Source organism: Coprococcus sp. AF16-22, assembly GCF_003461545.1.
GTDB lineage: Bacteria > Bacillota > Clostridia > Lachnospirales > Lachnospiraceae > Coprococcus > Coprococcus aceti.
This window is the reverse complement of the sequence record NZ_QTXH01000001.1, coordinates 544372-602042: the sequence shown is the minus strand read 5'-3', so window position 1 is coordinate 602042 and position 57671 is coordinate 544372. Positions and strand designations below refer to the sequence as shown.

Below are 57671 nucleotides of genomic sequence, written 5' to 3'. Positions count from 1 at the left end.
GCGCAGAGCTTGCAGCCCAGGGTGACACAGCCGGAACAAAGTCCAAGATGGATACAAAGTCGATTGTTATAGCAACTATAGCAATCATGATAATCACAGTCATAGCAGGATTTGCACTGGCTTATGTATATAAGATCACAAAGGATCCTATAGCAGTTACAGAGCAGAAAGCAAAGGAAGAGGCATATAAGGCGGTATTCGATGATGCGGATTCGTTTGACAGCTATGCTGACTTTGATGCCGATGCGGCTGCAAAGATCCTGTCAGATGCCGGATATAACGCAGATATAGATGAGATCGTGGAAGCAAAGGGCAGCGATGGTTCAGCACTTGGATATGTTGTGACTGTCACATCACATGAGGCGTATAGTGGAGACCTTCAGCTTGCCATGGGAGTCAGAGCGGATGGAACGACAAATGGAATTTCATTCCTGTCACTCTCAGAGACTGCAGGACTTGGTATGGAGGCTGACACAGACAGCTTCAAGTCACAGTTCGCAGGCAAGAAGGTCGATAAGTTCCAGTACACCAAGTCAGGTGCCACAGTGGACGAGGAGATAGATGCCCTGTCAGGAGCTACCATCACAACAAATGCGGTTACCAATGCGGTGAATGCGGGACTTGAGTATGTGAAGTCCATAAATGGCGGTGCTGCTGATTCATCTGCAGCATCGAACGGAGGTGACAAGTAATGGGAAAATGTACAGAGCGTTTATATAATGGTATTGTGAAAGAGAACCCGACCTTCGTACAGATGCTTGGAATGTGTCCGACACTTGCGGTTACATCATCAGCCATCAATGGCGCAGGAATGGGACTTACGACCACATGTATCCTGGTGCTCAGCAACTTCATGATCTCAGCACTCAGAAAGGTTATACCTGATAAGGTCAGAATACCATCATTTATAGTTATCATAGCTTCGTTTGTTACTATCATACAGTTTCTGCTGCAGGCGTACCTGCCATCACTCAATAGCAGCCTTGGACTGTATATACCACTTATAGTTGTAAACTGTATCATCCTTGGTCGTGCCGAGGCATATGCTTCCAAGAACAAGGTACTTCCATCTATATTTGATGGACTTGGAATGGGCCTTGGATTTACAGTTGGCCTTACACTTATAGGAATGTTCAGAGAGCTTGTCGGAAAGGGCTGTGTATTTGGATTCCAGATACTTGGAGATGGCAACTTACTTCAGAACTCATCGGGAATTATAAAGGGTATAGGCAATGCACTCAGCCTGTACACACCTATAACAATATTCGTACTTGCACCTGGTGCATTCTTCGTGCTTGCATTCATCATAGCATTTATCAACAAGAGAAATGCAAAGAAGGCAGCCGAGGCACTGGCAAATGGAGAGGAGATCCCGGCAGCATGCAGACCGGACTCATGTGCAGGCTGTATCAATGCAGCATGTTGTGGCAAGCTGGTTTCAGAGACTCCGGCTCCTGTAAAGGCAGCAGAGGCTCCGGCGAAACCTTCAGCGGATGCAAAACAGGTTAAGAAGCAGGAAGAGACACCTGCAGCGGTAGATAAGGATGCAGCAAAGAATACAGCGCCAGAGGCTGACAAGCCAGATGAGGCGAAGAAGGATGAGCCAAGACTCAGCCCATATGCACCGACCAGAGAGTCAGTCCTCGCCGACATAAAGCTTGTTCCGAATGCGACAGGAAAGATGCTTAAGGAGCATGCTGAGGAAGTTCAGCAGGAAAAGACGCCAGATGAGGAGCAGCAGACTGTTACAGAGACTCAGTCAGACAGTCAGGACAATCTCCAGAATGAGAAGTCAACAGAGCAGCCAGCAGCAGAACAGGAAGTAGCAGACAAAGTGGCAGCAGAGCAGCCATCAACGGATCAGCCGACGGAAGCAGAGCAGCCAGAACACTCTGCAGAGAACGCGCCAGCAGATTCCGACATAAAGCTCAAGGAGACAATGGCTCATATAAAGAAGAAAAAAGGAAAGGGAGGTAAGAGATAATGAATATTTTATTGTTAGCCATCGGAGCGGCACTTGTAAATAATGTTATCCTCAGCCAGTTCCTCGGACTGTGTCCTTTCCTTGGAGTGTCCAAGAGTGTCAACACAGCAACAGGAATGGGAGCAGCGGTTGTGTTCGTCATGACCATAGCTTCATTTGTCACAAGCGTTGTGTATTACGGCATACTGAGAAGATTCGGACTTGAGTACCTCAACACCATAGTGTTCATCCTTGTGATCGCAGCACTTGTACAGTTTGTTGAGATGTTCCTCAAGAAGAAGGTCAAGTCATTGTATGAATCACTTGGAGTTTACCTTCCACTGATCACGACCAACTGTGCCGTGCTTGGTATCGCTCTCTCAAATGTACAGAGCGGTTACGGTATACTTGAGAGTACCATCAACGGATGTGGCTCTGCAGTCGGATTTACTATAGCCATAGTGATACTTGCAGGAATCAGAGAGAGACTTGAGCATAGCCCTATACCTGAGGCGTTCAAGGGAACCCCTATAGTTCTCATCACATCAGGTCTTATGGCGATTGCGTTCTTCGGTTTCTCAGGATTGATATAAGGAGGGTGCGGATATGACAGGAATATTGATAGCTGTGGCAGTCGTCGCAGGCGTAGGTATTGTGATAGGTATCCTTCTGGGTGTCGCAGGAGAGAAATTTAAGGTAGAAGTAGATGAGAAAGAAATAGCAGTAAGAGAGCTCCTTCCGGGAAATAACTGCGGTGGATGTGGTTATCCGGGATGTGACGGACTGGCAGCGGCCATCGCCAAAGGTGAGATGCCGCCATCAGCGTGTCCTGTTGGAGGCGAGGCAGTGGCAGCGAAGATCAGTGAGGTCATGGGCGTGGAAAACGCTGAAAATACAAGGTATGTGGCATTTGTCAAGTGTGCAGGAGACTGCGAGAAGGCGAAGGATGTATACGAGTATGTTGGACCAAGGGACTGTAAGCTGGCACAGAACAATCCAAACAGCGGTCCTAAGGCATGTACATATGGATGTACAGGTTATGGCTCATGTAAGGCAGTATGTGAGTTCGGGGCTATTGACATTATAGATGGAATTGCGGTAATTAATAAGGAGAAGTGTAAGGCATGCGGCAAATGTGTCACAGAGTGCCCGAGACACTTGATAGAGCTGGTTCCATATGATGCAGAGAGACTTGTCAGATGTAATTCCCATGACAAGGGTCTTCAGGTCAAGGCAGCCTGCAGCGCAGGATGTATCGGATGTACACTGTGTGCAAGGAACTGTGAGGCTGGAGCCATCACGATAGACAGAAACCTTGCTCACATAGATCCGGAGAAGTGTACAAATTGTGGTGCATGTAAGGCCAAGTGCCCAGTAAAGATAATATCGTAAGAAGGTCCCGCCGAAGGTGGGAGATATAAGGAGAAAATTATATGAGATGCCCATTTTGCTCAGCAGATGATACAAAGGTTATCGATTCCAGACCAGCGGAGGATGGAAGTGCGATCAGAAGAAGAAGACAGTGTGACGCCTGTGGTAAGAGATTTACCACATATGAGAAGGTGGAGACCATACCTCTCATAGTCATCAAGAAGGACAAGAACAGAGAGACTTATGACCGTTCCAAGATAGAGTCAGGTGTCATAAAGTCATGCCATAAGCGTCCGGTTTCAGCGGAAGCAGTCACAAAGTGCATAGATGACATAGAGAACACCATCTTCAACATGGAAGTGAGAGAGATAGAGAGCACGACCATAGGTGAGATAGTCATGGATAAGATCAAGGATCTTGATCAGGTAGCCTATGTAAGATTTGCATCAGTGTACAGAGAGTTCAAGGATGTGAATACATTTATGGATGAGCTGGGCAAGCTGCTCACCAGCAATTCGGAGAAGCGATGATAGAGACATACAACACGATATTACAGGAGGGGCAGGACGAGATAGTCGAGAAGAAATCACGATTCATCGGCTATGCAGTCCCTGTGTCCTCGGAGGAAGAGGCATATGCCTTTGTCGAGAAGATCAGGAAGCAGCACTATGATGCAAGGCACAACTGCTATGCATTTGCCATAGGCAGCGAGAATACATTGCTAAGATTCTCTGATGACGGAGAACCGCAGGGAACGGCTGGAAAACCCATCCTGGAGGTTATCACGGGGAATGCGGTGGTTAATATATGTATAGTGGTTACAAGGTATTTTGGTGGAACACTGCTCGGAACAGGTGGTCTTGTGAGAGCATACACCGAGGCAGCCAAGCTTGCACTGTCTGATGCGGGTATACATAAGATGCAGCTTATGAAGCTGGTGAAGATAACCACGAACTACAACGATTCGGGTAAGGTACAATATCTTCTCAGCAACAGTGATGCACTGATAGACAGTACGGATTACACTGCAGATGTGTGCTTCAATGTGGCGGTGCCGGCTGACAGCTATGGATGTCTGGTAAAGCAGATCACAGAGTCTACATCTGCGAGAGCATTGATAGAAGACTCAGGAGAAGAGTACAGATGATGATGAATGGCAGAGCTATAGTAAATATCTTATAGCGCCTGAATATCACTCTGAATATAAGTGCAGCAGCAAGGCTGATGACTGACACTGCGGCGATATGCAGCAGGACATTGAGACAGCCATTGGTGCCGGAATATATGATCAAGGATATAAAGCTGATAATGGCAGCGGGAATAATTCCCGCTGCTATATTTTTTACACAGAATCCGGCTTTTTTTCTGGAGGAGAGGATAGAGTAAGCCCCACAGTCCAGATCCCGGAGATAGTTCTGAAGTCCCAGGAGAGAACATACGAACAAAGTTATGTAAACCAATATTCCCACAGGAAAATTGTTTGGCGCAATATCTGTCGATGCCGTGTATTTTCCGGTGAGTCCGCTCTCGATGGTGAAAATGTCCTCATTTTCGATATATCCCTTAAATCTATCACTGATGTATTCTGACATCTGGGTCTCGTCGTATGGGACATTTGCCAGATAACGATCCTGGAGCATACATACAGACATGTCTGCCGCATATGCATACAGGAGGGCGGCATACACGGATTCTTCGGACACAGACTGGAATGAGCTTCCATCGGTTGTATACACGGTTATGTGGCACTTCCCGTCAGAGTGGATCATTGATTCACTGAAACCATCAGGAACCATGTACGCGGAGTCGATCCTGCCGGATGCTACATCATCCTTCATGTCTTTCAGGGATTCATAGTGCCTGAAGGTAAATCCCGTGGAGGTAGATGTGAGATACGACAGGAAAGCATCCGTGTGTTCGTCAGAACTTTCAATATACACGCCGGACACGATCTCGGTGCTTTGCTTTCTGGCTGGCAGAAAGCTCACAGCGATCAGCACAGCGGGGATGACCAGCAGAACGACGATCATGGCGGGACGGCACAGTATTCTCTTTATAAGTAAGTTTATCTGTCTTATATGGTTCATAGATGTATCTCCGTAAATTTATGATAAATATATGCACAGTGTCTGCACAAGCTTATTGAGCAGCGATCCATGGCATATATACTTTGCAAAGTTTGGAAGCATGGCTTCCGGTATGAATAAGCCGCTCACATAGGCCAGTATGACAGTGACCACAGTGAGAAGCAGTGTGCAGCCGTGTATCCCTGCGGGAACCAGACTTATGAGCAGCGTATATACCGCGACACATGTAGCTATGACGATTCCGAACAGTATCCCGCTCATGTGGATATTTACATTCAGTTCATCGATAAACAGTGATGCCAGGGCGAGAGCCATGTATACAGTTATATAAAGGATATACAGCCATATGAACATGGATATGAAATTGCTGACATTGCGTCTGACTTTGCCAATTCCCTGTGACCTGAGCTTTGTTATGTAAGAGGCTGGGAGGTCGAGCAGGAATGGGAAGAAAACAACGCTGCACAGCATCATCATGAGAAGGACCGCCGCACTTATGTAGAAGTCGGTGGTATTTGCTGCTCTGGTTGCATTTATCTTGTCGACGGTGAAGTTGGCAGTCCTGTCAAGAACCTTCGTCATGAACATGGTATTTACATCGTTGCTGAGCGTGTCCTGAATATCCTCGGGAAGCTCCATGTTCCTTCCTATCGCCTGAACCGAATATATGGCCGCCTGGGATATGCCAAGCATGGAGGATGTGGAGCGGAAGAGGTCATTCAGCACAAATGTATCGATGGACCGGTTGTCAGAATAGTATACCTCGACAGGTGTGTTCGTTCCGTCCATGATGTCGCTTATGATATTGTCAGGGACGTAGATCACAGCGAACAGGTCTCCGTCAGAGAGCCTTGAAAGGGCTGTATCCTTGTCTGAAAATTCTGTGAATACACATGATGAGTGGTAGCTGTCCATATCAGATATCGTGTTGTATGCCATCTGTGCGGTTTTTGAATCTGCACTCATCACGATTCCGATTGAAAGTGGTTCGGAGCGGTCATCAGAGTAGATAAAAGAGTTCGCGTTTAACGCAAGACACAGGAAAACCGTCATCATGACAAATGCTGCGACTACCATGTATATTCCATAATGAGCTATTCTTTTCAAATCAGTTCGTATAAGTCGGTAAAACATAAAACTCCTTTAGATAAAGCTATGATCTGATCAGATTGATGTAGGTTTCAGGTGAGGTGTATCCGGGTGAGATATTTCTGTCTATGGCCAGTTGGATGTGTCCATTTTTCAGTGTGTATATCTTGTTACATATATCCAGCGCAGATGTCTCATGTGTGGCGATGATGACACTTCCTCCATGTGATATGTAATTCTGGAGATAGCTCAGTATCCCGTTCTTGCATAGAAGATCAAGCGAGGCCAGAGGTTCATCGAGAAGAAGCAGATCCGGGTCAGACATCATCGTGATGGCAAGGCTTAGCCTCTTCTTCATTCCACCGGAGAGCTTTGAGACACGTTTGTCCAGAAATGAATCCACACCGAGAGACTGACATATGCTCATATTGTGGGAGTTCATGACTGTTTTCCTGCTTCCGGGGTGCCACAGTCTGATGTTGTCAATGGCTGTGAGTTCCGGTATGAGTGGATTGTCCTGTGGGAGCAGAGCAGCATTTGCCTGACAGTCGAAACCGAAGCACCCTGAGTCTGGCTTTATGTTTCTGGATAGTATTCCCAGCAGGGTGGATTTACCCGATCCGTTGATTCCCAGAAGGGCGATGCATTCACCCGGGGATACGGACAGTGACACATCTGTCAGAACTTTATTTTTGCCGTAGCTTTTGCTCACTGAAGAGACAGAAAACATCTAGTATTCCTCCTCTATTACCTGAAAATCAAGGTAGTCAAAATCTATATCCTCCACAAAGTTATCCGCTGTGAATCTGGTTCTGGCGTGGTGGATAAACTCATCCTTATTCTTCTTAAGCCACACCGGCTTTGCCAGGTCAAACTCGTAGCACATATCCTCAAGGGCCTTGTATACCTTGTGGGTACGCGTCATCTCGTAGTCGGATATGCATATCACGGTATCCTTCATGAGGTGGTTATCTTTTATAAGTTTTCCCCATACTCTAAACATATATTATCCTCCATAAGGGTTATTTGAGATCGTACCTGACTAGTATATAACATTTGTGCACAGAATTAAAACAATAAAGACACAAATATGACACATTTACTGCGTATAGTAACAACTGTAAGAAAGAGAAAGGTACCGATTACAGGAATTAAGATAATAAAGATGCGAAAGGATGATAGAGATGGAACAGGAAAACAAGAACCAGATGAATGGAAATAGTGGTCAGGCACCACAGCAGGATGGTCTGTATCATTACAGCTATATGAACAATAGAGGAGATTCAAGATTTGACAGACCTTCAACAAATGCTTCACAGCAGACACAGAATGTTCAGGGCGCACAGTCAGCGCAGAACAATCAGACAGCCGGTGTACAAGGCTCGGCACAGAACGCTCAGACTGCCGGCGCACAGAGTTCATCGCAGAATGCTCAAACAGCCGGTACACAGAACGCTTCATATTCAGGTTTTCAGAGAAATGTAAATGGCATGGAAGCATGGTATGACAGCCAGAGAATGAATCAGGGTTATCAGAATCAGGCAGGCAATCCAATGAACAATATGGGAACAGGAAAGCCTTCAGATAACAATATGAGACAGAAGAAGGCAAAAGATAAGAAGCCAAAGAACAGGAAGAGCGGATTTGGCAAGAAGGCAGCAGGTGTGGTTGCAGCGGCTGTTGTATTCGGACTTGTGGCAGGCGTTGTATTCCAGGGGGTCAGATATGGATCGGATAAGCTTCTCGGCAAAGATTCGCAGACCACAACAGAGCAGAGTGCTGAGGGTTCAACAGAGAACAATGCACCACAGCTCAAGCAGGCATCATCAGACACGACAAGTACAGTGTACGATGTGTCAACGGTTGCCAAGAAGGTTATGCCTTCCATCGTATCGATCACAGGAACATACGTAACAACATATGATTACTGGTTCAATTCATATCAGCAGGAGTCAACAGGAGCCGGTTCAGGTATCATCATCGGCAAGGATGACCAGTACCTGTATCTTGCAACTAATTATCATGTGGTACAGAATGCTAAGTCACTGTCAGTTACATTTGTCGATGATAAGAGTGCAGAGGCAACGGTAAAGGGATACGTTGAGAACAATGATATAGCAGTTGTCACAGTCAAGCTTTCGGACATATCAGATGACACTTTGAATGAGATAAAGGAGATTCAGGTAGGTTCATCGGATGATCTTACAGTAGGTGATCCTTGTGTGGCAATCGGAAATGCACTTGGATATGGACAGTCAGTTACAGTTGGATATATAAGTGCACTTAACAGAGAGATAAGTGCTTCAGATGAGACAGTAAAGGTACTCCAGACAGATGCAGCCATCAACCCTGGTAACAGTGGTGGTGCCCTTGTCAACATGCAGGGCGAGCTGATCGGTATCAACACAGCCAAGTATTCAGATACAAGCGTTGAGGGTATGGGCTATGCACTTCCTATATCAGATGTACAGGATATAATCAATGACCTGATAGCAGGCAAGAATGTGTCAAATGATGGAACAACATCAGGACAGGCTTACCTCGGTATATCTGCCCAGACCATCACAAGCCAGTACGCACAGCTCCTGAACATGCCTGAGGGTGTATATATCTCATCAGTTGAGCAGGGTTCAGCAGCAGAGGAGTGTGGACTCCAGTCAGGAGATATCATTTGCAGCCTTGACGGTGAGGACATAGCAGATATGGAGACATTCCACGACAAGATCGTGGCCTGCAATCCTGGCGATAAGGTAACTATCGTATACTACAGAAACAACAATGGTAACTACGAGAAGCAGACTGCTACAGCTACGCTGAAGGAGAAGCAGTGATAAGTCAGATAATTCAGTGGTGATTTAGCACGGAGCTAACAGAACTGAAAGCCTATAGATTGATATAACGGCACCTGTAAGTGAAATTACAGGTGCCGTTTTGTATGTAAGATATGTGGCTGTCAAAATTGTAATCTGCCTGCATTGTATCGGAAGTCCTCGTATTCATCCGGTATGCGGTCAAGTTCGGCGGTAAATGCCTGTGGATTGTAAATTTGCTTGCAAATATACTTTAAATGGTGCATTATAAAGAGTACGCTAAAGTATAGCGTAAGATTCGGAAGAATGAAAAAGAAAGGTTTACATAACAATGTACAAAATACTTTGTAAGGATGGAAGGGCAAAGAGAGCTGAATTTCAGACTGTTCACGGAACAGTGCAGACACCTCTGTTCATGAATGTTGGAACGGCGGCAGCCATAAAGGGAGCTGTGGCAACAACGGATCTCAAGGACATAGGATGTCAGATCGAGCTGTCAAATACATATCATCTCCATGTGAGACCGGGGGATAAGATAGTCAAGCAGATGGGCGGTTTACATAAGTTTATGTACTGGGACAGACCAATACTCACTGATTCAGGCGGATTCCAGGTATTCTCCCTGGCGGGACTCAGGAAGATCAAGGAGGAGGGCGTAACCTTCAATTCCCATGTCGATGGACGCAAGATATTCATGGGACCTGAGGAGAGCATGCAGATACAGTCGAATCTGGCATCTACAATAGCCATGGCATTTGACGAGTGTGCCCCTGCACTGGCTGACAGACAGTATGTGGAGAACTCGGTGGCAAGAACCGCCAGATGGCTTGTCAGATGTAAGAATGAGATGGAGAGACTTAACAGTCTGCCGGATACGATCAACAAGAATCAGCTGTTGTTTGGAATCAATCAGGGTGCCATATACGAGGATATCAGAATAGATCACGCCAAGAGAATCAGCGAGCTTGATCTTCCGGGATATGCCATAGGAGGACTTGCAGTAGGAGAGACAGCAGAGCAGATGTACCACATACTCGATGTGACCGTTCCGTATCTGCCTGAGGACAGACCGACATACCTCATGGGTGTTGGAACCCCTGCAAATATACTTGAGGCGGTCGACAGAGGTGTTGATTTCTTCGATTGCGTATATCCATCCAGAAATGGACGACACGCCCATGTGTACACGAAGCATGGCAAGATGAATCTCAAGAATGCGAGATTTGAGACAGACGACAGACCTATAGAGGAGGGCTGCGGATGCCCTGCATGCCAGCACTATAGCAGAGCGTACATCAGACACCTGCTCAAGGCAAATGAAATGCTCGGTATGAGATTTTGCGTCTTGCATAATTTGTATTTTTATAATAATATGATGAAAGACATCAGAGAGGCTATAGAAGAAGGAAGATATCAGTCATATAAGAAATCGATGCTTGAGAGCCTTGCTGGTGGAGAACAGTAATCAAAAAGGAGACCAGAGAATGAATTCACTTTCAACAATTTTATCATCGTCAACAGGAACACAGGCCAGTGGCGGTTCATCAGTTATGTTTATTGTTGTATATATTGCCATATTTGCTGCAATCATTTACTTCATGATGATCAGACCACAGAAGAAGCAGAAGGCCAAGACAGACCAGATGCTTTCACAGATGGAGCCTGGTGATAATATCATGACAACCAGTGGTTTCTACGGAACCATCCTTGATGTGGTTGATGATTCAACTATCATCGTAGAGTTTGGTAACAACAAGAACTGTCGTATACCGATGCACAAGAGCGCTGTTGCAGAGCTTGAGAAGCAGGGATCATCAACAGTCACAGATGATGATAAGGATAAGAAGTCAAAGATATAATAAAGGTATCATCAGAGTAAATAAAAAGCGGTCATTATACAGTGACCGCTTTTTTTATATCCTGAAATACAGCTTCCGTGATCCGAAGACCGCCCCTTCCGGTTCCCACAGATATGTCAGGTTTGGCTGCGCCGTGGAAGTCGGAACCTCCTGATATGAGAAGTCCGTGTTTTCTGGCGATCTCCCTGAGCCTGCCGGATTCGTAGGCATTGTTGGAGGAGTGGTAGACCTCAAGCCCTGAAAGGCCATATGGCTTCAGTTCTTCAAGCATGTCCTCTATCTGTTTATATCCAAATCCGTATATGAGGGGATGGGCGATGAAGGCAGCTTTGCCGTAGGTTCTTATGAGTCTTATGGCATCGATAGCCGGTATGTCTGGTGTTGGAATGTAATATTTGCATTTCTTGCCCAGATACTTTTTGAATGCCTGGTTCATGTCCCTGCATACGCCTTCGGCTATGAGAATTCTGGCAAAATGAGCTCTTGTGACGACAGTATCAGTATTGCCATGCTGCAGCTTCTCCATGGTCATGTCTATTCCGTCGGCGCGGAATCTCTCACACATCTGCTCGTTTCGGTCGTATCTGGCCTGTTTGATGGCGGCAAGACGGGAGATGAGCTCAGGGTTCTTATAGTCCATATAAAAGCCCAGAATGTGGATCTCCACACCGTTGTAGATGGCGGACATCTCTATGCCGGGAACTACCTCGATATGATGGTCACTGCTGTCAGAAAAGCCAGAGCAGTTGGTGGAATCACTGTTCTGGATCGGAGGAAGAGTGCTGTTCCAGTTATCTGCATATGTGATTGCATCTGCTACGCCGTCCACTGTGTCGTGGTCGGTTATGGCGATCGCTGCAAGATTCCTGTCAATGGCAAGCTGGCACACCTCTGATGGGGTGCAGGAGCCGTCGGAAGCGGTGGTGTGAAGGTGCATATCTATAAATCTCATGTTGAAAACCTCCGTTTTTATTTTTTATATCATGTATCTGAGTAGCGCCTGGAGCGGCGCAAGTCTGGGTTGAATGTGCTCTGACAGAAGTATTGTATATCAGATAAATACATATGTTCAAGTGAATATGGTTACGGTCAAATGATATAAGCGGACATATGAACCCTGACAGCGGTGCCTTGTTAAAAACTTTCTCAATAAGGCGCGCTGTACTTGATAAAGTACACGCAAATGCGACAAAAATTTTCAATAAGCTATGGACTTCATAACTGTTTTGTGAGAAAATACCACTGATGGTTTGAATTAGAGAATTCGGAACCGCTTTTAAGAATTCATATTTTGAAAGGAGTTTCACAATGATTTACACTAAGGAAGTTGAAAACATGTGCCCTGTAGCAAAGGGTGCAAAGCATGAGCCAGCTCCTATCCCAGAAGAAGGAAAGTGGGTTTACTCAAAGGAAATCAAAGACATCTCTGGTTTTACACATGGTGTAGGCTGGTGTGCACCACAGCAGGGTGCCTGCAAGCTTTCACTTAACGTAAAAGAGGGTGTTATCGAGGAGGCTCTTGTCGAGACTATTGGATGTTCAGGTATGACACATTCAGCAGCTATGGCAGCTGAGATTCTTCAGGGTAAGACAATCCTTGAGGCTCTCAACACTGACCTTGTGTGCGATGCTATCAATACAGCAATGAGAGAGTTATTCCTTCAGATCGTATACGGACGTACACAGAGTGCATTCTCAGATGACGGACTTGCAGTTGGTGCCGGACTTGAGGATCTTGGAAAGGGTCTTCGTTCACAGGTTGGTACAATGTATGCAACAAAGGCTAAGGGTGTTCGTTACCTTGAGATGGCAGAGGGCTATGTAACAGGAATAGCACTTGATGCAGATGACGAAGTTATCGGATATCAGTTCGTTTCTCTTGGAAAGATGACTGACTTTATCAAGAAGGGTGATGACCCTAACACAGCTTGGGAGAAGGCTTCAGGTTCATACGGACGTGTTAAGCCAGAGCAGGGCGCTGTTAAGATCATCGATCCACGTAAAGAGTAGTCGGAAATAGAGGAAAGGAGAACGAGACAATGGCATTATTTGAATCATATGAAAGAAGAATAGACCAGATAAACGCTGTACTTAACAGCTATGGAATCAGCTCAATCGAAGAAGCTGAGAAGATCACAAAGGACGCTGGACTTGACGTTTACAATCAGGTAAAGGGTATTCAGCCAATTTGTTTTGAGAATGCTTGCTGGGCATATACAGTAGGTGCAGCAATCGCAATCAAGAAGGGATGCAGAAAGGCAGCAGACGCAGCAGCAGCTATCGGCGAGGGTCTTCAGGCATTCTGTATACCAGGTTCTGTTGCAGATCATCGTAAGGTTGGTCTTGGACATGGTAACCTTGGTAAGATGTTACTTGAGGAGGAGACAGAGTGCTTCTGTTTCTTAGCAGGTCATGAGTCATTTGCAGCAGCTGAGGGTGCTATCGGTATCGCTGAGAAGGCTAACAAGGTTCGTAAAAAACCTCTTAGAGTTATCCTTAACGGTCTTGGTAAGGATGCAGCTCAGATCATCTCAAGAATCAATGGATTTACATATGTTGAGACAAAGTATGACTACAAGAAGGCTGAGCTCAATGTAGTATACGAGAAGGCATATTCAGATGGTATCCGTGCAACAGTTAAGTGCTACGGCGCTGACGATGTTCAGGAAGGTGTTGCTATCATGCACAAGGAGAATGTTGGTGTATCTATCACAGGTAACTCAACAAACCCTACACGTTTCCAGCATCCAGTTGCAGGTACATACAAGAAGGAGTGTATCGAGCAGGGTAAGAAGTACTTCTCAGTAGCATCAGGCGGTGGTACAGGACGTACACTTCACCCAGATAACATGGCAGCAGGTCCTGCTTCATACGGTATGACAGATACTCTTGGACGTATGCACAGTGATGCACAGTTCGCTGGTTCATCATCAGTTCCTGCACACGTAGAGATGATGGGACTTATCGGAATGGGTAACAACCCTATGGTTGGTGCTACAGTTGCTGTAGCTGTTAGTGTTGAGGAAGCAGCAAACGCTGGTAAATTCTAAATAAAAGGCTTAAAAGCTAGACTTTTTGGGCTATTCAGACTAGGTAATTCGGTCTGGATAGCCCTATTTTTATGTCCATAAGACACGTAAAAGTCGCAAGCAAGTCACAAGCAACAAGTCACACAAGTCACAAACCCTGTAGACTGTGTGAGTTGGGGGGTAGTTCCTGTGTTGTTATGTTCAGTATAAGGTGATTACTCAGTTGATGAATTCTTAATATCGCAAAATTTATTTGCAGTGTCTGAAATGAATAAATGTCTGAGTTGTTTTGGTGAGACATGTAAAAAATGTTAGAAATCAGATAAACAGCAAGGCAGATTGTATTGGATATCGCAAATTTTTTATGCGAAATAATATTAATTATGAATAGGAGGTAATTCATATGAGTTATCGAAGAAAGAACGGCACAGGGGGTATCACCAAAATGTCAGGAAAGAGAAACAATCCTTATAGAGTTAGGATTACGGAAACTTTTGTGGTGGATCCTTTCGATCATTCGATTCGTACACAGGGAGAAAAGGAAGAATTAATTCAACGTAAATTTGTGAGGGTAGGTGAAGTCGTATAACACCAACTTGCATGAGAAGATTGAAATGCAGAAAGCCAAGGAACTTTTTGGAAAAAGTAATTGAGTGATTAATCCTGTCTTGCTATAATTGAGACAGGGTTAGTTTTGAAGAAGATTATAAAATCCTTTCAAAATGGTTAAAATGAATTTGTGACACAATCTTCAAAAGGGCTTAGTGAAGCACTTGGAACGCTAAAGCCCAAAATTGATATAGCTACAGTTGCTGCTAAGGTTGAAACCTAGCAGGAACAGACCAAGAAAGCAAAAAATCACCGTTACGATTATGGATGAAGTTCTTCATAGTAGACGCGTATTTGGACATAATGGCGGTGTAAGCCATGCGGCAAATATAATTAATACGATAAATTCAGGTACATTTGCTCAAACAGAAAAACGCCTTGCTATAGAAGGATTTACTAGGATTGTTCCAGACATTGTATGGAATCTTGGTAATCAATTCTACGCTTGGGCACATTAAAGGAGAGATTATGTTTTTTTGGAAAGACAAAGAAAAAAATAAACCAACTATAATTGAGCATCCTGTATTAGGAACTTTGATTAAAAAAACAGATTGGTACACAAAGAAGAGTTTTATCATTACATTATGGGATAAAACTTTTGACTTGTATCTGTGTATATACTCAAATCAAAAAGATGCTGTAATTTCATTTGAACAAGAAAAAGCAATCAGATATTATCTTGATAATCAGATTCAAATCGAACGAGATATTAAAAAAATGCTGTTGAATTTTTTTCACACTTCAGATTGTTCTTTGATTGAAAAGAGTATACAAATTGAAGGATTGAATTTTACAAGGAATGGAGCTATTAGCATTGGTTTAATAGCTGATTTTTCTGATGAGTTTATTGAAAAACATATTGGAGAAGATGTTATTTTTACAGATTCTTTTGGGATGTCAGTTTATCCGATTAAGGCAGTGCTTCCAAATGAGAAAGTATATTACAACTTCAATAATAAATACGAAGGAGATTAGAATATGCATGGCATTTCTGGCACATATATCTATGAAATGTTATAATAATATTTGGGATTCTGGAGATGTATAAGGTATTGGCAAATGAATAATGAGATGAAACGAGATTTTTGATATTGGAGGTAGTAATATGGCAGAGGAGACACTGTTTTCCGGCGAATCAAAAAATATTGAATATAAGGTTGCAGTACCGGATAAAAGCGAAAAATATATGAAAACTGTTGTAGCTTTTGCCAATGGTAGGGGAGGAAAAATTGTTTTCGGAATAGAGGACAAGACCTTAGAAGTTGTGGGAATGGATGAAGATAGTATCTATAAGACAATGGATGACATTACCAATGCTATTTCAGATTCTTGCGAACCTGTAATCAGGCCGGATGTGGCGATGCAGACAATTAAGGATAAGACAGTGATTGTGATAGAGATATTTCCGGGGGCAGAGCGTCCATACTATATAAAATCACAAGGTGTGTTTGATGGTACTTATGTGCGTGTTGCAGGTACGACTAGGCATGTTGAGGATTACATGTTAAGAGAGTTGATGCTGGAGGGGAAGAACCGTTATTTTGACAGTGAAATATGTCAGAATATGGATATATCAGACAGTGAGATTGAGGAGCTTTGCAAGAGCTTGAAGGAGACAGCTATGCGAAATACATGGCAGGATAGTGAAAAAGCGAAGATTAAGGATGTCACCAGAAATATACTGATTTCATGGGGCGTTCTGAAGGAGGAATGCGGAAAGGTATATCCGACCAATGCATATGCACTTTTGACCGGACGGATGGTGGGGCAGCCGGTTATTCAGTGCGGTGTGTTCAAGGGAACCAATCGGGCGCATTTTGTTGACCGGAGAGAGTTTGAGGGTTCCATTCAGGAACAAATGGATGCTGCATACCAGTATGTTCTTGAAAAAATTAACATGGGAATGACAATAAAGGGAATGTACAGACAAGATGTATATGAACTTCCTACAGACAGCATAAGAGAGTTGATTGCAAATGCAGTGGCTCATCGTAGTTATCTTGAGCCGGGGAATATACAAGTGGCATTGTATGATGACAGGCTAGAGATTACTTCGCCGGGCATGCTGCTGAATAATGTTACGATCGAAAAAATGATAGAAGGTTACTCAAGACCGAGAAATCCTGCAATCGCAAGAGCCTTTGCGTACATGAAAATTATTGAAAAATGGGGAACCGGAATACCGAGGTTATTCGCAGCCTGTGAGGAGTATGGATTACCTAAGCCGGAGCTGATTGATTTTGATGGTGATTTCAGAGTTAATATGTATCGTAAAAGAGATACTAATACAAAAACAGGTGATCAAACATGCCAACAGGTGAATGATGGGGTGAATGATGAGGTGAACAAACTGCTGAATTATTTAAAACTGCATCCTGATTATACGGTTACTCAATTCGCAGAACATTTTGAGGTAAGCAGAAAAACAATAGCAGCGAGATTGAAAAAACTGAAGGATAAAGGATATATTGAAAGAGTTGGATCTTCGAGAAAAGGTTATTGGAAAGTAAATTGATTTTATCAAATGGACAACTCCGAACAACCCCAATTATTCCATTCGGACAAAAAGGTGAACAATTAAGGTGAACGATCAGGGAAAATGATTAAGGTGTATGATAGGGTGAATAATTAAAGCAACCATTGCGGATTACCGCTTGGCTTTTCTTGTGGAGTGAGCATAGACATTCATTGTGGTACTGACATCTGAGTGCCCTAACAGTTCCTGCACATCCTTTGGTGCTGCTCCGTTTGCCAGAAGGTTACTTGTGTAGGTGTGACGCAACTGGTGAAAGTGAAAGCCTTCAAATCCATCCAGCTTCTGTGCAATCTTCCTGCAAACAATTCCTAATGTACTTGGCAGTTCCAGACTTCCATTCGGTCTTAAGACCATATTTGGAGGTGCTACTTTAGATGATAACAACAGCAAGGCAATTAAAAGATCTGATTCGGAATCTGTCAAAGAAAAAATCTGCTGATGCGCAAATTTTGATGCGGAATTATATGATGGAACGATTTTTGAAACGAATTTCTTTATCAGAGTATAAAGACAAATTTATATTAAAAGATGGAATGCTGGTGGCAGCAATGGTTGGTCTGGATGCCAGAGCTACTATGGATTTGGATGCAACCATAAAAGATGCTAACGTTAGTTTAACAGATGTGGAGACAATTATATCAAATATTATAGCAAGAATAGCAGAGATTTATGAAAAAGAAAAAGATATTAATAGAAGTTTGGAGTGGTGTAGGAAGGCATTCAGAAATTCTGTTAATAACAAAGAGTTACAAGAGGAAATTGAGGAAAAGATAGAGAAGCTAAGTAAATTAGCATAATGAAATTGTTGTATAAGTGACTTGCTTGCATTTGGTCATATTAGATGCTATAGTGGGAAAAATTCATCATTGTAGACTGGATAGTATCACATTTATTATAGAAGGAAAATTGTTTAGCCTTGCTGTAGCTATTGAACGAAAAGCCACACCGAAAGCCACACATGCTTGATTTATCTTGAATTTACTAGGTGCATTGATTCTGTAGAGGAAGCAGCTAACGCTGGCAAGTTCTAAATAAAAACCTAGTATTTAAACGGTTTAGAGGGCTTTTAGAGAGATCTAAAGGCTCTCTATTTTTTTGATTTTTAAATTCTTTGAAGGTTGAAATCAATTTTGATGAATACAAATTTGGCATGCTTGTATATTATGATGATGACAGCCATACATATGAAATATTGCTTTTATATTCAGCATTAGTTGGAAAACGGGAGTTGCTAAGGGATTTTACAGCAACTCTTTTGTTTTATTTTGTCAAGACTAGTTTTATATTTATTCGGTATTATAATTGCCTTACATATCAAATGGAAGGGGTGATTAAAATGGATAGAACTATAGTAGTAGAATATTTTGATGGCGAGAAGAAAGTAAAAAAAGTTATAATTTTAAAATAATCTCGCGAAAAATTGCCTTATACGCGCATTTGTGAAAATCTATTGACTTATGGTTGATTTAGGGCTAAAGTGTGGCTACCAATCGGAAGAAAAAACAGTAGGCAGTAATATAGATTGACACATATAATATTTGACAGCACATTTAAAAAGATACTTACGCACTCCAGAAAATATAGCATCGTTGAAAAGCCTTATAAAAACAGATATAATGGGTAGCATAGATAAGAACATTGAACTTGGAAATATAACACTTGAGGATGGACACAGCTTTATGGCAACTCGGAAAGAGGTTGAATTAATATCCCGATTTCAGAGAAAAGGCCTATATCAATGAATTCTGAGAATTATATATAAGACATTTGAAATAAACAAGGAGGGCATGAGATGGGCATTTATTTTAATCCAAGTAATGACAGTTTTACGAAGGACAAGAATAGTGGATTGTATCTTGATAAGACAGGTCTGCTTGAATATCTGAACAGAGTTATATGTACAAATGCTAATTGTATCAGTGTCAGTCATGCCAGACGATTTGGTAAGTCCCATGCGGCATTTGATCTTGCACTTCAGAATTTTATTTTTGACAAACGTCAAAAATATTGTATAATATACTTAACAAGACAGCCGAGCGATAGATACGTCCTATCCGTCCGGCAAAAACCATTTTAAGATGAAACACCTCATAGCTTAGTCGGCTGAGGTGTTTTTCTTATTTTCTATGATTCAGAATTGTCACAATAAGTATCGCAACGGTTAATATAACCATGAATTCCTCATATGTACTCATAAGGCACCACTCCCTTCCAAGACTCGAACGGATATGGTGTAACACCCCTCGGCTGCCCGGTTAAATACATTGTTCTATTTTCATACAGAAGTAATTTTGATATATATACATTTTGGAGATTCCTATATAACGTAAAACACCTCGCATTAACGCGAGGTTGGATTTAAAAAGAATTACAAATTGTATGTATAAAATTGTAATTACAGTATAAGTTATATCAAAATTATAGTCAATGTGATTTAAGAACACAATAATATTTTATAACCACATACCACCTTTCGGAATACATTAAACTATATCATGGACAAGGAGGTGAATACGCATGGACAGATTCGCAGTATATCTTGTAGTTGTTGCGGTTCTTTGCACTTTGATATCGGTAATAACGGAATTTACGAAAGAGGTAGGAGTGCTGAAGAAGATCCCTACCTCTTTTCAGGTTCTGATCACCAGTGTCATTGTGTGTGAGGTGGGACTTTTTGTTGGACTATCATTTTATCACATAGCATTTGTGTGGTATTATCCTGTGGCTGCGTTTTTCGGGGCATTTGTCATTGCGATTATATGTACCCGGGGATGGGACTACCTGATATCGATATTCAAGCGGTTTTACAATGGCGGAGATAAGGAAAGGTGGCATGAATAAGGGTGTTATGACAGTGGTACATGTAATACGAGACAGATAAGTATAAGTTCGGAATAATGATCCTAAGATTGTCTCCTGATTCAATGTCTGGAATATTATATACAGACAAAGAAATTCAGGAGACAATTTTATGGCTTCTAATAAGGTTCCATTAAAGGGCTACATGGATGGTATAGATATATCAGCGTGGCAGGATACTATAGATATAACCAAGGTGCCTTGTGACTTTGTGATAGTGAAAGCTACGGAGGGCACGGACTACAAGAACAGGTATTTTGCAAAGCACTGTGACCAGGCGATGAAAGCGGGAAAACTCCTGGGGGCATTCCATTATGCAAATGGTGGCGATCCCCACAGTGAGGCTGAGTATTTCATAGCATACAGTAAGAAATATGTGGGCAAGGCGATACTTGTCCTTGACTGGGAGGGGCAGAATAATCCGCAGTTTGGCAGAAGTGACAGGGCATGGTGCAAAGAGTGGTGTGATCATGTGTACAGTAAGACCGGTGTTAAGCCCCTGATCTATATCCAGAAGAGCGCCATGGACAATGTAAAGGGCCTGGGATACAGGCTGTGGGTTGCACAGTATCCTGATTACGAGCGGACGGGATATCAGGAGCATCCATGGAATGAAGGTCAATACGAATGTGATATCAGACAGTACACATCCGTTGGAAGACTTCCGGGTTACGATGGCAATCTCGATCTTAACAAGTCATATATAGATAAGACGACATGGAAAAAATATGCCGCAAAAAAGACTGGCAGTTCACAGAAGAAATCGATAGATGTGATAGCCAGAGAGGTCATAGCCGGCGACTGGGGAAATGGCGATGACAGAAAGAACAGGCTGAAGAAGGCAGGGTATGATCATGTCAAGGTGCAGAATAAGGTAAATGAGATGCTTGGCAGATAGCTGCAGGTAAATGACATAAGAAAAATGGCAGGAAAACGAAGTATAAAATTAGTTCCGGCAAAAATGAAATTTATATGAAGAATCATCCACACCTGTTGACGAAGCGCAATATATACTATAGGATAGTGGAAAACAAAAGCCCCCGTCAGGGATACATGAAAGGAAAAGGTGATATATATGCCATATTATGGATTTTATTTTGACCCAACATATCTGTTGGTTCTCATAGGCGTGGTGCTCTGCATGATAGCGTCGGCAAGAGTCAAGACCACATACAAGAAGTATGAGAAGGTGGGATCGCGGTCAGGCTACACAGCGGACCAGGTCGCATACATGATACTCAGGAATGCGGGGATAACGGATGTGTCAATACATCACATCTCAGGAGATCTGACTGATAATTACAATCCTAAGGAGCATACGCTCAATCTGTCGGACAGCGTGTATGGTTCCAGATCCATCGCAGCGATAGGCGTGGCAGCCCATGAGTGCGGACATGCCATACAGCATGCAAATGCATATGCACCGCTCACCATAAGGTCAGCAATCATTCCAGCGGCAAATATAGGCTCAGCCATATCATGGCCGCTCATACTTATAGGACTTCTCATTCCGAGGGTTGATTACCTTATAACACTCGGAATCATATTGTTCTCACTGGTTGTTGTCCTACAGTTTGTGACACTTCCGGTGGAGTTCAATGCATCGAGAAGAGCCATGGCGATACTGGAGGGCAGCGGATATCTCTATCCGGATGAACTCAAGGGTGCAAGAAGTGTACTCACAGCGGCAGCTATGACATATGTGGCAGCTATGGTATCAGCATCACTTCAGTTGCTCAGACTTGTATTATTGTTTGGCAACAGGAGAAGATAGCGGAATTATAACAGAAAATATAAAAATGCATAAAAAAGTCTTGTGAATTTGTTGATAGTATTTGCAACTTTGCTATGGTAAAATGGTTAAAGTGGCAAAAATCTACATATTTGCAAGACTTTTTCTGCTATAGTGCACAATTATAGCGGGAATGGTCTGCGAAACAATTAATTAAGGGAGGGTAATTGATGAGAAAGAGAAGGCTACGAGGAGGTATAACGGCCTTGTCGGTGCTTGCTGCTATTGGCATGGCATCGGGAATAACGGCATTTGCGGCGGACGGAACACAGTCTGAAGCTGCGAATACGGGAAAGGGGCTGGAGTATGTATATGAGTCGTCAGGCTCTACACCATCAGGTGTCACGCTCAACGGCAATTCGGTAATCATAAAGCAGTCGCCGAATTCCACTGACAGCGAGCAGTTATTAAATATTTACAATGACAAAGACAGGGATGGAATCCTTGATGAGGGCGAGGAAGCTTTCGCATTGGATGGAAGCACGGACATACAATATGGCAATATATATGGAATCTATCATGGTAATGGCAGTTCGCCGATCTCCATAACCATAGACGGTGCTGAACTGCCTGTTGTATATGGAGCATTTGAGAGCACTGTTGAGACTCCGGAGAACATGACTGCGGTAACTATCAGTGTGAAGGGCGACGCGGCAGTTGAAAGTCTGTATGGACTTTTCAGGACATATTGTACTGGTGGTGTACTGATAGACACGGAGAAGTCAGTTAAGATAAAGACGCTCTATGGTCTCAGCACATCGACCATAGATGGAGACATCACGGAGAATATCAATTATAGCTGTGACGGCAACACATTTGTCACACTGGCTACAGATGGATATTACACAGGAAAGGCATACACTATAAATGGCGATGCAGTGTTCAATATGAAAGGAGCCAGCGCCAATTCAGTGTATCTCGTGCAGAATGGAGCTGTGCTCAGTAAGACACTGACGGCCAAGGTGACTGACTCCAAGGTAGACAGCCTGAACGGAGTTTCCCAGGGGGCAAAGGTTGATGGTGACGTGAGCCTTACATTTGACGGAATATCAGCCGTAAAGGATGGAAGAAGTGCCAGTTTATATGGTGCGTCAAGTGCGACTATCCTTGGAAATCTGGACCTTAAGCTGAAAAGCCAGTCTGGATCAGAGATGTCTGTGTATGGCACCAATAATACAAATATAAAGGGAAATGTAAATGTCAGCATTGATGGCTCAGGAGCAAAGTTCAACACCATATATGGAATGTATGGCGGTATGCTGGGCGGAAGGGCTGATATAGATATAAAGAACTGCGCTGCCGGTTACACAACATGTGGCATGAATTCGGTTTCGTTCAGTCAGACTCAGCCGGAGGAAGAAGGAACATATACGTATACTGTGAACATGGAGAATATCACTGGCGCCAGCGGCAGGGTATATGGAATTTCAAATTGTTCCGGTATCACTTCTGCCAGCGTTGTAATGAAGGCTGTGGCAACAACAGATACATTAAATGGCATGTATCTGAGCACAGGTGTAAAAGGTGATATAAAGGCAGAACTTTACAACTGTAATGCAGCCTATGTAAAAGCTCTGGAGCTGTCAAATGTGACGGTAAATGGTTCTGTAGATGCCATAGTTTCGGGCTGCAGCATTACGAGATCTTTGAATGTAGAGCAGGGCGGAAGCATCAGTAAGGATCTTAACATAAGCGTCAGCAACGTTATCAGCAGTTCAGCACGGTTTGTATACGGCGGTAGCTGTCTGGGGAATATGACGGTCAATGTGGATGGCATGAATGATGAATCCATAGTAGACGAAAATGGTGATCCGCTTGTGAACTCGTATGAATACGCGGGCAGCGACATGTTTACCATGATGGGCAACTTTGCACTGGCAGGGGAACTCAAGGCGGATATAGCAAAGATACATTTTGCAAAATGTGGACTCGCCGGAGGTGATTACAGTTGCGGAAATATCGGAACAAAGGTTGACATAACGTTGTCAGACAGCAGTATAAATGGACTGGCGGGAAATAATATTTTCTATCTGGCAAATGAGAGCTATTCCGGTTCAACCGAGAATACAGTTCCTGTTGATATAAAGATCAACAACACAGATTTTACAAATGCAGACGGAATAAGCTTCCAGATGTATATAGGTAATAACAAGGATGCAAAAGTTACATTTGATGACAAGTGCAGTATGCCGGAGAAGTATTATATGGCTCCAAGCATGAATACCACCGGCTCATCTGTCATAACATATGGACAGAATATATATTATGGCGGACAGAATCTTGTGATAGACAAGGATGTAACTGCTGACAATATTTACTTTGGTAACTTCACAGAGAACGGAAGCCAGGGCAATGCCGTGATCGTTATCAACAAGGGGGTAACGGTAACTGCAAATGAGGGTATATATGCAGCAGGCGGTTCAAACATACTCCACAGTGGAATCCTCAAGGGAACATTTAAGGCGACTGATGGGTATCTGCCAAATATATTCTCAAAGGGGGGCGTAATAGAGGACTCGGCTGTAGGGGATGTTGCAAATGTAAATTATTCATTGGATGTTGTGTCCAACGAGAAGGCCGCAACGTACACCATGACAGGCAAGACGTCACAGTATATTGATCCTGATGGTACATATGTCAAGGGCGGCGCAGATGTCAAGATAACACCGACCGTGAACAAGGGATATATTCTTGACAAGGTGACCTTCAGAGGTCAGAGCGACACAGCGGAAAATTCAGCGGTTGAAGCAAATGGCGTGTACACGTTCAGCATGCCGAACGAGCCTTGTACAGTGACGATCGCAACGACAGGAAAGCAGATCGTGGTATCCAAGACAACTGTTGATCCATCGGCACTGCTTGGAAAAGAATACACAGCAACTTCACCTCTCTATGACATGGCAGATCTTGTCATATCAAACGACGCAAGAGAGGGCGAGGTCACATACGAGATCGACGAGACAAATGGACTTCCTGAGGGACTCTCATTGATCGATGGCAAGGTTGTCGGAACGGCAAGCAAGCTTTATGAAGATGGAAAGAATGTCATAGTACATGTGACAGGAAGAAATGGTTCAAAGGCACAGCTCTCACTGAACGTGATCGTCTCAAATGAGGAGAAGAAGCAGGATAACCAGGATGGCCGAATCGTAGTTGACGAGGATGAGAAGACTATATGTCTCAACGGAACATCAGTGGTCATCCAGGCAAAGGACGACACAGAGACAGAGATATACGTGGACGACAATCAGGATGGACAGGCAGATGGCAAGACACCTCTGTACACCGGAGATCTGTCGGAGTACACGATAACAGGTGTCGAGGACAACGCCATAAGACGAAATATCAGGATCACCATGACGGGGGGAACTGTAAAAGCAATATACGGTGCAAAGGATTCAGAGCTTTCATATGAAGACGGCGATGCGGTGAGTATAAATATCCGTGGTGGTAAGGCAGCAACTATGTATGTTCTGTCGAATTCAACCGTGGATGGAACCATCGCATATGAGATCGCAGAGAACACTGTAGATAAGGGCGGATTTGCAGCGGATACAACATCAAAATATACCGGTGCATTCATGAGAAACAGCAAGGATATCGTAACTATCAGAGGAACCTATGTTGTGAATAAGAAGCTCACGGCAACGGCTCTGATAATCTATGACAGTGCGGCAGTTGATGTAAATGCTCCGGTTGAGGTAACGGATTATGTGTCACTGAATGAGAGATCATCCGCAGTATTTAACGATACGCTGACCGCTGACCGACTTGGTTATTCAAAGTATGCCAAGGCAGTTGTGAATGGAGATACGAAGCTTGCGGCTCTCAATATGACACAGTATGACACGACACTCACAATAGGCGAGGATGCGCTGTTTGATGTGGGCAAGGTCAACATGACATCAGGCTGGGCAAGAGTATATCAGAAGGGTACGCTCAAGTGTCCTTCAGACCAGTTCAGCAACACAGGTGTGTGGGTGGCAGCAGGAAAATTTGCAGATGATATAGATGCCAGCGGCTGGACAGGAGTGTATTACAGCTATGCAGGCGGCTCAACAAACATGGACAACACATCAGCAAAATTGGCTGCACAGTCATATGTAGTTGAATATGAGAATGTCAAATATGTTGCCTGCAAACAGGCGATCACAGTTAGCTATACCGATGTGCCGGGTTACACAGCCTATGTGTCGGCAAATGGCGGCGAGCCGGTACAGGGAAGCAACGGAAGTGCAAAGGTGACAGGCCCGGATTCATCTATGTCTATTGTAGTGGATTATGTGGCAGACCAGATAGACATCAGTAAGGAATACGCAGATCCGATTCTGGCGGCGGAGACCAAGTACACAGCGGATTCACCAGCGTACGATCTCACGATCCTCAAGGTTACAGGAGATACCACAAAGAATTATGGAACTGACATGCAGTACAGATTGAAGAGCGGTTCGACACTTCCATCAGGACTTGTGCTTGAGTCGGGTAAGATAACAGGAACAGCCAAGAATGCAGGTGAAAGCACAGTAGTATTTGTCATAACAGGACGAAATGGAACATCGGTTGATTTCCCAGTGGTATTCAAGGTACTGCCGGCAGGCACGGAGATACCTGATATCAACAAGCTTGGTGTATCTGTGAACACAGAGGATAAGACCATTGATCTCGGTGGAAATTCAGCAGTGATAATAGTTGATCCGTCGGATAGCAGCAAGAGCTCAGTATATCTGGATGCTGATCATAACGGAGTGGCAGACGACAACAGACCACTCAGAATAGACGGAGAGGTTACATATGATCTGTCAGGCTACAGCATATCAGGCTATACGGACACAGCAAATAAATACACCGGTGACATATCGGTGACACTCAGAAGCGGAAATGTCGGCAATATATGTGCTGCGGGTTCAACTGACAGCAAGGCAGACCGAGTGACGATAGATGGAAATGTAACCATGACGATCATGAGCGGTTATGTGTCAGGCACTGTAGCTGCGGCAGGAAACGCTGATGTCAAGACAGTGACCTTCGCGGCAGAGGACGGAAGAGCAGGAAGCGTGGTATACGGTGCGTACAATACAAATGCGGAGAAGGTAGACTTCACATTTGCAAAGTCTGCACAGATGTACACACCGAAATCAACCAAGTCTGAGAATATGTATGTTACATCGGGTGGATCAGTATCCGGTGATGTGGATATAAGAGTTGGTATAACTGATCATTACAATACATTTATATACGGTGCGGATTACATGAACAAGCGCTCCTACTTCAACGGAGTGTCGGGAACAGCCGTATCCGGAAATGTGAACTGTGTGGTTGATGGAAGATGGTGCGCTGAGAAGTGCAACAACTTTGTCCAGCAGTCAGATGTGAAGGGAGATCTGTATGCCGAGATAAAGTCAGGAGAACTCAGAAAAAATGACGTCAACAATGAGCATAGCAAGGCATTGGTATTTAACTATGGTCACAGCATTGGAAATATATACGTCAAGGCAGGAACAGAGGGCGCTGTCACAGGTGACTTTGTACTTGCGGCAGGCGGTAAGGTCGGCAGGGTAGAGTATGTAGACGAGAATGAAAAGTCCACAGCTACTGTAAAGGGCACCGCTGACAATTACCAGGTTGAGAGTCTGGGTTCACTGTATATGTCTCTCGCCGGCAAATTAACTATAGGCGGAGACTACACACTTGACAGAGATGAGGAGGTAAAACAGCTTGAGATCCTCAAGGATTCAAAGCTGACCATCGCCGAGGGCGCAGTTCTTACAAATACATCGACAGCGACAGTTACCGGTGATGTTGAGAACCTTGGCACATGGAATGTGGACGGCGCTCTGACTATGACAGGATCACTGGTCAACAGAGGTGCATGGAATCTGAAAGGAAATGTTCAGGCTTCAGCAACAGTAGATAACTACGGGGATATCACAGCAGCAAATAGTGAGAGGATCACCTTGAATACAAATGCAAAGCTCATCAACAGAGCTGATGCACAGTTTACATTTGGCAACCTCACAAACAGTGCAATGATCGTAAACTATGGTAATATGAAGCAGCTTGCATATACGTCAAGTCTTGGAAGCGGAAGCATACTCACCACAGTGATCCCGGATATGGTGTACGCACTGAAAAATTACAGCGTCATTTTCTACAAGCTTGATGTGGATTATCCTGCATATTGCTTCAAGGATGGCGATGCAAAGATAGAGAAGAGTTCATCGGCAACAAGATGTCAGAAGAAGTCAGGTGTTGACGGTGACGATGCACTCTATATACAGGGTGGCAAGTCGTTCTACATCACAATAGACGGTGAGCCGATAGATGGAATGGCGGTGGATTCAGTTGTATTTGGACCGGATGACACAGCCATGACTACAAGTAACAACCGTCTCTGGAGCGGCGTCATGACATATGAGCCGGCAACAGTTACGGTAAATATGGCAAAGCAGGAGGCCGTAAATATAACTCTCGCAAAGACAGAAGATACAGTTAAGGCGCAGGTTGGAAAGACAACCACAAAGGATGAGCCATTATATGATCTGACAGCCATAGAGATCCAGAATGATGAAGCTGTGGACAACGGATATGTGTTATACTCCCTTGCAAAGGGACAGACACTTCCGGCAGGACTTGTGATATACGATGGAAAGGTATATGGAACGCCGAAGACTGCAAGTGCTGAGGCACAGACAGTCAAGTTCACGGTGAGAGGACAGAATCAGACAGTGGCTGAGTTCACACTGATCATATCCAGCGTGGAGAAGGGAATACCTTCATTTACTGCCGGAAAGGCGGGCGACGCATATGCCGGCAAGACCCTTGCGGATGTGGAGCTTCCAACATCGGCAGCAGGAAAGTACATGTGGACAGATGGAACACAGCAGGTAGGCAAGGCCGGAACAAGCGAGACCTACGATGCATACTTTGTTCCAGACGACACAGCAAACTATGACTGGAGCAAGATCGATGCAGCAGAGGGAACATATGAGGAACTGGAAGACGGAAGTGTGAGAATTGCAGTGAAGCTTTCAGTGTATGTGAGAAAGCAGGATCCTGTATTTACAGTTCCGGAGAATGTCACAGCTACATACGGAGACACTGTTGGCAAGATACTCCTGCCTGAGACAGCAGGTGGAATGTTCATCTGGGAGAATGCAGATGAATCTGTGGGAGAGGTTGGAACAAAGACTTTCCTTGCAACATTTGTACCTGAAGATGAGGATGTATACGAGAGAGCAGAGCATGTGGAGATAACTGTTCAGATTCTTCCTGCAAATGCAATATTTACTCAGGTGATAGATTCACTGAGTGCTAAGGAGAATATGACTCTTGCAGACATAGAGCTTCCAGAGCGCGAGGATGGAGTATACACATGGTATACAGACAGAACGACAAAGGTTGAGGATGGCAATACATACAAGCTTTGCTTCAAGCCTGCAGACACAGTAAATTATGACTGGACATCAGTTACAGGATGGAACAGGGCTTACAATGGAGTTGTATTCAATGTAAAGATCACCATCGAGAAAGAGCCGGAGCAGCATGTACACGATTACGGCAATAAGTACAAGAGCGACAGCAGATCTCACTGGTATCAGTGCTCATGTGGAGAGAAGTCAGGCCTGGCAAATCACACATGGGACAAGGGAGCGATAACGACCAAGCCTACAGACACAGCGGCAGGTAAGAAGACATTTACCTGTACCAAGTGTGGATACAAGCGTTATGAGTCAGTAGCTGCCCTTGGAATAGACATAGGAAATTCCAAGAACAATGTGGTCGTAAGCGGTATAGAAAAGAATGGATATACATACACAGGATCACCTATCACTGTTAAATCGCTTGCGCTCAGGAGAGGCAAAACAACACTGAAGAATGGTGTGGATTACACCGTACAGTACAAGAACAACAAGAATATCGGTACAGCGACAGTAAAGATCACTGGTAAGGGTAATTACAGAGGCTCCGTCAGCAAGACATTTGCTATCAAGGCTGGCAAGGGCAAGATATACAAAGTTGCGCAGAAGGGCGTGCCTGGCTATCTGAAATATAAGGTGACAAATGCCGCTTCAAATGGCAAGGGAACAGTGACACTTGTTGGAAGTACAAGCAAGAAGAGCGACAAGAAGTTCAAGTCACTCACGGTTGCATCCAGTGTCAAGATCGGTGGAGTGAACTTCAATGTTACGGCTGTAGGAGCGAAAGCATTTACAGGACGCAAATATCTCACCACGGTTGTGATCGGAGGAAACGTTAAGACCATAGGCGGTGCAGCATTCAGCAAGTGTGGAAAGCTTGGAAAAGTTACCATAAAGTCTACAAGGATAACGACTATCGGTAAGAATGCTTTCCAGGGTGTCAAGAGCAATGTGAAGATATATCTTCCTAAGAAGAAATATGACGCATATGCAAAGAAGCTCAAGGTGAAGGGAATGAACACTCCTAAGAAAGCGGTTTACAAAAAGTCAAAATAAATGAAATGCGTTGATGCATTGGCGGGACAGTCACAGATGATGTGGCTGTCCTGTTTTTTATGTGAAGATCGTTCTGGTGTAAAACCATGAGTGTAGTGACAGGAAAGATATAATCTGCTATACTGAACATATGTTTGCAAATATATGGAGGACTGTATGGATAATTTTATAGATGAACTGAATGAACAGCAAAAGGAGGCAGTGACCACCACAGAAGGGTATGTGCGCATAATTGCGGGAGCGGGAACCGGCAAGACAAAGGCGCTCACTTACAGGTATGCGTATCTGGTGGACGAGCTTGGAATATCCACATCGAATATACTGTGTGTCACATTTACAAATAAAGCGGCGAGGGAGATGAGCAAACGTATCAGACAGATGATCGGGGACAGTGATACGGGATACATCTGCACATTTCACGGCTTCTGTGTGAAGCTTCTGAGGGAGGATATCCATGCCATCAATTATCCCCAGAACTTTGTGGTGATGGACAGCGAGGACACGGAGGATATACTCAAAACGGTGTACGAGAATGCCCATATACAGTCGAGAACATATACATTTGACATGGCCAGGGATCACATATCGGCGATGAAGAACGAGATGCAGCATATCACATATTTGGCGGACATAAGCAACGACAGACTGCTGGCGGATTATGAGAAGGCTTCAGACATACCTGAAAAAGTATTTCTGGGATACCTGTACGAACAGAAGAAGGTGTATGGACTTGACTATGATGATCTCATAACCATTGCGCTCCACATCCTCAGAACCGATGCGGAGAAATGCCGCAAATGGCAGGAACGCATGATGTATGTCATGGTGGACGAGTTTCAGGATGTCAGCGGTAACCAGTATGCGCTGGCGGAGATACTCAGCGGCTATCACAGGAATCTGTTCATCGTGGGCGATCCGGATCAGACCATATATACGTGGCGTGGGGCAAGGATAGAGTACATATTGGAATTCGACAAGAACCATGAGAATACACAGACCATATTCCTCGACACGAATTATCGTTCAACTCCTGACATACTGGCGGTGTCCAACTCACTGATCGAGAAGAACAGGAACAGACTGCCCCACAGGCTTGTGGCTGTGAAGCCGTCTGAGGCACGCCCTCTGTACGTACATTCCAGAACCACCGGGGATGAAGCCCAGTGGGTGACAAACGAGATAAAAAGACTGGTTGAGGCGGGCACAAAGTACAGTGACATAGCCGTTTTGTACAGGTCACATTTCGTGTCGAGAAGCATAGAGGAAGCATTTATCAAGACAAAGATCCCGTATATCCTCTACAGCGGAACGGAGTTCTACAAGCGCAAGGAGATAAAGGATGTACTGGCATATCTCAGGATGGTGGCATACGCAGATGATCTGTCATTTCGCAGGGTGATAAATGAACCAAAGCGGAACTTTGGCAAAAAGAGAATGTCGATGCTTAAGTCGTACTGTGAGACTCATAGATGCTCACTGTACAGCGGTCTTCAGGATCTTCTGGAGGAGAAGACTGTTAAGTCGACAGGTGCTTCAGCCTTTGTCGATATCATAGAAAATTTTAGGAAGACATACAAGGAGAAAAGTCTGTCAGACCTTGTTACAGAGCTCATGGCCGCCACGGGCTACGAGGTGATGCTCAGACAGGCGGGCGAACAGGAAAGGCTGGACAACCTGGCAGAGCTGAAGCAGTCGATAGACGAATATGAGAAGACCTCCGGTGAGGAGAATACGCTGGAGGAATATCTTCAGAGTATAGCTCTCTACACGAACAATGACAGGGAGAAGGACAAGGATTCTGTGACGATGATGACAATACACACCGCAAAGGGCCTGGAGTTCCCATATGTGTTCGTGTGTGGTGTAAATGAAGGCATATTCCCAAGCAAGCACGTGGACACTGAGGCGATGCTCGAGGAGGAACGACGCATGGCATACGTGGCATGTACCAGAGCGGAGCGCGGTCTGTACATCAGCGATGCCGAGGGGCTGAACTACGATGATTCTTTCAGATACCCGTCCCGGTTCATCTTCAACATAGACCGGGAAGCCATCGATTACGTGAACGAGCTCCCGCAGCGCCTTGTCGATGACACGAAGAGCTACATAGCTGCAAATGAGAGCCGCTATATGCCGCTGGACACCGAGCTAAAGCCCGGCGACCGGGTGAGACATAAGGTGTTCGGCGAGGGCACGATAACCGGTATCAGGGGAGATATAGGGTGCTATGTGGTTAAGTTTGATAGGGTGGAGACGGAGAGGAACTTGAAGATTGGGGTGGGGCTGGAGAAGATTGGAAATCTATAAAGATTTTGATGGTGAGACGAGTATAGTATGAAGAATACTAGTGTAAATATAGAAAGTAATACTTGACACAATCAGAGGTAGAAAAGTAATATAATACTGTAGATTTGGCATATAAATGTTAGCTGTGCGGGTTAAATAACCTATAGAAATTTCTACTGTTGTAGATCCATTAGTACAATCCGTCTTGCACTTAGATGAGTATCCAAGTGTGAGTTATAGTATGTGTATATAAAAAAAGAGTAGAGGTATGTTAAGTGCCTTGAAATAAATTTCTACTGTGGTAGATTTAGTTAATGTAAAAAGTTTAACGCTGAATATGGCGTTATTCTTTTTTGCTCAGATTAAATTCGAAATTACATTAACTAATAAAATTAGTGACAAACTCGTTGATGTATGTTATTATGTTATCATATTATATAGATTGATTTTAAGGGAGGAGTTATATGGTAGGTAATAAAATATCAAATTCGTTTGATTCGTTTACTGGAATCAACGCATTAAGTAAAACGTTAAGAAATGAGTTAATTCCATCAGATTATACTAAGAGACATATTGCTGAGAGTGATTTTATTGCGGCTGATACAAACAAAAATGAAGATCAGTATGTAGCAAAAGAAATGATGGATGATTATTATCGCGATTTTATAAGTAAGGTTCTAGATAATTTACATGATATAGAATGGAAAAATTTGTTTGAATTAATGCATAAAGCGAAAATAGATAAAAGTGATGCAACTTCAAAAGAGTTGATAAAAATTCAGGATATGCTTCGTAAAAAAATAGGAAAAAAATTCTCTCAAGATCCTGAATATAAAGTCATGCTCAGTGCTGGTATGATAACAAAGATTTTACCAAAATATATATTGGAGAAATATGAAACTGATAGAGAAGACAGATTAGAAGCAATAAAAAGATTTTACGGATTCACAGTTTATTTTAAAGAATTTTGGGCAAGTAGACAAAATGTATTTTCTGATAAGGCAATAGCGTCATCTATATCATATAGAATCATACACGAGAATGCCAAAATATATATGGATAACCTGGATGCTTATAATAGAATAAAACAGATTGCTTGTGAAGAAATTGAGAAGATTGAAGAAGAGGCATATGTTTTTCTGCAAGGTGACCAGTTAGATGTGGTATATACCGAAGAAGCATATGGACGATTTATATCCCAGAGTGGAATAGATTTATATAATAATATATGTGGGGTTATTAATGCTCATATGAATTTATATTGCCAGAGCAAAAAATGCTCCAGATCAAAGTTTAAAATGCAAAAATTACATAAACAGATTTTATGTAAAGCAGAAACCGGGTTTGAAATTCCATTAGGCTTTCAAGATGATGCGCAAGTGATAAATGCGATTAATTCATTTAATGCTCTAATAAAAGAAAAAAATATTATATCACGTCTCAGAACTATAGGGAAAAGCATATCTTTATATGACGTAAATAAGATATATATTTCATCTAAAGCGTTCGAGAATGTATCTGTATACATTGATCATAAATGGGATGTGATAGCTTCAAGCTTGTATAAGTATTTCTCGGAAATTGTCAAAGGAAATAAAGACAACAGGGAAGAAAAGATTCAGAAGGAAATTAAGAAAGTAAAGAGCTGTAGTCTGGGTGATTTGCAGAGACTGGTTAATTCATATTATAAAATAGATAGCACATGTTTGGAGCATGAAGTAACTGAATTTGTTACTAAAATAATAGATGGGATAGATAACTTTCAAATTACGGATTTTAAATTTAACGACAAAATTAGCTTGATTCAAAATGAACAGATTGTCATGGATATAAAAACATATCTTGATAAATATATGAGTATTTATCATTGGATGAAATCGTTTGTGATTGATGAGCTAGTTGATAAGGATATGGAGTTTTATTCAGAACTTGATGAACTTAATGAGGATATGTCGGAAATTGTGAATTTATATAACAAAGTGCGTAACTATGTTACACAGAAGCCTTATAGTCAGGAAAAGATAAAATTGAACTTCGGATCACCGACTCTTGCCGATGGATGGTCGAAATCAAAGGAATTTGATAACAATGCTATTATATTGATTCGTGATGAAAAAATATATTTGGCAATATTTAACCCAAGAAATAAACCAGCTAAGACTGTTATATCAGGACACGATGTTTGCAATTCTGAAACAGATTATAAGAAAATGAATTATTATTTGCTCCCTGGGGCAAGTAAGACTTTACCACATGTGTTTATTAAGTCTAGATTGTGGAATGAATCACATGGAATACCTGATGAAATACTGCGGGGATATGAGTTGGGTAAACACTTGAAATCATCGGTAAATTTTGATGTAGAATTCTGCTGGAAGCTAATTGATTATTATAAAGAATGTATAAGCTGTTATCCAAATTATAAGGCGTATAATTTTAAATTTGCTGATACAGAATCGTACAATGATATATCAGAATTCTATAGAGAAGTGGAGTGTCAGGGATATAAGATTGACTGGACATATATAAGTTCAGAAGATGTAGAACAACTTGATCGTGATGGTCAAATATATCTGTTTCAAATCTATAATAAAGACTTTGCACCGAATAGTAAAGGAATGGATAATCTTCATACGAAGTACCTCAAAAATATATTTAGCGAAGACAATCTTAAAAACATAGTTATAAAATTGAACGGAGAGGCAGAATTATTTTATAGAAAATCAAGTGTCAAGAAAAAAGTAGAACATAAAAAGGGTACGATTTTAGTCAATAAAACATATAAGGTTGAGGATAACACTGAAAACAGTAAAGAAAAAAGAGTTATTATTGAATCAGTACCAGATGATTGCTATATGGAACTTGTTGATTATTGGAGAAATGGTGGTATCGGAATTCTTTCAGACAAAGCTGTTCAATATAAGGACAAAGTATCTCATTATGAAGCTACTATGGATATAGTCAAGGATCGCAGGTATACAGTAGATAAGTTTTTTATACATTTGCCTATAACTATCAATTTCAAAGCAGATGGAAGAATTAATATAAATGAAAAGGTACTCAAGTATATAGCGGAAAATGATGAGCTTCATGTGATTGGAATTGATAGAGGAGAAAGAAATCTCCTTTATGTGTCAGTAATTAATAAAAAGGGAAAGATTGTTGAGCAGAAGTCTTTCAATATGATAGAAAGCTATGAAACTGTAACAAATATAGTTAGAAGATATAATTATAAAGACAAACTGGTCAACAAAGAAAGTGCCCGGACAGATGCGAGAAAAAATTGGAAAGAAATTGGAAAGATAAAAGAAATAAAAGAGGGATACTTGTCACAGGTAATTCATGAAATATCGAAGATGGTGTTGAAATATAATGCAATCATTGTTATGGAAGATCTAAATTATGGATTTAAACGAGGTAGGTTTAGGGTTGAACGTCAGGTATACCAGAAATTTGAGAATATGTTGATATCTAAACTGGCATACTTGGTAGATAAAAGTCGAAAAGCCGATGAACCAGGAGGTGTACTAAGAGGGTATCAGCTTACGTATATTCCAGATTCTTTAGAGAAACTTGGTAGCCAGTGTGGGATCATATTCTATGTACCTGCTGCGTATACATCTAAGATTGATCCGTTAACAGGCTTTGTAAATGTATTCAATTTTAGAGAATATTCTAATTTTGAAACAAAATTGGATTTTGTTAGATCATTAGACAGTATACGATATGATACAGAGAAGAGATTGTTTTCAATATCATTTGATTATGACAACTTTAAAACACATAATACCACTCTGGCAAAAACGAAGTGGGTTATATATTTACGAGGCGAGCGTATAAAAAAGGAACATACATCTTACGGGTGGAAGGATGATGTTTGGAATGTGGAAAGTAGAATTAAAGACTTGTTTGACAGTTCACATATGAAATACGATGATGGACATAATTTAATTGAAGATATTCTTGAATTAGAATCGAGTGTACAGAAGAAGCTGATCAATGAATTGATAGAAATAATAAGGTTGACTGTTCAACTTCGTAACAGTAAGTCAGAGAGATACGATAGGACAGAAGCTGAATACGACAGAATAGTATCGCCAGTTATGGATGAAAAAGGACGGTTTTATGATTCGGAAAATTATATTTTCAATGAAGAAACAGAGTTACCAAAGGATGCAGATGCTAATGGTGCATATTGCATTGCATTAAAAGGTCTGTACAATGTCATAGCCATAAAGAATAACTGGAAAGAAGGAGAGAAATTCAACAGAAAATTGTTAAGTCTAAATAATTATAACTGGTTCGATTTTATACAAAATAGAAGGTTTTAAGAATGGATGATATCATATTAATATCAACTCTAAATGATTTTATATTTTGTCCGGTGTCAATATACTTTCATGGGCTTTATGGTTATTCAGATATACTGACGTATCAGTCGAAATCACAACTGAATGGCACTAAGGCTCATGAAACTGTTGATCATGGTAATTATTCAACAAGAAAAGAAATACTAACAGGCATAGATGTATATTCGGAGAAATATCGTATAATTGGTAAAATTGATGTATATGATTCAAGAAAAAGAATGCTGATAGAGAGAAAAAAGCATGTGAATAAGATTTATGACGGATATGTATTTCAATTATATGGGCAGTACTATTCAATGGTGGAGATGGGGTATACTGTGGATTTTTTAAAAATTCACAGCATAGATGATAATAAGAATTATAATATTGCTTTGCCAGAGAATGATTTAGAGATGAAGCAGAAATTTGAAAATTTGATATGTACTATGAGAACTTTTGATATGAATGGATTTGTTCAAGACAATGCTCAGAAATGCTCTAATTGTATATATGAAGATGCTTGTGACAGGTCGGCAAGTAGAGGTGACTAAGTATGTTAAGTGCTAATGATTTCAGCAAGAAACAAATTATTTTTATGTTTCCCAAGGAAGGCGATAAACTTACGTTTTCTAATGACAATATTGTAGTAAAGGACAAAGCAGGGAAGACTAAATATCAATCAACATGTTATAGATTGTTTATGTTGTGTATAGTAGGAAATATATCAATAACAAGTGGGCTTATACAACGGAGTAAGAAGTTTGGCTTTTCGATTTGCTTAATGAGTATGACATTTAAGGTGTATGAGGTTATAGGTGCAAGAATGGAGGGAAATACCTTATTAAGAAAGCATCAATATACTTATGAAGGTACTGAGATAGGTATAAGAATTGAGAAAAACAAAATAATTAATCAATCAGAGGCGTTGAGAAAAATAAGAGTAAACAATCAATATATTAAAGAAGGAATTGCTTTATTGGATAGTTTGTCGGACTCTTTGTGCGAAAATATGGATTATTTGACAGTGATGGGGATAGAAGGGAATGCAGCAAAAGTGTATTTCCCAAGAATGTTTGATAATGTTAATTGGAATGGTAGAAAACCCCGAATAAAGAATGATTACATAAATGTTACACTGGATATAGCATATACTATGTTATTCAATATCGTTGATGCGATGTTGCAAGTGTATGGATTTGACACTTATTATGGGGTATTCCATAAATGCTTTTATATGAGGAAATCTCTTGTATGTGATCTGATGGAGCCGATGAGGCCTATAGTGGATTATGCAATACGAAAAGCAATTAATTTAGGACAGTGCAAAAAAGAAGATTTCGATTTATATGGCAGTAGATGGTATTTGCAGATGAAATATAATGCTACATATATACAGTTTATTATGGCAGCGATACTCGATTACAAGGACGATATATTCTTATACATACAAAAATATTATAGATTTTTTATGAAAATGAAAAGTGTAGAACAGTTTCCTAGTTTCGAGTTACATTAGATGGGAGCGAATATGGTTATAGTTAGTTATGATATATCAGATGATAAACTTAGGACAAAGTTTTCAAAGTATTTATCACGATTTGGACATAGATTGCAGTATTCGGTATTTGAAATTGACAATAGTCAGAGAATAATAGAGAATATAGTTACAGATATAAGCAATAAGTTTGAAAAAAGTTTTACTCAGGAGGATAGTGTTATGATATTTAAAATGTCCTCAAATTGTGAGGTGTTAAGATTTGGGTATGCCAAAAATGACGAAAAGGATTTTATTGTTATTCAATAATGCAAACCTTGGTCTTTATAATCAATAATAAATAGGTTACTTAATATATATGGGTAAAATAAATAAAAAAATAATCAAATATGATGGTTACAAGACAGAAAATTGTGTAAAAACACAAAAATGGGGGTTAAGTAACCTATAGTAATTTCTACTGTTGTAGACTTTATTAAAATCAGTCATGTCAGGAGGGTTAAGTAACCTATAGTAATTTCTACTGTTGTAGATTAATCGTTGCATGGTGTACTCCAAGGGGTTAAGTAACCTATAGTAATTTCTACTGTTGTAGATGATGGCAGTATAGGGTCGATAACGGGGGTTAAGTAACCTATAGTAATTTCTACTGTTGTAGATGCACACATTTAGAGCATATTTACTACGGTTAAGTAACCTATAGTAATTTCTACTGTTGTAGATGGTATCCTATCTAAGTCTACCCAATACAGGTTAAGTAACCTATAGTAATTTCTACTGTTGTAGATATGTGTCACTGGTGACCCTATGCCTACAGTTAAGTAACCTATAGTAATTTCTACTGTTGTAGATGAAAGCCTGATTCGCCCTCACTATTGGTTAGGTAACCTATAGTAATTTCTACTGTTGTAGATTGATCTGCCTACAGGCGAGGGCGTAAAGTTAAGTAACCTATAGTAATTTCTACTGTTGTAGATGAAAGCCTGATTCGCCCTCACTATTGGTTAAGTAACCTATAGTAATTTCTACTGTTGTAGATTGATCTGCCTACAGGCGAGGGCGTAAAGTTAAGTAACCTATAGTAATTTCTACTGTTGTAGATAGAATCCAATCTTATACTCTGGTGTGGTTAAGTAACCTATAGTAATTTCTACTGTTGTAGATGCAAGAATGATCTTGAGTGGTGTCTGAGTTAAGTAACCTATAGTAATTTCTACTGTTGTAGATCCTATTCAACCAGCCAAAAAGAGGCCGTTAAGTAACCTATAGTAATTTCTACTGTTGTAGATTGAAGATAATAACAGGAAAAACAGGGAGTTAAGTAACCTATAGTAATTTCTACTGTTGTAGATTTTAGAAAGTCCCTCTCTAGCTCTGATGTTAAGTAACCTATAGTAATTTCTACTGTTGTAGATTTGATCCAAAGAAGGGTGAAACAGCCGTTAAGTAACCTATAGTAATTTCTACTATTAGTAGATATGGATATATAGTGGAATCGTTGGGGAATAAAACAATAGATTTCACAAGTTATAATAAAGCGTTAATGAATAATATTGCTGCATAACAAGGAGAAGTAATTGATCTTAAATGTAAATAAATTTATATAGGGGAAGCGATGGGCAAAAGAAAAAATAGAAAGTATGGCAACAAGCAAAGTGATGTCAAGAAGGATAGGGAAAAAGACATTGAACTTTACGCTGAAGCACTATATTTGGCTTTGAAAAAATATGATGAAGAAAGTAAAGCAAATTCATATAATATCATTAAAGATATAGACGAAAAAGAAAAGTCTAGACAAGTAAGAACCGCGTTAAGAATAGTTTTTCTGCCATTCTTGAGTAATAAAAAAATAATAACACAGGGGAAAATATATATAGATTTACTTGGTTGTATTGTCTCTATTGTAATTAGCTTACTTGGATGGATAATTTGGCTTGCAGGTATACTGGTGATTATAGCCAGTTCTGTAAATATAAATAATATAGGAATATTCCGTACGATAATATTTGTATTTATGGGAATAGGTTTGCTTGCAATAGGAGGAAGTACAATTTTTGCTGGTAGAAAATTTGAAGAAGAGACAGATAGTACAGATATATATGCTTATACGTCAAGCATAATTGCTTTATTGAGTTTTATATTAGCAATTATAGCATTAGTTATTTCGTGTAGATAAGTTGGTATAAGACGATGTAAGAAAATAACTAAAAATGTAATGAAGAATGATACTGATATGTTGAAGCCTGGAAAGGTAATATTATAATGAGAAAGCGAATTTATGAGATAATAGAGGTTGCAAATGATGATGACAAGTTAAGCGCACTATACGATATGTTTATGATGATTGTGATATGTGCAAGTATCATCCCTCTGTGCTTTAAAGAGCAGAATAATTATTTGAACATAATTGATAAAGTTACAGTTACTATATTTGTTATTGATTATCTTTTGAGATGGTTTACAGCAGACTTTAAACTTTCGAAATATAAGTATCGATCCTTTGTTATTTATCCGTTTTCACCTATGGCGATTATTGATTTGTTATCTATTTTGCCATCTGTAACTATTCTGAACTCTGGGTTTAGACTATTCAAATTATTTAGGTTGATACGAACCTTCCGTATATTGAGGTTTGTGAGATATTCCAAAAGTATTAGAACAATAGTTGAAGTCCTGAAGAAAGAAAAGAGCATTTTGATGGCTGTGTGTTATTTGGCATTTGGGTACATAATAGTATCAGGACTTATTATGTTTTAGGTCGAGCCAGAAAGTTTTAATTCGCTGTTTGATGCATTATATTGGTCGACCACTGCACTTACTACTGTAGGCCACGGTGATATATACCCGGTTACTGTATTTGGAAAGCTGGTAAGTATGGTATCATCTATAGTCGGTATAGAAGTAGTGGCGTTACCGGCAGGAGTTATAACTGGTGGTTATATTGACGTGATAAAAAGTGAAAAAGATAACGATTGAGACCTGTTGTAGGAGGACTTCCCCATGCACATATACATAGACGCCGACGCCTGCCCCGTAGTAGGCATAGCAGAAGACATAGCAACAAAATACAACATCCCGGTAACTCTTCTATGCGATACGAACCATGTCCTCACATCTGATTACAGTGAGGTTATCGTGGTTGGAGCAGGGGCGGATGCCGTGGATTACAAGCTGATAAGCATTTGTCACAGGGGCGACATAGTGGTTACGCAGGATTATGGCGTGGCGGCGATGGCGCTTGGCAAAGGTGCGTATGCAATTCATCAGTCGGGCAAATGGTATACAAATGAGAATATCGATCAGATGCTTATGGAGAGGCATCTGAACAAAAAAGCGAGAAGGGCATCGAGCAGGAATCATATCAAAGGACCGAGGAAGAGGACAGAAGAGGATGACCAGAGATTTGCGGAGTCTTTTGAGAAACTGCTGCGAAAGGCAAATAATCTGTAGATACATATGAAGGTGATGAGGGATTCGAACCCTCACCACACATGAACCGAAAGAGGTCAGATTTTAATGGATAAGAAAAAATCAATTTCAACGATAGAATATTACAATACATATGCTGACAGATATTCAGAGATCACCAGAAATGCTGACATGTCGGACATTTACAAGCGATTTGAGGAACATCTCAAGCCGGGCAGCAGGATTCTTGATCTTGGCTGCGGCAGTGGCCGTGACAGCAAATATTTTCTGGACAAGGGATATGATGTCGTATCTCTGGATGCGTCTGAGGCTATGTGCAGGAAAACTCAGGAGCTGACGGGAAAAGAGGCTGTACATAATCGCATTGAGGACATGAATTACGAAAATGAATTTGATGCTGTGTGGGCATGTGCCTCGATGCTCCATGTTGACAAGGGTGATATGATCAAGATCTTTGCGAAGGTTATGAAAGCACTTAAGATTGATGGTGTATTTTATGCTTCGTGGAAGTATGGAAAAGGTGAGCAGACGCGGGATGATGGAAGAACATTTGCCAATTATACCGAGACAAAGGTTTGTGATATGGTGTATTCGGTTTCAGGCGCGGTCCTTGAGGATGTATGGACGAGTCAGGATGTCAGGCTTGACAGGATAGGTCAGGGACATTTGTGGGTAAATGTTCTGGTGAAGAAGACCAGAGTTGTCATAACTGAGAAGGAATTTCTGAACATTTTCTGGAAGCAATACCAGATTATTGAGAAGGATGTCAGGATCAGTTCGGAGTATGTGGACATTCACAAGAGCAACTTCCCGACATTTTCAAGCAGATACATAAATATGTTTCTGAACATCTGCAGCAATATTGATTCTCTGATTGAGATATATTGCAAGATGGTAGAGGAGGACGATTACAGGAAGAAGTACAATATACATGACAGGCTTACTCCTGTGCTTAGGAAATTCCCGGCTATCAGGCTTGACGCAGTTAGGACGATAGACACATTTGAAGATATCGAGTTGAAGCCGTTCAGCGCATTTGTGGATGGCAGGATCGCGGATTGGTGGAATGACTATAACCTGGTAAAACATGCCAGAAGCGAGAAGAATGAGAAGACAGGGAAGTACAATTTCCAGAGCGCAAATCAGAAGAATGTGCTGACTGCCCTGGCTGCGTATTTTATCGTGTGCAACCGCATATACGAGGAGATATGCGAGATCTCGGCGACGCCGAAGAAGCTGCTCAAGTCGAAATTATTCCTGTACGTGAAGAATGGTGAGTAGATAAGGAAAGGTAATAGACCATGGTAAAACAGATAGTAAGAGATCAGATGTTTCTCAGCCAGAAGTCATCTCCGATGACGACTATGGATGCGGGAATCATAGCAGATATGCAGGACACATTAGCGGCAAATCAGGCGAGGTGCGTCGGCATGGCGGGCAACATGATCGGATATAAGAAGAGGATAATTATCGTCAGTATGGGATTTGCCAATGTTGTCATGCTGAATCCGGTACTCCTATCAAAGTCGGGGGCTTACGAGACAGAGGAGGGATGTCTGTCTCTGGACGGCACGAGAAAGGTGACAAGGTATAGAGACATAGAAGTAGAGTTTCAGGATGCATCATTTGCAAAAAAGCGTATGAAGTTCAACGGATATATAGCCCAGATAGTGCTCCATGAGATGGATCACCTTGAGGGGCGAATAATTTAGGAGAGTTTATGGAATCAAAAGACGGAACATGGATTATGTATGGAGTTTCGGAGGATGATCCGGAGTGCCTGCATACGGTGGACGAACTTATCGGATATATAGAGGAAGTGGGATTTCTTCCTCTTTTCCGCAATGAGATACCTGGATTTTCGGTGGAAGAGCGAACCACGGAGAAGTATTGGTGGAGTGAAGACCCGCAGAGGGATCCTTGGGTGTGGCGTGAGATCATAGCCAGAAGAGGCGATATCGCATACGGCAAATTTTTCCACAATAAGGCGGGATTTATCTCAAAGAAATGGTTCCCGTATTTTGCAAATTATAGAAGAGCTGGATATGATTTCGATGCCAGATGGGATGATGAGCTTGCATCATTCAGGCAGAAGAAGATCATGGATCTGTTCATGGATGACCGGATAGACGAGGAGAGCGATGCGGAATTTGCAGCAGAAAAGCTGGATAGTATGTACAATACAGAACTTTTTTCATTCGATATAAAGAAGCTTGCCGGATTTGGCAAGGGCGGAGAGAAAGGCTTTGAGGGTACGATGACACAGCTCCAGATGCAGACATACCTGTGCGCATGTGACTTCAGAAAACGGTTGAACAAGAAGGGCGCGGAATACGGATGGAATGTGGCTGTGTATTCCATGCCGGAGAAGCTGTGGGGATATGACCACGTGACGTCCGCATATGGTGAGAGCCCTGAGGAATCGTGGGAGAGGATAGTGAAGCATATGGATGATATCTACCCGATTGCCACAGAGAAACAGATAAAGAAAGTCTTAAAGTAGAGACGGTATACAGAAAACTCTAATTCAAAACTTTACATCAAAAGTTTACACATAACATTACATATATATTTACATATGTGTTTACATATGTTATGTTTATATGCAAGTCAGGTTATAAAGAATAATATGATGCCTACTTGAAGAGGAGAAATGATGAACACTGTATATGATGTTATTATTGTTGGAACTGGCGCTGCAGGCTTGTTCTGTGCGTTGAATTTTCCAGAGACAAAAAAGGTCTGTATTATCACAAAAAGGCGGGCTGATGAGTCCGATTCTTTTTTGGCCCAGGGTGGCATATGTATGCTGCGGGGTGAGGAAGACTACGAAGATTACTTTGAAGACACCATGAGAGCCGGTCATTATGAGAACAATAAAAAGACAGTCGATCTGATGATCAGATCATCGAATCTTGTTATCAGAGAATTGATAAGGCTTGGAGTTAGATTTGAGAGGGATGAGAGCGGAAAGCTTGCCTTCACCAAGGAGGGAGCTCACAGCCAGCCCAGAATATTGTTCCACGAGGACATTACCGGCAAAGAGATTACATCCACTTTGCTGGAATGTGCAAAGAAGAAATCCAATATCGAGATATATGAGTATACGACTATGCTCGACATCATCTGCAATGACAATGCCTGTGGTGGAGTGGTTATAGCTGATGAGGCGAAGAATATAAGCATACTTAGATCCAACAACGTTGTATTGGCGTGTGGTGGAATCGGAGGTATATATAAGAACTCAACGAATTTTGCCCATATAACAGGTGATGCCATAGCAATTGCCTTAAAACATGGTGTAGAGGTAGAGAATCTGAATTATGTGCAGATCCACCCGACAACACTGTTTAGCCGGAATAAGGGAAGAAGATTTTTGATATCTGAATCTGTGAGAGGCGAAGGCGCATGGCTTCTTAACAAGGCGGGCGAAAGGTTTACAGATGAACTGCAGCCTCGTGATGTAGTCAGCCATGCAATATGGAAACAGATGGAGATAGATGGAACGGAGCATGTGTGGGAAGATCTGAGACCACTTGGAAGAGATGTGATCTTGCAGCATTTTCCACATATATACAAGCAGTGCAAGGATGAGGGGTATGATGTGCTTGTTGAACCAATACCGGTTGTGCCGGCTCAGCATTACCACATGGGTGGAGTGAAGGCAGATCTCGCCGGAAGGACATCCATGGAAGGATTGTACGCGGTAGGAGAAGCCGGATGTAATGGAGTGCATGGCAGAAACAGACTGGCAAGCAATTCGTTACTTGAGTCGCTTGTATTTGCACAGAGGGCGGCAGATGATATCATGTTCAGCAGAGAGCACAGAGGCTGTGGAGAAGACAACATAGATCTGTCTGAATATGAAGATATAGATGGTTTGTTTAGAGAATATAAGAATATAGTTTTGACAGAAACGGAAAGAAGAGGCTGAGAATGAATCAGATAACAATGAAATTGAATGCGGACAAGCTTATAATGATGGCTTTACAGGAGGATATCACAAGTGAGGATGTATCCACAAATGCGGTGATGCCAAAGGCACAGAAAGGAAAAGTAGACCTGATATGCAAGCAGGATGGAATCATTGCAGGACTTGATGTATATGCAAGAGTATTTACCCTCTTAGATGACAGCACTGAGGTTGAGTTCTTCTGCAAAGATGGCGATGAGGTGAAGGCTGGCCAGCTTATGGGAATTGTGACTGGTGATATCAGGGTTCTTCTCTCTGGCGAGAGGGTTGCGCTTAATTATCTCCAGCGTATGAGTGGCATAGCTACGTATACCCATGAGGTTGCAGAACTTCTTAAAGGAAGCAAGACTACTCTGCTGGATACCAGAAAGACCACACCTAATTGCCGTATATTTGAGAAGTATGCAGTCAGAGTCGGCGGAGGCAGCAATCACAGATACAATTTGTCGGATGGAGTATTACTTAAGGATAATCATATAGGCGCTGCGGGAAGTATAACCAATGCAGTGAGAATGGCAAAGGAGTATGCACCATTTGTCCGCAAGATAGAGGTTGAAGTTGAGACACTGGATCAGGTAAAAGAGGCTGTTGAAGCGGGAGCCGATATCATTATGCTTGACAATATGACAACGGATCAGATGAGGGCTGCGATTGATTTGATCGATGGACGTGCGGAGACAGAATGTTCAGGCAATGTTACAAAAGAGAACATAGAGAGCATGATATCATTGGGAGTGGATTATATATCAAGCGGTGCGCTTACACACAGTTCACCTATAATGGATATATCGATGAAAAATCTTCATGCGGAGGAATAAAGTGAAGGCAAAAGAGAGAAGGGAAAGGATACTTGACATTGTGAAGAATTCAGATGTTCCTGTTCCGGCAAATAAGCTTGCGTCAGAATTCGATGTCAGTAGACAGATAATAGTGCAGGACATTGCAGTGATCAGGGCGGCTGATGATGGCATAATTGCAACTAACAGGGGTTATATATACAAGAATGAATCAAAATGTCAGAGAGAGTTTAAAGTAAAACACGGTTATGACAGGACTGAGGAAGAACTCACGATCATAGTTGATTATGGCGGTGTTGTAAAGAATGTAAGTATAAGTCATACGGTGTACAATCGTGTTACTGCAAAGATGAATATTGCTTCCAGATACGACGTGGCAAAATTTATGAAAAAATTGGAAAACAGCCAGTCGTCCCTGCTTGGAAATGCTACGAACGGATATCATTACCATCTGATAGAGGCTCCAAGTGAAGAAATCCTGGACAACATAGAGCAGAAGCTTGATGAGACAGGCTTCCTTGTTCCGTGGCAGGAGTGGGAGAAATAATACAAAATGATTTGGAGAGAATAAAATGACGATAAAAGAGATACAGGAAGAGATAATCAGACTGAAGAAAGAGAAAGATTTCTGCATACTGGCACATGCTTATCAGGGACATGAGATTCTTGAAGTTGCAGATTATATGGGAGATTCATATGGACTTAGCGTTGAGGCGAGCAAGGATTCCCGCAAAAATATAATAATGTGTGGTGTGCGTTTTATGGCGGAGACATGTAAGATATTGTCCCCTGATAAGAATGTGTACCTGCCTAACCCTGAAGCTGGATGTCCGATGGCTGAGCAGATGAATCTTGAAATGCTGGATGAGATGAAGAAGAAGTATCCGGGATATGCGGTTGTCGCCTATATAAATACGACTTCTGAATTGAAAACTGCCTGTGATGTATGTGTGACATCCTCATCAGCAGTGCAGATCTGCAGCAAGCTTGATAACGACAAGATTCTTTTTATTCCAGATCCGAATCTTGGAAACTATGTTCAAAAGCAGATGCTGGAAAAGAAATTTGCATTTTTTAACGGCGGATGTCCTAGACATCTTGCGGTTACCCTAGATGATGCTTTGAAGGCAAAAGAGTTACATCCACATGCGGAACTTCTTGTCCATCCTGAGTGCAGGCCGGATGTAGTTGCAGAGGCTGATTATGTAGGTTCAACCACAGGAATCATGGCATATGCCAGAAAGTCAGAGAAGAAAGAATTCATCATCGGTACAGAGCACAGTATAGTGGAGCATCTTCAGTATGAGTGCCCTGACAAAATGTTCTATCCAATTTCTTCAAAGCTGATGTGCCATAATATGAAGCTTACTACCCTGGTTGACATATTGAATGTATTAAAGGGCACAGGTGGCGAAGAGATAGTCCTTTCTGATGAGGTGATGGAGGGAGCATCCCGCTGCATCGACAGAATGATCGCGCTTGGATAACGAGGTGTGGATTATTATCCAGAGCAGTGGGACATATCCATGATCGATGAGGATATGGACAATATCGTAGAGCTTGGATGCAATGTCATCCGTATAGCGGAGTTTGCATGGCATATCATGGAAAAAACGGAGGGGCAGTATGACTTTTCGTTCTTCGATCATGTCATCAGTAAGGCAAAGGAGAAGGGGCTTCATGTGATACTTGGAACCCCGACAGCGACTATTGCTTAATTATATAAAATACGGTTGCTTATTAGTTCATTAAGCGACCGTATTTTTTGTTTATGTGTTATAATGTAATGCAGATGCATAACATTTGTTTTTGAAAAATATAATTAGCCTGACTGGCTAAAGTACAGGAGGAAATCATGGGTATTGTTGAATTAAAAAATGATAAGATTGCTATAAAGGTGAATACTCACGGTGCTGAGCTTGTGAGCCTGAAGAGTATCGAGACAGACAGAGAATACATGTGGTGCGGTGATGCTGAGTATTGGGGAAGAGTTTCTCCTGTGCTGTTTCCATTTGTGGGAAAGCTGGAAGGACAGCGTTACAGACATAACGGGGTGGTTTATGAGAATATACCTCAGCACGGATTTGCAAGGGACAGCGAGTTTGTAGTGGGTGGCCAGACTGGTGATACACTGCTGTTTGTGCTTGAGAAGAATGATACATGGCAGAAGAGCTATCCGTTTGATTTCAGTCTTTGTATAGGATACAGACTTGAAGGTTCATCTGTACATGTTATGTGGACCGTTGTGAATGAGGGAACTGACACGATTCATTTTTCTATCGGTGCCCATCCTGCATTTGCATGTGAGGGAGGCATCGGCGGTTATTCTCTGGATATGCACACAGGTAAGAACGAGATTGAATGTGGTCTTTTGACAGCAAATGGAGTTCTTGGAGATAGAACAGTTACGCACAGACTGACAGATGGAGTCTTAAAGCTGCGTGATGAGATGTTTGATGAGGATGCCCTGATCATGGATGGTAAGGGTATAAATACGATTACATTAAGGAACTCATCTGATGCGCCGGTTTTGCAGTTGAGATTTGATGTGCCGCAGATAGGCATATGGTCTCCTGCAAAGAAACATGCGCCATTTGTCTGCATAGAGCCTTGGTTTGGCAGGTGTGACCGCGAGGGATATGACGGAGATCTGGCGGACCGTGAGTATTCAAACAGTCTTGAGGCTGGCCATTCGTTCAGCAAGGAGTATGTCATCGACATACTATAATGGAAAACATATCATGTGTCAGATTAAGATATAGCAGAATATAATTTGTAAGCAGGGCGGGACATCCCATTGGTGAGATGTCCCGCCCTGTTTGTTATGTTTCATATACATTAATGTAGAATCTATGTAAAAGGTGCCTGACCCCATTGTTGTTCCTTTTTGTAGAGTGCTGAAAATACTACTTGACATATGATACTATGCGACGTATAGTATACTGCGTAAGGAGGTATAGCGATGGATATACAATTGAAGAGAGGGATGCTCGACGTGTGTGTGCTTGCGGCCATCAAGGACGAGGATTCCTATGGATATCAGATCATCAAAGATATGAAGCCGTATGTGACGATATCAGAGTCCACACTCTATCCTATCCTCAGAAGACTTGAGGCGGGAGCACTGCTCACGGTTCATTCCGTGGAGCACAACGGAAGACTCAGAAAGTATTATCATATTACGGATGCCGGAAGAGCCAGGATAGAAGAGTTCAAGGAAGAGTGGAAGGAACTGGAATCCATATACAGATTTATTGTGAAGGAGGAAGTCAGAGATGAATAAACAGGAATATCTGGAGGCAATAAGAAGCAGGATCAGTGCGATGCCGGCCGATGATGTGAACAGGTTTATGGATTATTACAGTGAGATGATAGATGACCGCGTGGAGGACGGCCTTTCCGAGGAGGAGGCTGTGGCAGATATGGGATCACCTGATGCAGCAGTGGAGCAGATACTTGAAGATATGCCGCTTACGAAGCTTGTGAAGGAGAAGATCAAGCCAAAGCACGAGCTCAAGGCATGGGAGGTCGTACTCATAGTACTTGGTTCTCCGGTGTGGATTCCACTTCTTATTACGGCGTTGGTATTGCTGCTCACGTTGTGGATAGTTGCATTTGCACTTCTTATTTCATTCTACGCAGTTGTGCTCAGCTTTGTGGCAGCGGGAATAGGCGGACTGATATGTGCCATACCGCTGTTCATAGCCAACAGCCCATACACAGCAGTTCTCATGCTTGGAGCAGCACTCATTGGAATAGGTATAGCGATACTGTTTGTTGTATCCGTCAAACCTGTTACGGTTGGTATATTTAAGGTCTGCAAGGCCAGTGTGAATGGTATAAAGAGAATGTTTGTAAAGGAGAAATAGGCATGAGTAGAACAAAGAAAGCTGTTATAGCTGCATCGATCATGATCGTGGCTGGAATTATCACTGTGATCTCAGCACTTGTTGTAAATGGATTCAGATGGCCGAATGTGACAGTTAATCTGGCCCACATGACATCAGAGCCGGTGAACTACGTAAAGAAGACTGTTGATATAAAAGATAAATTCACTGCAATTGATGTAAAAAGCGCATCAGATGTGGATGTTGCCGTGAAGAAGGCGAGTGGAGATACAAGTTATGTGGAGTATTATGACTGCGGGAATCTGACACATCATGTAGATATATCAGATGGTGTGCTCAGGATAACCGCAGACGACAGCAGGAACGCAGCATTTAACATTTCCATTGGTGTGTATTCTGGAGCATGGCCATCCGTGACGGTGTATCTGGCTGGTACGGAGTACGATGATCTGAAGATTGTGACCAGCAGTGGTGACGTGGATATGGAATATTATCTGGCAATAGGTAATATCGATATAGAGGCCGCCAGCGGCGATGTGATCGTAAATGGTGCAAATGCAGATGCTCTGACGGTGGCGACCAGCAGTGGTGACATTAAGCTTGACAGTGTATCGTCAAAGGATACAAGAATATCAGCAAACAGTGGTGACGTCAGTCTTGGTGATGTGGTTATGGATAATATTGATCTGAAGACCTCCAGTGGCAATATCACATCTGGCAGTATAAAGGCAAAACGTATAAACGGTCGTGCGTCAAGTGGTGACGTAATGATTAGAGACTGTGATGCTTCTGAGATCAATGTCGTGACAACCAGTGGTGATGTATCGATCGGCATTGGCTCAGAAATGAAGTATGAATACAATACAAAGACATCCAGCGGTGATGTAAATGTACCGGACTCGGTTGAGGGAGCAGATGGAAAGTGCAATATCGAGACTAGTAGCGGAGATATTGATGTCACACAGTAAGTCGTAACTGAATACATTTGAAAATTGGTTCAAGGCAGGTCTTCTGAAATGGAATGACCTGCCTTGAGTTGTATTTAGGCTAAATTAAAGTTAATTAATGAAATAAAATGTCGGTAAAGGCCTCTGCTTATTGTGGATTCACGCTAAAAATGGTATCTTTAATATGTATATATATTTATACGGAAGAAAATATCAGGGAGAGTAAAGGATGAGTGCATTTGCATTGAGACTTGCAGTATTACCTTCGGTGTTACTGCTGTTATTTGTAGTCAGAAGAAATAAGAATAGCAGGGATCCAATGAGCCTGCTAGTATGGCTTGCGGTTCTGGGAGCTGTCAGCACGATACCGGCAGTAGTCGTGGAGCTGGTTGGGGGCGTATTGTTATACTACATGGGATTGGAATCCGGAACGGCGGTTTATGAGCTGGTCAACTGCTTCTTTATAGTGGCGATGATCGAGGAACTGGGCAAATTCCTTGGAATGTTAATACTTACATGGAAAAATAAGAACTTTGACCACAGCTATGACGGCGTTATATATGGCGTGTGCTCGTCGCTCGGATTTGCAACACTGGAGAATATCCTGTATGTATTCCAGGGTGGAATAGGACTCGGAATCCTGAGGGCTGTGACAGCAATCCCACTTCACTGCTCATGCGGCGTTATCATGGGATATTTCTACTCAAAGGCGAGAGAGAATGCGAACAAGGGCGAGGGTGCCGCAGGCAATATGCTGATAGCATATTTTAGCACCATGGGAATACACGGACTGTATGATTTTGTGCTGTCGATTGATGACACCAGCGTGATCCTGTGCATACTGGTTCTGATCCTGTCGGTGGTTCTGATGTTCCTGCTCATATCCCATGCGGCAAAGAACGATCATATCATAGCGGTAAATCCTATATGGGTGAATCCGTATAATTTCAGATATATACCTATGCGTGGATACAATCAGCCAAATATGTACGGGCAGAACATGCAGTACAATCAGCCAAATATGTACGGGCAGAACATGCAGTACAATCAGTCAAATGTATATGGCCAGAGGCAGAACACCATACGGACAAATGCATACGGCCAGACGGGACAGTACAATAATCAGCAGAGTGGCTACGGCCAGCAGACCCGGTATGGTCAGCAGTATAATCCGCAGAGCAGATACAGTCAGCAGAGCGGTTACGGTCAGCGGCCGGGGCAGTACAATCAGCCAGGCAGCTATACTCAACAGCCAGGACAGTACAATCAGCCGTCAAGTGGCTACAGTCAGCCACAGCGGTACGATCAGCAGAATGGCTACAGCCAGCAGACCCAGTATGGCTGGCAGTCACAGCAGAATAATCAGTATAGCGGCTACGGTCAGCAGCCACATTACGGTCAGTCATCACAGTATGATCCGCAGAACACATACAGACAGTAATAAAATATTTATATAGAGGAGAACAGGCAAATGTTATTGATAAAGAATGGAAGAGTCATTGATCCGGTCACCCATACAGACGAGGTCATGGATGTGCTCATCGACGGCAATCACATAGTTAAGACAGGATACGATCTGGAGGCAGAGGGTGCGGAGGTCATCGATGCAGATGGACTTGTAGTTGCACCGGGACTGGTAGACACTCATGTACACTTCCGCGATCCGGGATTTACGTACAAGGAAGACATCGAGACAGGTGCCGCCGCCGCTGCAAGAGGAGGCTTCACGATGGTGGTATGTATGGCGAATACAAAGCCGGCGGTGGATAACCTTGAGACTCTCAAGTATATACAGGATAAAGGTGCAAAGACCGGAATACATGTAGTTCAGACAGCCACAGTCACAAAGGGCCTTGCTGGCAAGGAACTCGTGGACATGGACAGTCTTGCGGCTGCAGGTGCAGCAGGATTTACCGATGACGGAATCCCAATCATGGATGAGAAGCTTCTTCTTGAGGCTATGGAGAAGGCAAGGGATCTTGATCTTCCGGTGAGTCTTCATGAAGAGGATCCGCTGTTCATTGTACAGCCGGGAGTGAATCAGGGAAAAGTATCAGAAAAGCTTGGATACGGCGGTGCATCCCGCACAGCGGAGGATATTATGGTTGCAAGGGACTGCGTCCTTGCACTTCACACAGGTGCATCAGTGTGCATACAGCATATAAGCTCAGGCAATTCCGTGGATATAGTGAGAACTGCAAAGAAGCTTGGAGCGGACGTACATGCGGAGGCAACTCCACATCATTTCACCCTTATAGAGGATGCTGTGTTGAAGTACGGAACCATGGCGCGTATGAATCCTCCACTCAGAACCGAGAAAGACAGAAGACAGATTATAGAGGGAATACAGGATGGCACAATAGATATGATAGTGACGGATCACGCCCCGCACAGCAGTGAGGAGAAGGCGAGACCGCTTGACAAGGCGCCAAGTGGAATAACAGGGCTTGAGACATCTCTTGCCCTTGGAATATATTCCCTTGTACAGCCTGGATATATCTCACTCATGAAGCTCATGGAACTAATGAGCAGGAATCCTGCAGAATTTTACCGCATGGAACCGGGCAAGATAGCAGAGGGAGCTCCTGCGGATATAGTCATATTTGGCGAGAATGAGCAGTGGACAGTGAACAGCTTTGCGTCAAAGGCATCCAACAGTCCATTTGCCGGATGGACTCTCCCAGGAAGGGTTCACTATACAATCTGTGGCGGAAATATCGTGTATGACGCAGAAAAGTACGATGCTGAACATGATGTGTAAGATGCGGGCAGCAGGATATAAAATGTAAGATATGAGAAGATCATAACAGAGATGGGACATATAGATATGGACAAGATAAGACGACATTATACATTCAGAGGAAGAGTGCAGGGAGTTGGCTTCAGATACAGGGCGAGCTATGCTGCATCCATGTACGGAGTCACCGGCTGGGTGTGCAACAGATATGATGATTCTGTTGAGATGGAGGCTCAGGGGCTGCCTGAGGCTATAGACAAGGTGATAGCAGTTCTCAGAAATGACAGATATATATTTATAGAGGATATGGATGTCAGGGAGATACCTCTGGAGAATGACAGCGGATTTCATGTGAGATCAAGCTGGTAACGCGCGTAGATAAGGAGAGTGGACATATGGTAAAGATAGATTTGATAACGGGCTTTCTGGGCTCAGGCAAGACGACATTTATTAAGAAGTATGTGAGCTACCTTGTTGGCAAAGGATATAATGTCGGAATCCTTGAAAATGATTATGGTGCAGTCAACGTGGACATGATGCTTCTTCAGGATGTGATGGGCGAGAACTGTCATGCTGAGATGGTGGCAGGTGGCTGCGGCGAGGACTGTCACAAGAGAAGGTTCAAGACAAAGCTCATAGCGATGGGGATGAGCGGCTATGACAGAGTCATTGTTGAGCCGTCCGGAATATTTGATGTGGATGAATTCTTTGACGTCCTCCACGAGGAGCCACTTGACAGATGGTATGAGGTGGGAAGCATCATTTCCATAGTCGATGCCGGACTTGACCGGGATATGAGCAGACAGTCCAGATATGTGCTTGCGTCTGAGGTTGCGAACTGTGGAACTCTGGTGATGAGCAAGGTTCAGGATGCATCGGAGGATGAGAAGAGGAGCACAATAGAATATATCAATGAAGTGCTCACCGAATTTCAGTGTAAGCGTCAGTTCTGCGATGATGTTCTGGAGAAGAACTGGGATGATTTCACGGACGATGACTTTGAAGGTTTTATGTCAACCGGATACAAATTAAACGACTATGTAAAATTATGGTTCAAACAAAGTGATGTGTTTAACTCGGTATATATCATGAATAAGGTCATGCCTCAGGAGCGGCTTGAGACGATAGTCAGGGATATATTTGCGGATAAGGAATGCGGAGATGTCTTTAGAATCAAGGGTTTTCTCCCTGTAAATGACACCGGATGGATAGAACTCAACGCCACGGCAAAAAAGACCGAGGTGAGACCTATAGAGAACGGGCAGGAGATCATAATTGTGATCGGCTCGAATTTGGTGGAGGACAAAATAAAACGGTACTTTGAGTAAAGAGGCTGATGGACAGGAGCGGATTTTCATGACAGACAGGGCTAAGAAATTGAACAGAGAAGAGAAGCTTCAACTTCAGGCTGAAAAGCTGAAAGAACAGGCACAGATAGATCTTGAGGGATACGTTATGTGTCGTTCTGCACTCAGGGCGACCAGAACGGATCTTCATGAGGAGTCGGAACGGTATGACAGACTTAGGGAAGAATATGAAGAGCTGAAGAACAGACGCGCGCCGTACAAGGTGCTGTTCTATAAACGCAGAAGGATCAGAACGTGTAAAAAGCACATAAAGGAGCTGGGAAGGGCAAAGAAACGTCTGCGCAAACAGATGAAGGAACATCGTGAGGGTGTCAGACGAAGAACTGTTACCAACACATTTGCATTTGTTGCAGCGCTTGCGATGTTCGCCATGATGGCGTGGAGGATATGGCAGCTCGCACAGGGTGTGTACTATATGGCATTTTACAGAAATGGTGAGGCCCTTGAGATAACGGCTGTTGCTGTGCTCAGGCAGCTCCTGCTTGTGGCGTGCATCGTATATGGCCTGGTGGTTGTATGGCAGTCACTGCAGGTATGGGGCATGAAGCGGGAAGGCTGGAATGGTGTAATAAGAATTAAGGTGAAACAGAAGGCCTACTGGATTATGATGATAGGCGTACCGCTTCAGATAGTAAGTCATGGAGATATGCTGACAAATGCCATGATGCTCATAACCATAATAAGTCAGATGGTCATGGCGACACTTTTGTCGACAGTCCAGTCGAGAAGGATACTTGTGAAGATATTTGCATGGTGTTATGTCGGGGGAATCTGTGTGATATGGCTGTATGGCGGAGTGTACTGCAGAAACTTCGAGATATCGGGAAATGATTCCGGAACCAGCACCTATGCGGTTGACAACAAGTCGAATTTCTCGCAGATATGGGAGATGTCGACTGAACCGGAATTCTATCATATGGGTATGTATGCCCAGAACAGGGATACAGATTATGGCATGATGATCATTCCGGGACTTGCGTATGCTGATACGATAGGCAGTGAGTCGAGGGAGATAGAGAACTGCACGTCCATGACGCCACAGGGGCTGGCAGTTACGAAGGAGTATACATTTGTCAGTGCTTACTGCAAGACGAAGAAACACAAATCTGTGATATTTGTTCTTGATACACAGACCGGGGAATATATTAAAACACTGGTTCTCAAGGACACGACACATGCCGGAGGACTTGCGTATGATACGAAGAATAATGTGCTGTGGGTTTCCTCGTATATGATCGATGAGGATGAGGACAGGAGCAGGAAGGCATCCATATCATGTCTTACGCTGGACTCCATAGAGAAATATGATGTGGCTCAGGGAAAGCCGATAAAATACAGGAACACATGTAGCGTCATGTTCCCTGCAACGTCATTTATCACGATATATGACGGACATATATATGCGGGCTACTGGCGAAAGGATAAGAACAGCTACAGCATGGCAGCCAGCTACGAGATCGTAAATGGCGGCACCGCCATATCCTCGGAGGAGGACGAGGCTTTCTATATACCAGGAAGGGTGCAGGGGCTTCAGGTGTACAAAAATGAGATAATATTCTCTATATCATATGGTATAGATGAATCCAGGATAGAGGTATACGATACAGATATAGGTAAGCTGTCCAGTGTGAATTACGGCACAGAGACACCAAGACAGGTGGTTAAGCTCCCGCAGAAGCTGGAGCAGATATATTCGTATAATGGCAAATTATACTGCCTGTTCGAGTCTGCAAGTTTTGCCTACAGGCTGACAGCACCGGTGTGTATGGACAGGATCGTGGGGCTTGATGAGATGGCACTTGTAGAGTAGCTCAAAGTGGTTCAAGGTGAAAAAATGGAGGGTTTGGGATGAACGAACAGAATATTAACAATGGAATGAATGGAGGCCCGGGGATGCCCCCGCCGCCACCGCAAGGGTATATGAACATGAATGGAGGCCCGGGGATGCCCCCGCCACCACCGCAA

Annotated in this window: 47 protein-coding genes, 4 pseudogenes and 1 CRISPR repeat array; of the genes and pseudogenes, 45 read left to right on the top strand and 6 right to left on the bottom strand. The window is 42.5% G+C overall.

Annotation, left to right across the window (positions count from 1 at the left end; genetic code table 11):
- Positions 1-47 precede the first annotated feature (47 nt).
- The 6 genes and pseudogenes from DWW60_RS13965 to DWW60_RS02665 all read left to right on the top strand — a co-directional run bounded on the left by DWW60_RS13965 (position 48) and on the right by DWW60_RS02665 (position 4481).
- Complete coding sequence (locus DWW60_RS13965; protein WP_308936786.1) at positions 48-692, top strand: RnfABCDGE type electron transport complex subunit G; 645 nt, start codon at positions 48-50, stop codon at positions 690-692.
- Positions 692-1333 (top strand): annotated as a pseudogene (rsxE, locus tag DWW60_RS13960) (electron transport complex subunit RsxE); the annotation flags it as partial. The gene DWW60_RS13965 and the pseudogene rsxE, both read left to right, overlap by 1 nt.
- A 650-nt stretch (positions 1334-1983) precedes the next feature.
- Positions 1984-2556, top strand: a complete 573-nt coding sequence (locus DWW60_RS02680) for an electron transport complex protein RnfA (protein ID WP_015533099.1) — start codon at positions 1984-1986, stop codon at positions 2554-2556.
- Positions 2557-2569: 13 nt separating this feature from the next.
- Entirely contained in the window at positions 2570-3355 is a 786-nt protein-coding gene (locus DWW60_RS02675) for an RnfABCDGE type electron transport complex subunit B (protein ID WP_015533100.1), read from the top strand.
- A 41-nt stretch (positions 3356-3396) separates the two neighbouring features.
- Entirely contained in the window at positions 3397-3864 is a 468-nt protein-coding gene (nrdR, locus tag DWW60_RS02670; RefSeq protein ID WP_015533101.1) for a transcriptional regulator NrdR, read from the top strand.
- Positions 3861-4481: a YigZ family protein gene (locus tag DWW60_RS02665; protein ID WP_015533102.1), complete on the top strand. Its 621-nt coding sequence runs from the start codon at positions 3861-3863 to the stop codon at positions 4479-4481. Before nrdR ends, DWW60_RS02665 begins: the two co-directional genes overlap by 4 nt.
- Here DWW60_RS02665 and DWW60_RS02660 read toward each other — a convergent pair.
- Genes DWW60_RS02660 through DWW60_RS02645 form a run of 4 tightly spaced genes read right to left on the bottom strand, consistent with a single transcriptional unit; the run spans position 4432 to position 7513 of the window.
- Complete coding sequence (locus tag DWW60_RS02660; protein WP_117874305.1) at positions 4432-5421, bottom strand: ABC transporter permease; 990 nt, start codon at positions 5419-5421, stop codon at positions 4432-4434. The two genes, DWW60_RS02665 and DWW60_RS02660, sit on opposite strands and share 50 nt — an antisense overlap.
- Before the next feature lie 18 nt (positions 5422-5439).
- Complete coding sequence (locus DWW60_RS02655) at positions 5440-6555, bottom strand: ABC transporter permease (RefSeq protein WP_117874304.1); 1116 nt, start codon at positions 6553-6555, stop codon at positions 5440-5442.
- A 19-nt stretch (positions 6556-6574) separates the two neighbouring features.
- Positions 6575-7240 (bottom strand): ATP-binding cassette domain-containing protein, encoded by a 666-nt coding sequence (locus DWW60_RS02650; RefSeq protein ID WP_055224210.1) that lies wholly within the window; start codon positions 7238-7240, stop codon positions 6575-6577.
- Entirely contained in the window at positions 7241-7513 is a 273-nt protein-coding gene (locus DWW60_RS02645) for a hypothetical protein (protein ID WP_015533105.1), read from the bottom strand.
- A 181-nt stretch (positions 7514-7694) separates the two neighbouring features.
- Between DWW60_RS02645 and DWW60_RS02640 the strand changes: the two genes are divergently transcribed.
- From DWW60_RS02640 to yajC, 3 genes are all read left to right on the top strand, one after another.
- Positions 7695-9341, top strand: coding sequence for a S1C family serine protease (locus DWW60_RS02640; RefSeq protein ID WP_243002898.1), 1647 nt, complete (start codon positions 7695-7697; stop codon positions 9339-9341).
- Between the two features lie 310 nt (positions 9342-9651).
- Positions 9652-10785, top strand: coding sequence for a tRNA guanosine(34) transglycosylase Tgt (gene tgt, locus DWW60_RS02635; protein ID WP_117874302.1), 1134 nt, complete (start codon positions 9652-9654; stop codon positions 10783-10785).
- Positions 10786-10804: 19 nt separating this feature from the next.
- Positions 10805-11179 carry a preprotein translocase subunit YajC gene (gene yajC, locus DWW60_RS02630; RefSeq protein ID WP_015533108.1) on the top strand — a complete coding sequence of 125 codons (375 nt, stop codon included), beginning with the start codon at positions 10805-10807 and terminating at the stop codon, positions 11177-11179.
- Positions 11180-11213: 34 nt separating this feature from the next.
- Here the strand turns inward: yajC and DWW60_RS02625 are convergent, their stop codons facing one another.
- Complete coding sequence (locus DWW60_RS02625) at positions 11214-12131, bottom strand: PHP domain-containing protein (RefSeq protein ID WP_117874301.1); 918 nt, start codon at positions 12129-12131, stop codon at positions 11214-11216.
- Positions 12132-12487: 356 nt separating this feature from the next.
- On the opposite strand from DWW60_RS02625, the gene DWW60_RS02620 reads away from it, so the two are divergent.
- The 5 genes from DWW60_RS02620 (at position 12488) to DWW60_RS02600 (ending at position 17332) form a co-directional block, all read left to right on the top strand.
- Positions 12488-13189 (top strand): iron-sulfur cluster assembly scaffold protein, encoded by a 702-nt coding sequence (locus tag DWW60_RS02620; protein WP_004853825.1) that lies wholly within the window; start codon positions 12488-12490, stop codon positions 13187-13189.
- A gap of 29 nt (positions 13190-13218) precedes the next feature.
- Positions 13219-14229 (top strand): GGGtGRT protein, encoded by a 1011-nt coding sequence (locus tag DWW60_RS02615; protein WP_004853826.1) that lies wholly within the window; start codon positions 13219-13221, stop codon positions 14227-14229.
- Positions 14230-14611: 382 nt separating this feature from the next.
- A complete protein-coding gene (locus DWW60_RS02610) occupies positions 14612-14797 on the top strand; it encodes a hypothetical protein (protein WP_117822842.1) in 186 nt (61 codons plus the stop codon).
- Between the two features lie 488 nt (positions 14798-15285).
- The gene (locus DWW60_RS02605) at positions 15286-15792 is read left to right on the top strand and encodes a hypothetical protein (RefSeq protein ID WP_117874300.1); all 507 of its coding nucleotides are present in this window, start codon (positions 15286-15288) and stop codon (positions 15790-15792) included.
- A gap of 130 nt (positions 15793-15922) precedes the next feature.
- Positions 15923-17332: an ATP-binding protein gene (locus DWW60_RS02600; protein ID WP_021943450.1), complete on the top strand. Its 1410-nt coding sequence runs from the start codon at positions 15923-15925 to the stop codon at positions 17330-17332.
- 132 nt (positions 17333-17464) lie between these two features.
- On the opposite strand, the pseudogene DWW60_RS02595 reads toward DWW60_RS02600, so the two are convergent.
- Positions 17465-17701, bottom strand: a pseudogene (locus DWW60_RS02595) (tyrosine-type recombinase/integrase); the annotation flags it as partial.
- A gap of 26 nt (positions 17702-17727) precedes the next feature.
- Between DWW60_RS02595 and DWW60_RS02590 the strand changes: the two are divergent.
- The 31 genes and pseudogenes from DWW60_RS02590 to DWW60_RS02435 form a co-directional block, all read left to right on the top strand.
- A pseudogene (locus DWW60_RS02590) lies at positions 17728-18030 on the top strand (nucleotidyl transferase AbiEii/AbiGii toxin family protein); the annotation flags it as partial.
- A gap of 1115 nt (positions 18031-19145) precedes the next feature.
- Positions 19146-19430, top strand: a complete 285-nt coding sequence (locus tag DWW60_RS02580) for a hypothetical protein (RefSeq protein WP_117874298.1) — start codon at positions 19146-19148, stop codon at positions 19428-19430.
- Between the two features lie 440 nt (positions 19431-19870).
- On the top strand, positions 19871-20194 hold the full coding sequence (locus DWW60_RS02575; protein WP_117874297.1) for a hypothetical protein: 324 nt from the start codon (positions 19871-19873) through the stop codon (positions 20192-20194).
- A gap of 130 nt (positions 20195-20324) precedes the next feature.
- Positions 20325-21110, top strand: a complete 786-nt coding sequence (locus DWW60_RS02570; protein ID WP_117549126.1) for a GH25 family lysozyme — start codon at positions 20325-20327, stop codon at positions 21108-21110.
- A 177-nt stretch (positions 21111-21287) separates the two neighbouring features.
- Positions 21288-21986, top strand: coding sequence for a zinc metallopeptidase (locus DWW60_RS02565; protein WP_015533113.1), 699 nt, complete (start codon positions 21288-21290; stop codon positions 21984-21986).
- Positions 21987-22174: 188 nt separating this feature from the next.
- A complete protein-coding gene (locus DWW60_RS02560) occupies positions 22175-30478 on the top strand; it encodes a leucine-rich repeat protein (RefSeq protein ID WP_147341844.1) in 8304 nt (2767 codons plus the stop codon).
- A gap of 156 nt (positions 30479-30634) precedes the next feature.
- Positions 30635-32785, top strand: coding sequence for an ATP-dependent helicase (locus DWW60_RS02555; RefSeq protein WP_199414440.1), 2151 nt, complete (start codon positions 30635-30637; stop codon positions 32783-32785).
- 443 nt (positions 32786-33228) lie between these two features.
- Positions 33229-37095 carry a type V CRISPR-associated protein Cas12a/Cpf1 gene (cas12a, locus tag DWW60_RS02550; protein WP_117874294.1) on the top strand — a complete coding sequence of 1289 codons (3867 nt, stop codon included), beginning with the start codon at positions 33229-33231 and terminating at the stop codon, positions 37093-37095.
- Between the two features lie 2 nt (positions 37096-37097).
- On the top strand, positions 37098-37664 hold the full coding sequence (cas4, locus tag DWW60_RS02545) for a type V CRISPR-associated protein Cas4 (RefSeq protein ID WP_117874293.1): 567 nt from the start codon (positions 37098-37100) through the stop codon (positions 37662-37664).
- 2 nt (positions 37665-37666) lie between these two features.
- Positions 37667-38629, top strand: a complete 963-nt coding sequence (gene cas1, locus DWW60_RS02540; protein WP_117874292.1) for a type V CRISPR-associated endonuclease Cas1 — start codon at positions 37667-37669, stop codon at positions 38627-38629.
- 12 nt (positions 38630-38641) lie between these two features.
- Positions 38642-38917, top strand: a complete 276-nt coding sequence (cas2, locus tag DWW60_RS02535; protein ID WP_117874291.1) for a CRISPR-associated endonuclease Cas2 — start codon at positions 38642-38644, stop codon at positions 38915-38917.
- 126 nt (positions 38918-39043) lie between these two features.
- Positions 39044-40085: a CRISPR direct-repeat array (repeat unit 36 nt; unit sequence GTTAAGTAACCTATAGTAATTTCTACTGTTGTAGAT).
- A 138-nt stretch (positions 40086-40223) separates the two neighbouring features.
- Positions 40224-40784 carry a hypothetical protein gene (locus DWW60_RS02530; protein WP_117874290.1) on the top strand — a complete coding sequence of 187 codons (561 nt, stop codon included), beginning with the start codon at positions 40224-40226 and terminating at the stop codon, positions 40782-40784.
- An 86-nt stretch (positions 40785-40870) separates the two neighbouring features.
- Positions 40871-41584, top strand: a pseudogene (locus DWW60_RS13955) (ion transporter).
- Positions 41585-41608: 24 nt separating this feature from the next.
- Entirely contained in the window at positions 41609-42058 is a 450-nt protein-coding gene (locus DWW60_RS02520) for a YaiI/YqxD family protein (protein WP_117874289.1), read from the top strand.
- A 66-nt stretch (positions 42059-42124) separates the two neighbouring features.
- Positions 42125-43318, top strand: coding sequence for a class I SAM-dependent methyltransferase (locus tag DWW60_RS02515; protein WP_117874288.1), 1194 nt, complete (start codon positions 42125-42127; stop codon positions 43316-43318).
- A 20-nt stretch (positions 43319-43338) separates the two neighbouring features.
- Positions 43339-43749 (top strand): peptide deformylase, encoded by a 411-nt coding sequence (locus DWW60_RS02510; RefSeq protein ID WP_015534796.1) that lies wholly within the window; start codon positions 43339-43341, stop codon positions 43747-43749.
- Positions 43750-43757: 8 nt separating this feature from the next.
- The gene (locus tag DWW60_RS02505; protein ID WP_022216814.1) at positions 43758-44540 is read left to right on the top strand and encodes an AlkZ-related protein; all 783 of its coding nucleotides are present in this window, start codon (positions 43758-43760) and stop codon (positions 44538-44540) included.
- Between the two features lie 150 nt (positions 44541-44690).
- Positions 44691-45971, top strand: a complete 1281-nt coding sequence (locus tag DWW60_RS02500; protein WP_055144816.1) for an L-aspartate oxidase — start codon at positions 44691-44693, stop codon at positions 45969-45971.
- A gap of 2 nt (positions 45972-45973) precedes the next feature.
- A complete protein-coding gene (gene nadC / locus DWW60_RS02495) occupies positions 45974-46828 on the top strand; it encodes a carboxylating nicotinate-nucleotide diphosphorylase (protein ID WP_022216812.1) in 855 nt (284 codons plus the stop codon).
- Position 46829: 1 nt separating this feature from the next.
- Complete coding sequence (locus DWW60_RS02490) at positions 46830-47354, top strand: transcription repressor NadR (protein WP_022058290.1); 525 nt, start codon at positions 46830-46832, stop codon at positions 47352-47354.
- A 25-nt stretch (positions 47355-47379) separates the two neighbouring features.
- Entirely contained in the window at positions 47380-48294 is a 915-nt protein-coding gene (gene nadA / locus DWW60_RS02485) for a quinolinate synthase NadA (protein ID WP_117874287.1), read from the top strand.
- A 6-nt stretch (positions 48295-48300) separates the two neighbouring features.
- Positions 48301-48525: a beta-galactosidase gene (locus DWW60_RS02480; RefSeq protein ID WP_070097446.1), complete on the top strand. Its 225-nt coding sequence runs from the start codon at positions 48301-48303 to the stop codon at positions 48523-48525.
- A 137-nt stretch (positions 48526-48662) separates the two neighbouring features.
- The gene (locus tag DWW60_RS02475) at positions 48663-49535 is read left to right on the top strand and encodes an aldose 1-epimerase family protein (RefSeq protein WP_015534791.1); all 873 of its coding nucleotides are present in this window, start codon (positions 48663-48665) and stop codon (positions 49533-49535) included.
- A gap of 234 nt (positions 49536-49769) precedes the next feature.
- Positions 49770-50090: a PadR family transcriptional regulator gene (locus DWW60_RS02470; RefSeq protein WP_117549107.1), complete on the top strand. Its 321-nt coding sequence runs from the start codon at positions 49770-49772 to the stop codon at positions 50088-50090.
- The gene (locus DWW60_RS02465) at positions 50083-50676 is read left to right on the top strand and encodes a DUF1700 domain-containing protein (protein WP_117549106.1); all 594 of its coding nucleotides are present in this window, start codon (positions 50083-50085) and stop codon (positions 50674-50676) included. The genes DWW60_RS02470 and DWW60_RS02465 overlap by 8 nt, the downstream gene beginning before the upstream one ends.
- Positions 50677-50678: 2 nt before the next feature.
- Entirely contained in the window at positions 50679-51623 is a 945-nt protein-coding gene (locus tag DWW60_RS02460; RefSeq protein WP_117549105.1) for a DUF4097 family beta strand repeat-containing protein, read from the top strand.
- Positions 51624-51831: 208 nt separating this feature from the next.
- Positions 51832-53043, top strand: a complete 1212-nt coding sequence (locus DWW60_RS02455; RefSeq protein ID WP_117549104.1) for a PrsW family intramembrane metalloprotease — start codon at positions 51832-51834, stop codon at positions 53041-53043.
- Positions 53044-53073: 30 nt separating this feature from the next.
- Entirely contained in the window at positions 53074-54363 is a 1290-nt protein-coding gene (locus tag DWW60_RS02450; RefSeq protein ID WP_117874285.1) for a dihydroorotase, read from the top strand.
- A 51-nt stretch (positions 54364-54414) separates the two neighbouring features.
- Positions 54415-54708 (top strand): acylphosphatase, encoded by a 294-nt coding sequence (locus DWW60_RS02445; protein WP_015534784.1) that lies wholly within the window; start codon positions 54415-54417, stop codon positions 54706-54708.
- 26 nt (positions 54709-54734) lie between these two features.
- Complete coding sequence (locus tag DWW60_RS02440; protein WP_117874284.1) at positions 54735-55667, top strand: GTP-binding protein; 933 nt, start codon at positions 54735-54737, stop codon at positions 55665-55667.
- A 28-nt stretch (positions 55668-55695) separates the two neighbouring features.
- Positions 55696-57516, top strand: a complete 1821-nt coding sequence (locus DWW60_RS02435) for a hypothetical protein (RefSeq protein WP_117874283.1) — start codon at positions 55696-55698, stop codon at positions 57514-57516.
- The last annotated feature ends 155 nt before the right edge of the window (positions 57517-57671 follow it).

What these genes read in the sequence shown, in the direction of transcription:
- DWW60_RS02455 (WP_117549104.1), top strand. Translation starts at nt 51,832, where the DNA reads ATGAGTGCATTTGCATTGAGACTTGCAGTATTACCTTCGGTGTTACTG.
- nadA (WP_117874287.1), top strand. Translation starts at nt 47,380, where the DNA reads ATGACGATAAAAGAGATACAGGAAGAGATAATCAGACTGAAGAAAGAG.
- DWW60_RS02460 (WP_117549105.1), top strand. Translation starts at nt 50,679, where the DNA reads ATGAGTAGAACAAAGAAAGCTGTTATAGCTGCATCGATCATGATCGTG.
- DWW60_RS02555 (WP_199414440.1), top strand. Translation starts at nt 30,635, where the DNA reads ATGGATAATTTTATAGATGAACTGAATGAACAGCAAAAGGAGGCAGTG.
- nadC (WP_022216812.1), top strand. Translation starts at nt 45,974, where the DNA reads ATGAATCAGATAACAATGAAATTGAATGCGGACAAGCTTATAATGATG.
- DWW60_RS02440 (WP_117874284.1), top strand. Translation starts at nt 54,735, where the DNA reads ATGGTAAAGATAGATTTGATAACGGGCTTTCTGGGCTCAGGCAAGACG.
- DWW60_RS02470 (WP_117549107.1), top strand. Translation starts at nt 49,770, where the DNA reads ATGGATATACAATTGAAGAGAGGGATGCTCGACGTGTGTGTGCTTGCG.
- DWW60_RS02655 (WP_117874304.1), bottom strand. Translation starts at nt 6,555, where the DNA reads ATGTTTTACCGACTTATACGAACTGATTTGAAAAGAATAGCTCATTAT.
- yajC (WP_015533108.1), top strand. Translation starts at nt 10,805, where the DNA reads ATGAATTCACTTTCAACAATTTTATCATCGTCAACAGGAACACAGGCC.
- DWW60_RS02680 (WP_015533099.1), top strand. Translation starts at nt 1,984, where the DNA reads ATGAATATTTTATTGTTAGCCATCGGAGCGGCACTTGTAAATAATGTT.
- DWW60_RS02665 (WP_015533102.1), top strand. Translation starts at nt 3,861, where the DNA reads ATGATAGAGACATACAACACGATATTACAGGAGGGGCAGGACGAGATA.
- DWW60_RS02435 (WP_117874283.1), top strand. Translation starts at nt 55,696, where the DNA reads ATGACAGACAGGGCTAAGAAATTGAACAGAGAAGAGAAGCTTCAACTT.
- DWW60_RS02600 (WP_021943450.1), top strand. Translation starts at nt 15,923, where the DNA reads ATGGCAGAGGAGACACTGTTTTCCGGCGAATCAAAAAATATTGAATAT.
- DWW60_RS02615 (WP_004853826.1), top strand. Translation starts at nt 13,219, where the DNA reads ATGGCATTATTTGAATCATATGAAAGAAGAATAGACCAGATAAACGCT.
- cas4 (WP_117874293.1), top strand. Translation starts at nt 37,098, where the DNA reads ATGGATGATATCATATTAATATCAACTCTAAATGATTTTATATTTTGT.
- cas1 (WP_117874292.1), top strand. Translation starts at nt 37,667, where the DNA reads ATGTTAAGTGCTAATGATTTCAGCAAGAAACAAATTATTTTTATGTTT.
- DWW60_RS02445 (WP_015534784.1), top strand. Translation starts at nt 54,415, where the DNA reads ATGGGACATATAGATATGGACAAGATAAGACGACATTATACATTCAGA.
- DWW60_RS02640 (WP_243002898.1), top strand. Translation starts at nt 7,695, where the DNA reads ATGGAACAGGAAAACAAGAACCAGATGAATGGAAATAGTGGTCAGGCA.
- DWW60_RS02660 (WP_117874305.1), bottom strand. Translation starts at nt 5,421, where the DNA reads ATGAACCATATAAGACAGATAAACTTACTTATAAAGAGAATACTGTGC.
- DWW60_RS02625 (WP_117874301.1), bottom strand. Translation starts at nt 12,131, where the DNA reads ATGAGATTTATAGATATGCACCTTCACACCACCGCTTCCGACGGCTCC.
- nrdR (WP_015533101.1), top strand. Translation starts at nt 3,397, where the DNA reads ATGAGATGCCCATTTTGCTCAGCAGATGATACAAAGGTTATCGATTCC.
- DWW60_RS02505 (WP_022216814.1), top strand. Translation starts at nt 43,758, where the DNA reads ATGGAATCAAAAGACGGAACATGGATTATGTATGGAGTTTCGGAGGAT.
- DWW60_RS02565 (WP_015533113.1), top strand. Translation starts at nt 21,288, where the DNA reads ATGCCATATTATGGATTTTATTTTGACCCAACATATCTGTTGGTTCTC.
- DWW60_RS02515 (WP_117874288.1), top strand. Translation starts at nt 42,125, where the DNA reads ATGGATAAGAAAAAATCAATTTCAACGATAGAATATTACAATACATAT.
- DWW60_RS02560 (WP_147341844.1), top strand. Translation starts at nt 22,175, where the DNA reads ATGAGAAAGAGAAGGCTACGAGGAGGTATAACGGCCTTGTCGGTGCTT.
- DWW60_RS02530 (WP_117874290.1), top strand. Translation starts at nt 40,224, where the DNA reads ATGGGCAAAAGAAAAAATAGAAAGTATGGCAACAAGCAAAGTGATGTC.
- DWW60_RS02645 (WP_015533105.1), bottom strand. Translation starts at nt 7,513, where the DNA reads ATGTTTAGAGTATGGGGAAAACTTATAAAAGATAACCACCTCATGAAG.
- DWW60_RS02620 (WP_004853825.1), top strand. Translation starts at nt 12,488, where the DNA reads ATGATTTACACTAAGGAAGTTGAAAACATGTGCCCTGTAGCAAAGGGT.
- DWW60_RS02605 (WP_117874300.1), top strand. Translation starts at nt 15,286, where the DNA reads ATGTTTTTTTGGAAAGACAAAGAAAAAAATAAACCAACTATAATTGAG.
- DWW60_RS02650 (WP_055224210.1), bottom strand. Translation starts at nt 7,240, where the DNA reads ATGTTTTCTGTCTCTTCAGTGAGCAAAAGCTACGGCAAAAATAAAGTT.
- DWW60_RS02500 (WP_055144816.1), top strand. Translation starts at nt 44,691, where the DNA reads ATGATGAACACTGTATATGATGTTATTATTGTTGGAACTGGCGCTGCA.
- DWW60_RS13965 (WP_308936786.1), top strand. Translation starts at nt 48, where the DNA reads ATGGATACAAAGTCGATTGTTATAGCAACTATAGCAATCATGATAATC.
- tgt (WP_117874302.1), top strand. Translation starts at nt 9,652, where the DNA reads ATGTACAAAATACTTTGTAAGGATGGAAGGGCAAAGAGAGCTGAATTT.
- cas2 (WP_117874291.1), top strand. Translation starts at nt 38,642, where the DNA reads ATGGTTATAGTTAGTTATGATATATCAGATGATAAACTTAGGACAAAG.
- DWW60_RS02465 (WP_117549106.1), top strand. Translation starts at nt 50,083, where the DNA reads ATGAATAAACAGGAATATCTGGAGGCAATAAGAAGCAGGATCAGTGCG.
- DWW60_RS02580 (WP_117874298.1), top strand. Translation starts at nt 19,146, where the DNA reads ATGGGCATTTATTTTAATCCAAGTAATGACAGTTTTACGAAGGACAAG.
- DWW60_RS02510 (WP_015534796.1), top strand. Translation starts at nt 43,339, where the DNA reads ATGGTAAAACAGATAGTAAGAGATCAGATGTTTCTCAGCCAGAAGTCA.
- cas12a (WP_117874294.1), top strand. Translation starts at nt 33,229, where the DNA reads ATGGTAGGTAATAAAATATCAAATTCGTTTGATTCGTTTACTGGAATC.
- DWW60_RS02575 (WP_117874297.1), top strand. Translation starts at nt 19,871, where the DNA reads ATGGACAGATTCGCAGTATATCTTGTAGTTGTTGCGGTTCTTTGCACT.
- DWW60_RS02520 (WP_117874289.1), top strand. Translation starts at nt 41,609, where the DNA reads ATGCACATATACATAGACGCCGACGCCTGCCCCGTAGTAGGCATAGCA.
- DWW60_RS02475 (WP_015534791.1), top strand. Translation starts at nt 48,663, where the DNA reads ATGGGTATTGTTGAATTAAAAAATGATAAGATTGCTATAAAGGTGAAT.
- DWW60_RS02450 (WP_117874285.1), top strand. Translation starts at nt 53,074, where the DNA reads ATGTTATTGATAAAGAATGGAAGAGTCATTGATCCGGTCACCCATACA.
- DWW60_RS02610 (WP_117822842.1), top strand. Translation starts at nt 14,612, where the DNA reads ATGAGTTATCGAAGAAAGAACGGCACAGGGGGTATCACCAAAATGTCA.
- DWW60_RS02675 (WP_015533100.1), top strand. Translation starts at nt 2,570, where the DNA reads ATGACAGGAATATTGATAGCTGTGGCAGTCGTCGCAGGCGTAGGTATT.
- DWW60_RS02570 (WP_117549126.1), top strand. Translation starts at nt 20,325, where the DNA reads ATGGCTTCTAATAAGGTTCCATTAAAGGGCTACATGGATGGTATAGAT.